The organism is Streptomyces sp. NPDC001351 (genome assembly GCF_042896045.1).
Taxonomy (GTDB): domain Bacteria; phylum Actinomycetota; class Actinomycetes; order Streptomycetales; family Streptomycetaceae; genus Streptomyces.
Window position 1 is genome coordinate 629,618 of the sequence record NZ_JBIAWS010000005.1, and the last position, 57,671, is coordinate 687,288.

43 protein-coding genes and 2 pseudogenes (2 of these 45 running past the window's edge) are annotated in these 57,671 nt (G+C 71.2%); 27 read left to right on the plus strand and 18 right to left on the minus strand.

Annotated elements, in window-relative coordinates; all coding sequences use genetic code 11:
- Positions 1-1,199: the 3' portion of a UDP-glucose dehydrogenase family protein gene (locus tag ACFY1U_RS21590; protein WP_390695727.1), read on the plus strand. 229 nt of this gene lie to the left of the window's left edge; only the last 1,199 of its 1,428 coding nucleotides appear in the window; its start codon lies off the left edge, out of view; the stop codon is at positions 1,197-1,199.
- Here ACFY1U_RS21590 and ACFY1U_RS21595 read toward each other — a convergent pair.
- A complete protein-coding gene (locus ACFY1U_RS21595) occupies positions 1,133-2,881 on the minus strand; it encodes a right-handed parallel beta-helix repeat-containing protein (RefSeq protein ID WP_390695728.1) in 1,749 nt (582 codons plus the stop codon). The genes ACFY1U_RS21590 and ACFY1U_RS21595 overlap by 67 nt on opposite strands.
- A gap of 183 nt (positions 2,882-3,064) precedes the next feature.
- Here ACFY1U_RS21595 and ACFY1U_RS21600 point away from each other — a divergent pair, with 183 nt between their 5' ends.
- From ACFY1U_RS21600 to ACFY1U_RS21610, 3 genes are all read left to right on the plus strand, one after another.
- Positions 3,065-4,003, plus strand: coding sequence for a glutaminase (locus ACFY1U_RS21600; RefSeq protein WP_390695729.1), 939 nt, complete (start codon positions 3,065-3,067; stop codon positions 4,001-4,003).
- Positions 4,004-4,201: 198 nt separating this feature from the next.
- Positions 4,202-5,596 (plus strand): polyprenol phosphomannose-dependent alpha 1,6 mannosyltransferase MptB, encoded by a 1,395-nt coding sequence (gene mptB / locus ACFY1U_RS21605; RefSeq protein ID WP_390695730.1) that lies wholly within the window; start codon positions 4,202-4,204, stop codon positions 5,594-5,596.
- A complete protein-coding gene (locus tag ACFY1U_RS21610) occupies positions 5,593-6,939 on the plus strand; it encodes a glycosyltransferase 87 family protein (protein ID WP_390695731.1) in 1,347 nt (448 codons plus the stop codon). Before mptB ends, ACFY1U_RS21610 begins: the two co-directional genes overlap by 4 nt.
- 83 nt (positions 6,940-7,022) lie before the next feature.
- Here the strand turns inward: ACFY1U_RS21610 and ACFY1U_RS21615 are convergent.
- Positions 7,023-7,994: pseudogene (locus ACFY1U_RS21615) on the minus strand (D-alanyl-D-alanine carboxypeptidase family protein); the annotation flags it as partial.
- 144 nt (positions 7,995-8,138) lie between these two features.
- On the opposite strand from ACFY1U_RS21615, the gene ACFY1U_RS21620 reads away from it, so the two are divergent.
- From ACFY1U_RS21620 to ACFY1U_RS21635, 4 genes are read left to right on the plus strand one after another with little or no spacing between them, the layout of a single operon-like run.
- A complete protein-coding gene (locus tag ACFY1U_RS21620) occupies positions 8,139-9,077 on the plus strand; it encodes an ABC transporter ATP-binding protein (RefSeq protein WP_390695732.1) in 939 nt (312 codons plus the stop codon).
- Positions 9,074-9,913, plus strand: a complete 840-nt coding sequence (locus ACFY1U_RS21625) for an ABC transporter permease (RefSeq protein WP_390695733.1) — start codon at positions 9,074-9,076, stop codon at positions 9,911-9,913. The genes ACFY1U_RS21620 and ACFY1U_RS21625 overlap by 4 nt, the downstream gene beginning before the upstream one ends.
- 23 nt (positions 9,914-9,936) lie before the next feature.
- A complete protein-coding gene (locus ACFY1U_RS21630) occupies positions 9,937-11,208 on the plus strand; it encodes a sensor histidine kinase (protein WP_390695734.1) in 1,272 nt (423 codons plus the stop codon).
- Positions 11,205-11,873 (plus strand): response regulator, encoded by a 669-nt coding sequence (locus ACFY1U_RS21635; RefSeq protein WP_390695735.1) that lies wholly within the window; start codon positions 11,205-11,207, stop codon positions 11,871-11,873. Before ACFY1U_RS21630 ends, ACFY1U_RS21635 begins: the two co-directional genes overlap by 4 nt.
- Before the next feature lie 88 nt (positions 11,874-11,961).
- On the opposite strand, the gene ACFY1U_RS21640 is transcribed toward ACFY1U_RS21635, so the two are convergent.
- The 3 genes from ACFY1U_RS21640 to ACFY1U_RS21650 all read right to left on the minus strand — a co-directional run bounded on the left by ACFY1U_RS21640 (position 11,962) and on the right by ACFY1U_RS21650 (position 14,852).
- On the minus strand, positions 11,962-13,047 hold the full coding sequence (locus tag ACFY1U_RS21640; protein ID WP_390695736.1) for an ABC transporter substrate-binding protein: 1,086 nt from the start codon (positions 13,045-13,047) through the stop codon (positions 11,962-11,964).
- Between the two features lie 69 nt (positions 13,048-13,116).
- A complete protein-coding gene (locus ACFY1U_RS21645) occupies positions 13,117-13,995 on the minus strand; it encodes an ABC transporter permease (RefSeq protein WP_390695737.1) in 879 nt (292 codons plus the stop codon).
- Entirely contained in the window at positions 13,992-14,852 is an 861-nt protein-coding gene (locus tag ACFY1U_RS21650; protein ID WP_390695738.1) for an ABC transporter ATP-binding protein, read from the minus strand. The genes ACFY1U_RS21645 and ACFY1U_RS21650 overlap by 4 nt, the downstream gene beginning before the upstream one ends.
- 236 nt (positions 14,853-15,088) lie before the next feature.
- Here ACFY1U_RS21650 and ACFY1U_RS21655 point away from each other — a divergent pair, with 236 nt between their 5' ends.
- Together ACFY1U_RS21655 and ACFY1U_RS21660 are read left to right on the plus strand one after the other, a co-directional pair.
- The gene (locus ACFY1U_RS21655) at positions 15,089-16,753 is read left to right on the plus strand and encodes an ATP-binding protein (protein WP_390695739.1); all 1,665 of its coding nucleotides are present in this window, start codon (positions 15,089-15,091) and stop codon (positions 16,751-16,753) included.
- Positions 16,750-17,439: a response regulator gene (locus ACFY1U_RS21660; RefSeq protein WP_390695740.1), complete on the plus strand. Its 690-nt coding sequence runs from the start codon at positions 16,750-16,752 to the stop codon at positions 17,437-17,439. The genes ACFY1U_RS21655 and ACFY1U_RS21660 overlap by 4 nt, the downstream gene beginning before the upstream one ends.
- A gap of 19 nt (positions 17,440-17,458) precedes the next feature.
- Here ACFY1U_RS21660 and ACFY1U_RS21665 read toward each other — a convergent pair whose 3' ends face one another.
- Positions 17,459-18,250, minus strand: a complete 792-nt coding sequence (locus ACFY1U_RS21665; protein ID WP_390695741.1) for a thioesterase family protein — start codon at positions 18,248-18,250, stop codon at positions 17,459-17,461.
- Between the two features lie 355 nt (positions 18,251-18,605).
- On the opposite strand from ACFY1U_RS21665, the gene ACFY1U_RS21670 reads away from it, so the two are divergent.
- The 5 genes from ACFY1U_RS21670 (at position 18,606) to ACFY1U_RS21690 (ending at position 23,031) form a co-directional block, all read left to right on the plus strand.
- Positions 18,606-19,421: an SDR family NAD(P)-dependent oxidoreductase gene (locus ACFY1U_RS21670; protein WP_390695742.1), complete on the plus strand. Its 816-nt coding sequence runs from the start codon at positions 18,606-18,608 to the stop codon at positions 19,419-19,421.
- Between the two features lie 60 nt (positions 19,422-19,481).
- The gene (locus tag ACFY1U_RS21675) at positions 19,482-20,714 is read left to right on the plus strand and encodes a CaiB/BaiF CoA transferase family protein (protein WP_390695743.1); all 1,233 of its coding nucleotides are present in this window, start codon (positions 19,482-19,484) and stop codon (positions 20,712-20,714) included.
- 139 nt (positions 20,715-20,853) lie between these two features.
- Complete coding sequence (locus tag ACFY1U_RS21680; protein ID WP_390695744.1) at positions 20,854-21,906, plus strand: aldo/keto reductase; 1,053 nt, start codon at positions 20,854-20,856, stop codon at positions 21,904-21,906.
- A complete protein-coding gene (locus tag ACFY1U_RS21685; RefSeq protein ID WP_390695745.1) occupies positions 21,903-22,061 on the plus strand; it encodes a hypothetical protein in 159 nt (52 codons plus the stop codon). The genes ACFY1U_RS21680 and ACFY1U_RS21685 overlap by 4 nt, the downstream gene beginning before the upstream one ends.
- A gap of 415 nt (positions 22,062-22,476) precedes the next feature.
- Positions 22,477-23,031: a GNAT family N-acetyltransferase gene (locus ACFY1U_RS21690; protein ID WP_390695746.1), complete on the plus strand. Its 555-nt coding sequence runs from the start codon at positions 22,477-22,479 to the stop codon at positions 23,029-23,031.
- On the opposite strand, the gene ACFY1U_RS21695 is transcribed toward ACFY1U_RS21690, so the two are convergent.
- The 10 genes and pseudogenes from ACFY1U_RS21695 to ACFY1U_RS21740 form a co-directional block, all read right to left on the minus strand.
- Positions 22,997-24,106, minus strand: coding sequence for a sensor histidine kinase (locus ACFY1U_RS21695; protein ID WP_390695747.1), 1,110 nt, complete (start codon positions 24,104-24,106; stop codon positions 22,997-22,999). The two genes, ACFY1U_RS21690 and ACFY1U_RS21695, sit on opposite strands and share 35 nt — an antisense overlap.
- A complete protein-coding gene (locus tag ACFY1U_RS21700) occupies positions 24,099-24,785 on the minus strand; it encodes a response regulator transcription factor (protein WP_390695748.1) in 687 nt (228 codons plus the stop codon). Before ACFY1U_RS21700 ends, ACFY1U_RS21695 begins: the two co-directional genes overlap by 8 nt.
- Before the next feature lie 9 nt (positions 24,786-24,794).
- The gene (locus tag ACFY1U_RS21705) at positions 24,795-25,487 is read right to left on the minus strand and encodes a sensor histidine kinase (protein ID WP_390695749.1); all 693 of its coding nucleotides are present in this window, start codon (positions 25,485-25,487) and stop codon (positions 24,795-24,797) included.
- 169 nt (positions 25,488-25,656) lie between these two features.
- Positions 25,657-27,615 carry an ArnT family glycosyltransferase gene (locus ACFY1U_RS21710; RefSeq protein ID WP_390695750.1) on the minus strand — a complete coding sequence of 653 codons (1,959 nt, stop codon included), beginning with the start codon at positions 27,613-27,615 and terminating at the stop codon, positions 25,657-25,659.
- A 70-nt stretch (positions 27,616-27,685) separates the two neighbouring features.
- On the minus strand, positions 27,686-28,771 hold the full coding sequence (locus ACFY1U_RS21715) for an NlpC/P60 family protein (protein WP_390695751.1): 1,086 nt from the start codon (positions 28,769-28,771) through the stop codon (positions 27,686-27,688).
- 43 nt (positions 28,772-28,814) lie between these two features.
- Positions 28,815-29,297 (minus strand): poly-gamma-glutamate biosynthesis protein PgsC/CapC, encoded by a 483-nt coding sequence (locus ACFY1U_RS21720; protein WP_390695752.1) that lies wholly within the window; start codon positions 29,295-29,297, stop codon positions 28,815-28,817.
- Entirely contained in the window at positions 29,294-30,778 is a 1,485-nt protein-coding gene (gene pgsB / locus ACFY1U_RS21725) for a poly-gamma-glutamate synthase PgsB (protein ID WP_390695753.1), read from the minus strand. Before pgsB ends, ACFY1U_RS21720 begins: the two co-directional genes overlap by 4 nt.
- Before the next feature lie 15 nt (positions 30,779-30,793).
- On the minus strand, positions 30,794-33,037 hold the full coding sequence (locus tag ACFY1U_RS21730; protein ID WP_390695754.1) for a HAMP domain-containing protein: 2,244 nt from the start codon (positions 33,035-33,037) through the stop codon (positions 30,794-30,796).
- A gap of 309 nt (positions 33,038-33,346) precedes the next feature.
- Complete coding sequence (locus ACFY1U_RS21735; RefSeq protein WP_390695755.1) at positions 33,347-34,612, minus strand: alpha/beta hydrolase family protein; 1,266 nt, start codon at positions 34,610-34,612, stop codon at positions 33,347-33,349.
- A gap of 169 nt (positions 34,613-34,781) precedes the next feature.
- Positions 34,782-35,059 (minus strand): annotated as a pseudogene (locus ACFY1U_RS21740) (hypothetical protein); the annotation flags it as partial.
- Between the two features lie 177 nt (positions 35,060-35,236).
- On the opposite strand from ACFY1U_RS21740, the gene ACFY1U_RS21745 reads away from it, so the two are divergent.
- The 10 genes from ACFY1U_RS21745 to ACFY1U_RS21790 all read left to right on the plus strand — a co-directional run bounded on the left by ACFY1U_RS21745 (position 35,237) and on the right by ACFY1U_RS21790 (position 54,235).
- On the plus strand, positions 35,237-36,649 hold the full coding sequence (locus ACFY1U_RS21745) for an alpha/beta hydrolase (RefSeq protein ID WP_390695756.1): 1,413 nt from the start codon (positions 35,237-35,239) through the stop codon (positions 36,647-36,649).
- A gap of 247 nt (positions 36,650-36,896) precedes the next feature.
- Positions 36,897-37,721, plus strand: a complete 825-nt coding sequence (locus tag ACFY1U_RS21750) for an IclR family transcriptional regulator (protein ID WP_390695757.1) — start codon at positions 36,897-36,899, stop codon at positions 37,719-37,721.
- 279 nt (positions 37,722-38,000) lie between these two features.
- Complete coding sequence (locus ACFY1U_RS21755) at positions 38,001-39,545, plus strand: acyl-CoA carboxylase subunit beta (RefSeq protein ID WP_390695758.1); 1,545 nt, start codon at positions 38,001-38,003, stop codon at positions 39,543-39,545.
- A 46-nt stretch (positions 39,546-39,591) separates the two neighbouring features.
- Positions 39,592-40,848, plus strand: a complete 1,257-nt coding sequence (locus tag ACFY1U_RS21760; RefSeq protein ID WP_390695759.1) for a wax ester/triacylglycerol synthase domain-containing protein — start codon at positions 39,592-39,594, stop codon at positions 40,846-40,848.
- Positions 40,849-40,899: 51 nt separating this feature from the next.
- Entirely contained in the window at positions 40,900-42,390 is a 1,491-nt protein-coding gene (locus ACFY1U_RS21765; RefSeq protein ID WP_390695760.1) for an MFS transporter, read from the plus strand.
- Positions 42,391-42,441: 51 nt separating this feature from the next.
- Positions 42,442-43,821 (plus strand): NAD(P)/FAD-dependent oxidoreductase, encoded by a 1,380-nt coding sequence (locus ACFY1U_RS21770; protein WP_390695761.1) that lies wholly within the window; start codon positions 42,442-42,444, stop codon positions 43,819-43,821.
- Positions 43,822-43,887: 66 nt separating this feature from the next.
- Positions 43,888-45,375 carry an acyltransferase domain-containing protein gene (locus tag ACFY1U_RS21775; RefSeq protein ID WP_390695762.1) on the plus strand — a complete coding sequence of 496 codons (1,488 nt, stop codon included), beginning with the start codon at positions 43,888-43,890 and terminating at the stop codon, positions 45,373-45,375.
- A gap of 58 nt (positions 45,376-45,433) precedes the next feature.
- Positions 45,434-51,295 carry an SDR family oxidoreductase gene (locus ACFY1U_RS21780; protein WP_390695763.1) on the plus strand — a complete coding sequence of 1,954 codons (5,862 nt, stop codon included), beginning with the start codon at positions 45,434-45,436 and terminating at the stop codon, positions 51,293-51,295.
- Between the two features lie 28 nt (positions 51,296-51,323).
- Positions 51,324-53,759, plus strand: a complete 2,436-nt coding sequence (locus ACFY1U_RS21785; protein ID WP_390695764.1) for a KR domain-containing protein — start codon at positions 51,324-51,326, stop codon at positions 53,757-53,759.
- 56 nt (positions 53,760-53,815) lie between these two features.
- The gene (locus tag ACFY1U_RS21790; RefSeq protein WP_390695765.1) at positions 53,816-54,235 is read left to right on the plus strand and encodes an ester cyclase; all 420 of its coding nucleotides are present in this window, start codon (positions 53,816-53,818) and stop codon (positions 54,233-54,235) included.
- Positions 54,236-54,283: 48 nt separating this feature from the next.
- On the opposite strand, the gene ACFY1U_RS21795 is transcribed toward ACFY1U_RS21790, so the two are convergent.
- A complete protein-coding gene (locus tag ACFY1U_RS21795) occupies positions 54,284-54,742 on the minus strand; it encodes a nuclear transport factor 2 family protein (RefSeq protein WP_390695766.1) in 459 nt (152 codons plus the stop codon).
- A 50-nt stretch (positions 54,743-54,792) separates the two neighbouring features.
- Here ACFY1U_RS21795 and ACFY1U_RS21800 point away from each other — a divergent pair, with 50 nt between their 5' ends.
- Positions 54,793-55,680, plus strand: a complete 888-nt coding sequence (locus ACFY1U_RS21800; protein ID WP_390695767.1) for an SDR family NAD(P)-dependent oxidoreductase — start codon at positions 54,793-54,795, stop codon at positions 55,678-55,680.
- Between the two features lie 9 nt (positions 55,681-55,689).
- Positions 55,690-57,171, plus strand: coding sequence for a cytochrome P450 (locus ACFY1U_RS21805; RefSeq protein WP_390695768.1), 1,482 nt, complete (start codon positions 55,690-55,692; stop codon positions 57,169-57,171).
- A 26-nt stretch (positions 57,172-57,197) separates the two neighbouring features.
- On the opposite strand, the gene ACFY1U_RS21810 is transcribed toward ACFY1U_RS21805, so the two are convergent.
- A protein-coding gene (locus ACFY1U_RS21810; RefSeq protein WP_390695873.1) for an RNA polymerase sigma factor crosses the window boundary here: on the minus strand, positions 57,198-57,671 show its 3' end. The gene runs 675 nt beyond the window's last position; 474 of the gene's 1,149 nt are visible here — the last part of the coding sequence; the start codon falls outside the window, past its right edge; the stop codon is at positions 57,198-57,200.

A 57,671-nucleotide genomic window follows, 5' to 3' on the forward strand; every position in this document is an offset into this window, starting at 1 on the left:
CCGACGCCCACTTCGTGTGCGTCGGCACCCCGCAGCGCGCCGACTCGTTCGCCGCCGACCTGCGTTATGTGGAGGCGGTCGTGGACGGCCTGGCACCGCTTCTGACCCGGGACGCCCTGATCGTCGGCAAGTCGACCGTGCCGGTGGGCACCACCCGGTCGCTCGGCCGCAGGATGACGGCACGTCTGCGCCCCGGCGTCGACGCCGAGGTCGCCTGGAACCCGGAGTTCCTGCGTGAGGGGTTCGCGGTGCAGGACACGCTGCGCCCCGACCGTCTGGTCCTCGGGTTCACCTCGTCCCGGGCCGAGCGGATGCTGCGCGAGGTGTACGCACCGCTGCTGAACGCAGGCACCCCCTGCATCGCAACAGACCCCGCCACCGCGGAGCTGGTGAAGGTCGCCGCCAACTCCTTCCTGGCCACGAAGATCTCGTTCATCAACGCCATGGCGGAGGTCTGCGACGCCGCGGGCGCCGACGTGGTCACCCTGGCCGACGCACTCGGCCACGACGCGCGCATCGGGCGCCGATTCCTGTCCGCCGGCCTCGGCTTCGGCGGCGGCTGCCTGCCCAAGGACATCCGCGCGTTCCTGGCCCGGGCCGAGGAGCTGCAGGTGAGCGAAGCGGTGAGCTTCCTTGGCCAGATCGACCGGATCAACCTGCGCCAGCGCGTCCGGACGGTCGACCTCGCTCGTCAGCTCGTGGGCGGCAGCCTCGACGGACGGCGCGTGGCCGTGCTCGGCGCCACCTTCAAACCCGACAGCGACGACGTGCGCGACTCACCGGCTCTGGCCGTCACCGCGGAGATCGTCGCCCAGGGCAGCGAGGTCGTCGTCCACGACCCGGAAGGCCTCGACAACGCACGGGAGGCGCTGCCCGGGCCGGCGTACTGCACGGACATCATGAAGGCGTGCCGGGACGCAGACCTGGTGCTGCACCTGACCGAATGGCGTCACTACCGCCGACTCGACCCGGTCGAGCTGGCGGAGGTGGTCCGGGCACCGCGGATGCTGGACGCCCGCAACGCGCTGGACCCGGTGGTCTGGAGGGCGGCCGGCTGGCACCTGCGCGCTCTGGGACGCCCCGCTCCCGTCCCGGCACCGGGCCACGGCGACGCGCTCAGAGCGACGATCCCTCACGCCTTGGGAACGGCCTGCACGGCCCCCGCGACCGGAGACCCCCTCAGCCGTGCTCCGAAGTAGTCCACCGACCCCGGATTCACGCCCAGGGTGCGCAGGTCGACAGCGGCACCGGCCAGAGTGCGCACGCACTGGGACGTCAGTGCACCGCGTGTCGGCCCGATACCGTACAGATTCGGGCCGGACGCGGGCAGCGCGACCTGGGCCAGACAGGGGTCGGCGTTGGTGCCGGTGGCCCGCGGACCCTGTACCTCCTGGCCCGCCGCCTGGCGCCAGGAGGCCAGGTCGCTGTACCAGTGGTCGCCCCATTGCAGGATCCAACCGCCGCTGCTGTGGTAGTCGTTGCCTTGCATCAGCACGTCCGACGTGTCGAAGTTCCCCTGGGCGGCCACCACGGGAGCCCCGTCCGTGACGAACACGTTGTTGCGGACGGTGACCGAACCGAGGTTGGGCTGGAGCCGGAGCGCCGGTGCGCGGACGGAGCCGTTCGCCGTGTTCAGCACCGTGTTCTGGTAGATGGACAGATGGGTGACCCGTGATCCCTCAGCGACGATGCCGCCGTAGTCCTGGATCTTGCGGCCGTTGTTGTGGCTGACGTTGTACCGGATCGTGTTGTCCGTGTGGACCGAGTTCCAGACGGCGGAGTACGCGAGGAAACCGGCCCCGTCGTTTCCATGGGCCAGGTTGTACTGCATCAGCGAGTGCGACACGTTGTTGTCCAGACCGAAGCCGCCGCCGTCCACCTGGGAACCGGAGTGGTTGCCGTAGGAGATGTTCCGCTGGAACGTCATCCGAGTCGAGTCGTACGTCCAGATGCCCTCGGGGCCCTCCATGGCGGTCGCCGAGGAGTACGCCCCGTTGTCCCTGGCGACGGACTGCTGCACCGTGCCGTGGCTGACGCTGCCGAGCACGATGCCGCTTCCGGTGTTGCGGCCGGACGCCGCAGGGTCCCCGACGTTCTGATACGCGCTCACCTTCGACACCGTCACGTCCTCGTGGGCGTAGGCGGGAGCGTCCGGGTCGAACGCGGGCCCGTCGGTCACGAGCCCCGCGTCCTGGTTGGTGTGCAGCGCGCAGTCGTAGATCTCCACGTCTCGAAAGCCGGACGCCTTGGGGCCGCCGTGCAGCCGGATGCCGTTTTGGAACCCCGTCACCTCGACGCCCGAGACTCGGATGTACGGCAGCTTGCGGTGACCGGGCAGATCGCTGACGAAGGCGATACCGTCCTCGTCCCGGTAGGACGCGCCGTCGCCGACGACGATCAGGTTGCGGATGGTGACGCCGCTCGTGTTGTGCACCTCGATGCCGCGCGTGCCGGCGGCCGCGATCGTCGCCCGTCCGTTCCCGTAGGACTCGATCACGACGGGCTTACGGGCGTCGCCCGCGTCACCCTGACCGATGCTCAGGGTGCCCGCAAAGCGGGCGCCGCCCTGCAGTCGCAACCGGTCGGCCGGTTCGAACCGCAGGGCATCGGCGCGCCTGAGCGTCCGCCAGGCCGTTTGCGGGGTCCGGCCGTCGGCGCTGTCGTCTCCCTGCGGGCTGACGTAGAAGTCCCGTCCGCCCTGTGCATTCGTCCGCAGGGGCATGTGCGGAGTGGGCAGGCTGCATCCGGCCAGCAGCACCGCCATCGCGCACAGTCCCACCGCGGCGCGTCGCCGCAGCAGCCCGCCGACCGCCTCGGTTCCGCCCCCGTGCTCTCGCCGAGGCGAGCCGGGGACCTCGGTGCATTCGATCCGCTGGCGCAATCTGGCTCCTGTCTCGATGGCTTTTCGGTCCCGGGTTCATGGAGACCGCGTCGCCTCACCTTGACGTGCGGGCTCGGGACTGGCGGGCCAGCACGCGGAGTTCGCGCCAAGACATGCCTGATCGGACTCCTGCCCGTTGTCGCGAATGGGGTCGAAAGGACCACCAGACACGGGTGCGGCATCATGGTGATCATGACAACGACGTCGTCCCACTCCTTCCAGCCGATCCTGGAGCGCATCGCAGAAGAGATCGAGCGCACCCCCGGCCGCGGCCGCCCCGCCGACTACATCCCGGCACTCGCGGCCTGCGACCCGCGCCGCTTCGGCATGGCCGTCGCGGAACTGGACGGCACGGTGTACGGCGTGGGGGACTGGCGCGAGCCGTTCTCCACGCAGTCCATCACCAAAGTCTTCACCCTCGCTCTCGACCTGGCCCGCGAGGGCGACGAACTGTGGGAGCACGTCGGCCGTGAGCCCTCCGGCAATCCCTTCAACTCCCTGATCCAGCTGGAGTACGAGAACGGCATCCCGCGCAACCCGTTCATCAACGCGGGCGCCCTCGTCGTCACGGACCGCCTGCAGACCCGCACCGGAGACGCGGCGGGCGAACTGCTGGCCTTCCTGCGCACCGAGAGCGGCAACCCGGCCCTGGACTTCGACAAGGACGTCGCCGCCTCCGAGTCGGCACACGGCGACCGCAACGCCGCCCTCGCCCATTTCATGGCGTCCTACGGCAACATCGACAACCCGATCCCGGTGCTGCTCGACCAGTACTTCCGCCAGTGCTCCCTCACCGCGTCCTGTGCGGACCTCGCCCTCGCCACCGGCTTCCTGGCCCGCCACGGCATCCGCGCCGACGGCGGCCGGCTGCTGTCCCAGAGCCAGGCCAAGCAGGTCAACGCGGTGATGCTGACCTGCGGTACCTATGACGCGGCGGGCGAATTCGCCTACCGCGTGGGCCTGCCCGGCAAGAGCGGCGTCGGTGGCGGCATCATCGCGGTCGTCCCCGGCCGCTGCACCCTGTGCGTGTGGAGCCCCGGCCTCGACGAGCGCGGCAACTCGGTGGCGGGCGTCGCGGCGCTGGACCGCTTCACGACCCTGACCGGCCTGTCGGTGTTCTGAACCGGCGGCTCGGTTGAACCGGCGGCTCGGTCCCGGGCCGAACCGGTGCTTCAGCACAGGACTCGGTCGGCCGGCGCTGCCCCCAGGGGGGTCGCTGCGCCCGTGCGATCACGTGCCGGTCACACGCAGGTCCCCGCTCCGAAGGCGGCGCGTCAACTTCCGGCCACCCGGCGTTGACACGCTTCCCGAGTGTTGGCCATGGCTTTCCCCGTCGATCTCCGCCGCTGTCAGGTTCTGGGCCTGGCCGGCACCGCATTCCTCGCGCTGGGAGGTGAGACGGCCGGTGCCCTGCCCGTGCGGGATCTCCTGGCCCCGGCGACCGCCCGCGCGGCCCTGGGCCTGGTCGGTGTGTACTTCGGCGTGGTGCTGCTGATTGCCGCCTGGTTGCTGCTCGGGCGTCTCGTGCGCAGCGCCGACGCGCCCACCCCGCGCGAACTGCTGCTCGTGCTCGCCGTCTGGGCGGCCCCGCTGCTGCTGGCCCCGCCGCTGTTCAGCCGGGACGTCTACAGCTACCTCGCGCAGGGCGCCATGGTCGACGCCCACATGGACGTCTACGCATACGGGCCCGCCCAGCTGGGCGGCCCGCTCGCCGACGAGGTCGCCCCGCTGTGGCAGCACACAGGCGCCCCCTACGGCCCGGTGTTCCTCGCCGTCGCCTCCGCGCTGTCCGGCCTGACCCGCGGCGAACTCCCCGCCGGGCTGGTCGGGATGCGGCTGGTCGCACTGCTCGGCGTGGCGCTGATGGCGGCCGCGCTGCCCCGGCTCGCCCGGCACAGCGGCGCCGATCCGGCCGCCGCGCTCTGGCTCGGCGCGCTCAATCCGCTGGTGTTGCTCCACCTGGTCGCCGGCGCCCACAACGACGCCATCATGCTCGGCCTGCTCGGTGTCGGCCTGGTCGCGGCACTGGGCCGGTGGCCGGTCCTCGGCGCCGTGTTCGTCACCCTCGCGGCCCTGGTCAAGGCACCCGCCGTGCTCGGGCTCGCCGCGGTGGTCGTCCTTCAGGTGCGGGCCGGGCAGCGCCCGGCGAAGGCCGCCCTGTCGACCGCCCTGGCCGCCGCGGTCACCACGGTCGCCGCAACAGCCGTCGCCGGTACGGGATACGGCTGGATAGCCGCTCTGGACACCCCCGTCTCCCCGCACAACTGGGCCCTGACGAGCCTCCTCGGCCGCGCCACCGGAGCCATGCTGGAGCGCCTCGGCAGCGACCTCGCCCCGCTCGCCCTTCCGGTCTGGCATCTGCTCGGCCTTGCGATCACCGCGCTGCTGATAGCGGCCATATGGTGGCGGCTGCGCCCCCGCCCGGTCTACGCGCTCGGCCTGAGCCTCGCGGCCGTGGCGGCCTTCGGCCCGGCGATCCGCCCCTGGTACGCCCTGTGGGGGCTGTTCCTCATCGCCGCCGCGGCACCCACCGCCTCGGTCCGGCACCGGGTGGCGGCCGTGACGGGCGTGCTCGCGCTCGCCACCCTGCCGAGCGGCGGGCCGGTCGACAGCGGTCAGCTGATGCTGGCCGTCTCCGGCGGGGCGCTGGCCGTGGTGGTCCTCTGGCAGGTCCACCAGGCGGCCCACGCGCCCGCCCTGGGAGAAACCGCATGACCCTGCCCCGCACCGACCGCGGCCGACTGCTCCTGGTCCTCGCCCTCGCCGCGTCCGTCACCGCCTTCACCGCGACCGTGCCGCTGCTGCGTGACTGGTTCGACCTGCGCGTGTACTACGGCGCCGTCAACAGCTGGATCCACCACGGCGGACGGCTCTACGACTACCGGGTGCCGGGGACGGCATACGGCTTCACCTACCCGCCGTTCGCCGCCGTCAGCATGCTGCCCATGACCCTCGTCGGGCTGCGCACGGCGATCGCCGGATCCCTGCTGCTCAACCTGGCAGCCCTGGCCTGGGTCCTGCACATCCTCACCGAGGGGGCCTGGCGCCGCTACGGCTGGTTCGGCTGCGCCCTGGGCGCGTGCCTGCTCGCCCTGTTCGAACCGCTCCGCGACACCTTCAGCTTCGGCCAGGTCAACGTCCTCCTGCTGGCGCTCGTTCTCACCGACGCCTGGCTGCTCACGACTGGGCGGGAGCGCTGGGCGGGCGTCGGCATCGGCCTGGCGGCCGCGGTGAAACTCACGCCCGCACTCTTCATCGGCCTGCTCCTGCTCGCCGGCCGCCGGCGTGCCGCGGTGGTCGCGACGGCCGTCACCGCGGCGGCGACAGGCCTCGCCGCCTTCGTGGCCCCGGACGCCTCCCGGTTCTACTGGACCGAGGCCCTGTGGGACACGGACCGGGTGGGCCGCCTCGACTACGTCTCCAACCAGTCGCTGCAGGGCATCCTGGCCCGGCTCGGCGTGGCGGACCGCGCGGTGTGGGCCGCCGCGGTCCTGGTGGTCCTCGGCGTCTGGGCCTGGCGCACCCGCCGGGCCGTCGTCGCCGCCGACTGGCCGGCCGCCTTCGCCCTCACCGGCCTGACCGCCTGCCTCGTCAGCCCCATCACCTGGGTGCACCATCTGGTGTGGCTGCTGCCGTCCTTCGCGGTACTGATCCGCGCCGGGCACCCGCGCGTCACGGGCGCCCTGTACGCGGTGCTGTGCACCAGCGTGGTGTGGCTCTGGTTCCACGACGCGTCCGGCATCGACGGTTTCCTCGGCAGCAACACCTACACCTGGATCACCCTGGGACTGCTGCTGTGGCTGCCGGTGGGTCAACTCCGCGCCGACAGCCCGCCCTTGCGGCGCAACACCAGCACGACCGCCCCCGCGCCGAGCACGGCGGCACCCGAGACGACGCCCGCCGTCGGCCATCCCGGCCCGCCGTCCGGCGCGACCGCCACCGGCGTGGCGCGCGGCCCCGGGCGGGGCTTGTCCAGCAACGCGTCCAGCGAGCCCACCGGTTCGACCCGCCCAGCGGCCTCGAACCCCCAGTCGAGCAGTTCCCGTGCCTCTTCGTAGACGGTGAAACCGCCGCCCGCCTGCGGGTTCATCACGGTGACCACGAGGGTGCGCCCGCCCCGGCCGGCGGCGGCGACGAGCGTGTTGCCCGCGTTGCTGGTGTAGCCGTTCTTGACGCCGATCAGCCCCGGGTACGGCTCCACACCGTCCGCCCCGGTCAGCAGCCGGTTGGTGTTCTTGATCTCGTACGACCAGCCGCTCCCGTCCGGGAACCTCGCCACCGCCGTACCGCAGTACCGCGCGAAGTCCGGAATGCGCAGCCCCGCCCGGCCGAACACCGCCAGGTCGTACGCCGACGACACCTGGCCCGGCGTGTCGTACCCGTCGGGCGACCGCACCTGCGTGTCGCGGGCGCCCAGCGCGCGGGCCCTGGCCTGCATCTGCTCGGCCGTCGTCTGCCAGCCGCCGTTCAGGGAGGCCAGCACGTCCACGGCGTCGTTGCCGGAGTTGAGGAAGACCCCGCGCCACAGATCGGCGATCCGGTACGTCCGCCCCTCGGCGACCCCGACCCTGCTGCTGCCCTCACCGATGTCCTCCAACTCCTCCTCCCGCACCGTGTGCCGGGCGCCCGCCGGCAGCGCCGGCAGCACGGTCAGCGCGAACAGGGTCTTCAGCGTGCTGGCGGGCGGCAGCTTGCGATGGGCCTCGCGCGCGGCCAGCACGTCCCCGCTGCGGGCGTCCGCCACCAGCCAGGACAACGCGGACACGTCCGGAAGCCGAGGCGCACCGTGATGGGGCCGCACCTGGGTGCCCTCGCGATACAGGAACGACGGATCCGGCAGCGCCGCCCGCGGCACGCCGGGCGGGGTGGGCTCCGTGTCGGCGGCGACGGCGACGGGGGTCACCGCCAGGACGCCGGCCGCACAGAGCGCGCAGGCGGTGACGGCCGTTCGGGACGAGAAATGGATGATCACACGATCAACGTAGGAATCGGCCTGGCATACGAGACGGTGACCGGGCCGGGGGCGGGGCTCCAGCACCCGGATGCCGCAGTGCGGGGCCCGCGCGGCGCACCGACGTGTGCCGGGCCACGGGGAGCCCACGAACGCGGACACACACGGTAGCCGCGTAGTACCGCGGTACTACGCGCTCAGCGCGGGTCGGCCTCCCGGTACCACGGGATCGGGCGGATCGGCTCCTAGCGTTGCCGGTGAGGCGTCGGAAGCGAAGGACGCCGTAAGCCGACAGAGAGAACGCGAATGATCGACGCACGGCAGCTGACCAAGAGGTACGGCGACAAGACGGCCGTGGACGGGCTCGACTTCGTCGTGAAGCCGGGCACGGTGACCGGCTTCCTCGGGCCCAACGGCGCGGGCAAGTCCACCACCATGCGCATGATCGTCGGACTCGACGCCCCGACGAGCGGCTCCGTCACCGTGAACGGCCACCACTACGCCCGCCACCGGGCCCCGCTCCAGGAGGTCGGGGCCCTGCTGGAGGCGAAGTCGATCCACCCGGGCCGCTCGGCGTACAACCACCTGAAGGCCCTCGCGCTGACCCACGGCATACCGCGCCGCCGGGTCGACGAGGTCATCGACCTCGCCGGCCTTGCCAGTGTGGCCAAGAAGCGGGCCGGTGCCTTCTCCCTCGGGATGGGCCAGCGGCTGGGCATCGCGGCGGCGCTGCTGGGCGATCCGCAGACGGTGATGCTGGACGAGCCGGTCAACGGACTGGACCCGGAGGGTGTCCTCTGGATCCGCAACCTGCTCAAGGCGCTCGCCGACGAGGGCCGCACGGTGTTCGTCTCCTCGCATCTGATGAGCGAGATGGCGCTGGTGGCGGACCATCTCATCATCGTGGGCCGGGGACGCCTGCTGGCCGACACCACCGTGGGGGACCTGATCCGCGAGGCGGGCGGCGACACGGTGAAGGTCGCCACCCAGGACCCGGCCCGGCTGCGGGACGTCCTGGCGGGACCGGGTGTGGACATCACGGGGCGCGTGGGCTCCGAGGAACTGCAGGTGACCGGGCTGAGTGCCCGCAGCATCGGCCTGAAGGCGGCCGAGCACGGGATACCACTGTTCGAGCTGAGCGCGAGGACGGTGTCGCTGGAGGAGGCATTCATGGACCTGACCAGGGAGGCCGTGGAGTACCACGGATCCACGACCGGGATCGAGACCCTCGGGAGGCCGGCATGAGCACCCTCACCGCAACCGCCGAAGAACCCCGCACCGCACCGGCCCGCCCCGCCTACCGGGTGACCGGACGGCGCGTGCTGTCCTCGGAGTGGGCCAAGCTGTGGTCCCTGCGCTCGACCTGGATCACCCTGGGCCTCGGCCTGCTGTTCCTGGTGGCGTTCGGACTGATCGCCGCGAGCCGGTACAAGTCCGGGATCAACTCCGGCCACATGGACCGCGACTTCGCCACCTCGACGGCCGTGAGCCTGTCCCTCTTCGGTACCAACTTCGCCCAGCTGGCCCTCGGAGTCCTCGGCGTGCTCGTCACGGCGGGGGAGTACTCCACCGGCATGATCCGCTCCACGCTCGCGGCGGTGCCCCGCAGGCTGCCCGTGCTGTGGTCCAAGGCGACGGTGTTCGGGCTGGTCGCGCTGGCGGTGGGGACGCTCGGCGCATTCGTCGCCTTCCTGTTCGGCAGCGGGATCGTCTCGGGTACGCCCGCGGCCATGGGCCTCTCGCACGCGGGTGTCCTGCGCAGCCTGCTGGGCGCCGGGCTGTACCTCGGCCTGGTCGCGGTGATCGGCACCGCGCTGGGCGCGCTGCTGCGGTCGGTGGCCGGCGGGATCTCGGTGCTGGTGGCCACCTTCATGCTGATCCCGGGACTCATCTCGTTGCTGCCGAGCTCCTGGCAGGACAACATCAGCCCCTACCTGCCGTCCCACGCAGGAGAGTCGATGTTCGCCCTGACCCACGACTCGACGACCCTGTCGCCCGGCGCGGGGCTGCTGGTCTTCCTCGGCTGGACGGCGCTGGCGCTGGCCGGCGCGGCCTACCGGCTCGCGCGCAGCGACGTCTGACGCACCATGGACAGGTGACGTCCGTGACCACCGATGACATCAGCGGGATGGGACCGCTGGTCGCCCGCATGGCCCGGGGCGGCCAGCGGCTCAGGCAGGCCGACCGGATCCGTCCGTGGGTGCTGGACACCGCGGTCGTGGTCCTGGTCTTCCTGATGTTCTGCCTCGCCGACCTGCTGCACAGCGGGGACGGCGACGGCCCGCGCCGCTTCCGGCTCGCCTTCACCCAGCTGCCCCTCGCCGGGATGCTGGCCCTGCAGGCCGGACTGGTGCTGCCGCTGCTGTGGCGGCGGCGCAGGCCCCTGGCGGCCTTCGGTGTCATCGCCGCCGTGTTCGTCCTGCAGTGGTCCGTGGGTGCGGCACTGCGCGCCGACGTCGCCCTCTTCGTCGCCCTGTACAGCCTGGCCCTGCACGGGCGGCTGAAGCAGCTGCCGTGGGCCTGCGCCGCCATGGCGGGTGCCATGGTGCTGGTCGCCCTGCGGGTGTCCGCGGCCATGTCCGTCTGGGACGCGCTGTTCTTCCTGCTGAGCACCACGACCGCGGCCCTCGCGCTCGGCCTGATGGTCCGCATCCGCCGGGCTCAGCTGGCCGGACTGCGGGAGCGGGCCGCCCGGCTGGAGGTCGAGCGCGACCAGCGCAGCAGGCTGGCCGCGGTCACCGAACGCACCCGGGTCGCCCGCGAGATGCACGACATCGTCGGCCACAACCTGTCCGTCATCATCACGCTCGCCGACGCCGGTGCCTACGCCACCGACACCGCACCCGAACGCGGCAAGGAGGCCCTCCAGCTCATCGGCGACACCGGCCGCCAGGCCCTCGGTGAGCTGCGGCGCGTACTCGGTGTGCTGCGCGAGGCGGCGGACGGCCCCCCGGCCGGGCCCGAGCTCAGCCCGCAGCCCGGCATCGCGGACATCGACGCCCTGTGCGCCAAGGTGCGCGCCGCCGGACTGGAGGTCGTCTACCGGACCTCCGGCGACGTGGACGCCCTCGACAGCGGGGTACAGCTGACGGCGTATCGCATCGTCCAGGAAGCCCTCACCAACACCCTCAAACACGCCGACGCCGGAACCCGCGTACACCTGGCGATCATCGAGACGGACACCCGGCTGACCATCCGGGTCCAGGACACCGGCCCGGCGACACCGCCGGGGCCGCACGAAGAAGGGCACGGACTGGTGGGCATGCGGGAGAGGGCGGCGCTCTACGGCGGGACCGTCAGCGCGGGACCGGCGGGCGGCGGAGGCTGGAGCGTCGAGGCCGTCCTCGACCTCACGCCACAGGGCGGTGTCCGGTGACCACGGTGCTCGTCGTGGACGACCAGCCGCTGCAACGCTACGGCTTCCGCATCCTCCTGGACTCCGTCCCCGAGACCGAGGTCGTCGGGGAGGCCGCCCACGGCGCCGAGGCCGTCCGCAAGGCCGCCGAACTGCGCCCGGACGTCGTCCTGATGGACATCCGGATGCCCGGCATGGACGGCATCGAGGCCACCCGCCGCATCGTCGCCGCCGGCGAGCGTTCGCGTGTCCTCGTACTCACCACCTTCGACCTCGACGAGTACGTCCACGCCGCCCTGCGCGCCGGGGCCAGCGGCTTCCTGCTCAAGGACGCGCGCCCCGAGGAACTCCTCGCGGGCATCCGCGCCGTCGCGATCGGCGACGCGGTGATCGCGCCCGCACTCACCCGCCGCCTCCTGGACGAGTTCGCCCAGTACGTCCCCGCGCACCGGGGCGACCTCGACGAGGACCCGAGGCTGAGCTCCCTCACCGACCGCGAGCGCGAGATCCTCGTCGCCGTCGGCAAGGGCTGGACCAATGGCGAGATCGCCGGGCACTTCGTGCTGTCCGAGTCCACCGTCAAGACCCATGTGGGCCGCGTCCTCGCCAAGATCGGTGCCCGGGACCGCATCCAGGCCGTGATCTTCGCCTACGACCTCGGACTCGCGCGGCCGGCCACGGACTGAACGTCCCGGCCTCCGCAACCCCGGCCGTGAAGTGATGCCCCGCCGGACTCTCTGGCGGGGCATCGGTGTCTGTCGTGGCCGGTGGGACTCAGCCGTTCGAGCCCGCCGGGGTCGTGGTGGTCTTGAAGCCCTCGGTCTTGTTGGCCTTGAGAGCGAACTCATTGGTGAAGGTCGTACCGAGGTTCACCTTCGAGGTCGCGTGGCCGACGAGTTCCTCGGAGGCCAGAACGGTCTTCGGGCCGCCGGCGGGCATGATGCCGTCCGGGAGGAACTGTCCCTTGTCCTGGTCCAGGGCCTTGATGTAGTCGGCCTTCGTCACCAGCTGGTTCGACACGTACGACTGCGGCAGCTTGTTCGCGATGTCGGCCGCGCTGTGCGTGTTGATCCAGTGCATGGTGGCGACGAGCGCGTCGACGACCTTCTGCGCCGCGTCCTTGTGCGAGTTGACCCAGCTGGTCTGGGCGAGGACGGTCGCTGCCGGCCAGGTGCCGCCGAGCGCCGACTGGGCGCCCGCGGTGGTGGCCAGGTCGATCGCCGAGGTGCCGATGCCCTTCTTCTCGATCGCGGCCACCGTCGGCTGCGTCGTCATGACGCAGGCGGTCTTGCCGTTCTGCAGCGCGGCGATGGCCGTGGCGCCCTGGCTGACGCCGATCCGGCTGAACTGGTTGGCCTTGACGCCCTTCTGCGCGGCCATGAACTGGGTGAGCATGTCGGTGCCGGACCCGATGTCGGTGACGCCGAGCGTCTTCCCCTTGAAGTCCGCACCGGAGTGGACACCGCTCTTCGGGACACACATCTCCCGCTCGCCCGGCGCGCCGGACAGCTGGACGATGCCTTCCACCGCCTTGCCCTTCACCTGGAAGTCGATGGTGTGGACGTACCAGGCGCCCGCCATGTCCACCTGCCCGGAGGCCAGGGCGTCCTCAGCGCCGAGACCGCCCTGCTGCTCGGTGCTCAGCGAGACGTTGACGCCGTACTTCTTGTAGAAGCCGAGGTTCTGGGCGAGCTCGTAGGGGAGGTAGATCTGCTTGTCGATGCCGCCGACCATGAGTTTGACGGTCGGCGTGCCGCTGGAGCTGCTGGAGCTGCCCGAGTTGCCTCCACAGGCGGTGGCGGCAGCGAGGGTGAGGACGGTGAGGAGAGACGCGGCAACGGCGGCGGGTCGTCTGGACATGGCAGGCCACTTTCCTTCAGGGGAGGGTGAGAAGAGAGGGAAAACAGAGGGGGGTGGACGCAGGCGGAGTCAGAGGGAGCTGACTTCGGACGGGGCCGGCGGACGCCAGGCGAGCAGCCGGTGTTCGAGCTTTCCGAGCAGCCACTCCGCGCCGAGCACGATCACCGCGATGACGACCATGGTCGCGAACACGCCATTGGGGTCGAAGTTGTCCTGCGCGGTCTTGATGACCAGGCCGAGGCCCTTCTGCGCGCCGAGCACCTCGCCGACCAGCGCGCCGACGATGGCGAAGCCGAAGGCGCTGTGCAGGCTGGCGATGATCCAGGTGAGCGCGGACGGCACGGTGACGTGCCGGATGATCTGCAGTTCCGAGGCGCCGAGCACCTTGGCGTTGGCGAGGATGTTGCGGTCGACCTCACGCACGCCCTGGAAGGCGTTGAAGAAGACGATGAAGAACACCAGGACCGCGGCGAGCAGGACCTTCGGGAGCGTACCGATACCGAACGCGATCATGAAGATCGAGCCGAGCACGATACGGGGGATCGCGTTGACCACCTTGATGTAGGGACCGAGCACTCCGGAGAGGTAGCGGCTCTGGCCCAGCGCGATGCCGAAGATCACTCCGAAGACCGTCCCGACGGCGAAGCCGATGATCGCCTCCTGGACGGTGGTCCAGATGTCCGCGTAGTAGGACCCGTTCTCGGTGCCCTTCTGGAAGAGTTCGACCAGCCGCTTGGCGATGCCGGTCGGCTGCCCGAAGAAGAACTTGTCGACGATCCCCCAGGCGGTGAAGGCCTGCCAGCCGCCGATGACGATGGCCGCGAGGGCGATACGGCCCGCCCACTGCAGCGCGATGCCCTTGCGGACCTTGCGCCTGGCGGCTGCCGCGGCCGAGAGCTGGGTGCCGTCGTTGGCCTGAGCGGCGGAAGCGGTGGACGTCGTACTCATGCCGTACCTCCTGCGGTGCGTGCGTAGGCGCGCTCCACCTCCTCGCGCAGCGAGTCCCAGATCTGGTGCTGAAGTTCGATGAAGCGGGGCTGGAAGCGGATCTCCTGGACCGAGCCGCGCGGGCGCGGCAGATCGATGTCGAAGACCGCCTTGACCGAGCCGGGGCTGGACGTCATGACGACGACCCGGTCGGCGAGCGCCACGGCCTCGTCGAGGTCGTGGGTGATGAAGATGACCGACGGCCGGATCTGCTCCCACAGGCCGAGCAGTTCGGTCGACATGATCGCCTTGGTCTGCACGTCCAGGGCGCCGAACGGCTCGTCCATGATCAGGATCCGGGGTTCGTTGATCAGCGCCGCGGCCATCGCCACGCGCTTGCGCATACCGCCGGAGAGCTGGTGGGGATAGCGGTCCTCGAACCCGGTGAGGCCCACCCGGCGCAGCCAGTCGCGTGCCGAGGCCTGGGCCTGCTGCTTGGGTACACCGCGGAAGACGGGACCCATCAGCACATTGCCGAGGACGGTCTTCCAGGGCAGCAGCGCGTCGGCCTGGAACATGAAGCTGACGCCGTCGGTGACGCCGTCCACCTCACGGCCCCCCACCTTGACCGAACCCTCGCTGGGCCGGTCGAGCCCGGACACCATGCTCAGGGTCGTCGACTTGCCGCAGCCGGTCGGACCCACCACCGCGCAGAACTGGCCGGGCTCCACGGTGAACGAAACGTCCTGCAGTGCCGTGAACACCTCACCCGCAGGAGTCAGAAATCGTTTGGTGAGCCCGGATATCTCGACTCGTGCGCTGTCCTGGGCGGCCTTCTCGGCGACCGGGCTCACCGCCGCATCGTTTCGCGAAGCCATCTGAGGCCTCTCCTTCCTAACCTCGGAGGTCGAGGAAGGCAGACGCTAAAAGGACACCGGGCGTTACGTCGCTGTTTCAGACGTATCTCGCGTTAGCCGTATTCGAAGGGGTTCTGCTCGTTCTGCTCAGCGGGCGGGGGGTGGGCAGAAACTCCCCGGTGGGACACAATCACGCCACCACGGGTACGGCGAAGGGGCCGGGCCCGGCAGCACGACAAGGGCTTAAGGCACCTGTGATGCCCATCCGTATCCGGATCGGCCGCGGCGGGAAGGGGAGGCTCTCCGCGCGGATCCTGGCCAACCAGCTGGCCATCCTGACCCTCACCGGAGTCATCGGCTTCATCCTGTTCGCGTTCGCGCAACGGGCCGAGATCGACCGAGCCTACGAGGGGCGGGCATTGGACATCGCCCAGACCACGGCCGCCGACCCGCAGATCCGGCAGGCCATGGCGCACGGGGGCGGCGACGGCATCGTGCAGACCGTCGCCGAGCGGATCCGCAAGGCGTCGGGCGCGTCCTATGTGGTCGTGCTCGACCTGCACGGCGTACGCCACTCCCACCCCGACCCGGCGCTGATCGGCGAGCCGACGGGCGACCAGATCGTGGTCCTTGACGGGAAGTCGCACGTCGGCACCGACCAGGGCGCCACCGGGCGGTCCGCCAATGGCAAGGCGCCGCTGAGGGCGCCCGACGGCAGGCTGGTCGGCGAGGTGTCGGCGGGCATCCCCGAGCACTATGTGCTGGGCGAGCTGTGGCGCGAGCTGCCCACCTTCGCCCTGTACTCCGCGATCGCCGTCGCCCTGGGCTCGGCCGCCGCGTTCCTGCTGGCCAGGCGGCTGAAGCGGACGACGTTCGGCCTGGAACTCGAGGAGATCGCCGGACTGCTGCAGGACCGTGAGGCGATGCTGCACGGCATCCGCGAGGGCGTCATCGCCTTCGACCCCGACGGCAGGATCACCGTCGTCAACGACGAGGCCCGGGGCCTGCTGGGCCTCGGCACGGCGCTCGGCAGCACGCTCGAGGAGGTGCTGCCCGACGGCCGGCTGCGCCGCGCCCTGGACGGCACCCTGACCGGCGCCGATCTCAATGTGCTGACCGACGACCACTGCCTGGTGGTCAACCGGATGCCGGTGACCCTGCATGGGCGTGAACTGGGCGCGGTGGTCACCGTGCGCGACCGCACCGAGCTGATCGGGCTGCTGCGCGAACTGGACTCCGTACGCGGGCTGACCGACGCCCTGCGCGCCCAGCAGCACGAGTTCACCAACCGTATGCACACCCTGGCCGGGCTGCTGGACATCGGCGATCACGACGCCGCCTACGCATACGCCGTCGAGTCGGCCGGCGCCGACCAGGCGCTGACCGAGTCCGTACGCGAACGGATCGGCAACCCGCTGCTCGTCGGACTGATCGTCGCCAAGACCACGGTGGCCGCGGAACGCGGGGTGCGCATGGAACTCAGCGACGACTCCGCGCTCGGCGAGGACCCGCCGCATCTGCGCCGGCTGCTGACCATCGTCGGCAACCTGCTGGACAACGCGATCGACGCGGCGGCCGGAGGACCGCCTGCGGCGGGCGGCCGCGAGGTGCGGCTCTCGTTGGTGGAAGCCGTCGACCAGGTGCTGGTGCGGGTCGCCGACAGCGGTCCGGGGGTCCCGCCGGGCGCCGCCGAGTCGATCTTCGAGGACGGCTGGTCGACCCGGCCCGACCGGGGCACCGCCCGGCGGGGCCTCGGCCTGGCCCTGGTCCACCGACTGGCCGCGCGGCACGGCGGGACCATCACGGTCAGTGAGGGCCCGGGCGCCGTCTTCACCGTCGTACTACCGCTGCCGGACACCACTCGCGCACCACGAGAAGCACAGTTCACGACGGCCTCGCCGACCGGAGGTGACCGCGGATGATCAGGATCCTGGTGGTGGACGACGACTTCCGGGTCAGCGACATCCACCGCGACTACGCCTCCCGCGTAGAGGGCTTCGAGGTGGTCGGCCGCGCGGCGACGGTGGCCGAGACCCTGGACGCCGTGAGCGGCCTTCACCCCGATCTGCTGCTGCTCGACATCTTCCTGCCGGACGGCAGCGGACTGGATGTGCTGCGGCAGCTCAGCGGGGACGCGGGCGGCGCCCGGCCCGACGCGATCATGATCACCGCGGACCGGGACATCACCTCGGTGCGGACCGCCATGAAGCTCGGTGCCGTGGGCTACCTGGTCAAGCCGTTCGGCGCCGCCGACCTGGCCGAGCGGCTCACCGCCTACCGCGAACTCCAGCACCGCGTGGACGCCCTGGGCCTCGCCCCGCGAACGGACCAGGCCGACGTGGACGCCCTTTTCAGCGCCGCCCGCCCGCCGGCCGTGCCCCGGGTTCCGGCCAAGGGGCACTCCGCGCCCACCCTGGCGCTCCTCCACCAGGTGCTGCGCACCGCCCAGGAGTCCCTGTCCGCGGCCCAGGCCGCCGAACTCACCGGCGTCTCCCGTGCCACGGCCCAGCGCTATCTCTCGTACCTGGTACGGGAGGGGATGGTCCGGCTCGAACTTCGCTACGGAACCACCGGCCGTCCCGAACACCTCTACCGGATCGTCCGCTGAGCCGGGCACCCCGGCCCCCTCACGTCCCGGGCAGCGGCCTGACCGTGAGAATCTGCTGGGCGTGTCCGACCGGGCCGTCGACGTCGTGCAGGACGGTGCTGGTGAGGCCCTGGCCGGACGGGCCGAAGGTGACCGAGGTGTCCAGCCCGGTCCAGGAGCCCTGCGGCTGACGGTGCAGATGGACGGTCAGATCGACGTTGGGGAACATCCACGCGCCGGGCGGCTGCCGGACGGCGATGCCGTTGGCGGTGTCCACCAGGGCGAGATACGACGCGAGCGGGGTGACCGGAACGCCGGCGACCAGGTCCAGGGGTGTGGAGATCCAGGCGGCCGTACGGCCGGGCCGGGGCGGTGCGACCGGGCGGACCTCCACCGAGTCGATGTAGCCGCCGGGCCAGACGTCGGACATCGGCCACGGTGCGAGTGACTCGGGCGGGGCGAGACAGTCCTCGGGGCCACCCGCGACCGCGGAGGTGTCGAGGGCGGCCAGGAACCAGGCACGGGCCCGGACGACCGGGCGGCCGGCGATCCGTACGACGGCTTCGAGGAGCTCGATGGTCCGGCCGGGGCGGACGGTCTCCACCTCGATCTCGCACTCGTCGAGCGCGAGGCGGCCCAGGATGTCGTAGCTGATCCGGGAGAGCACCAGGCCGTCGTCCGGACGGCCGGCCCGGTGGCGGTCGAGGGCGTGCACCACGAGCCCGCCCAGCGGACTGAAGTGCTGCTCGTCCGGCGCCCACGCTCCGCCGGCATGCGTCGTCGGCTTGTAGCGGTGGTCGGCGATGGGCTCGTAGTAGCTGTCGGGGGTCAAGGGTGTTTCTCCTGGAGGGGATTCAAGGGTACGGCGGGTTCAGAGGGCGTTGAGGAGTACGACGTACACGGCGAGCAGTGCGTACCGGGGCGCCGTGCGCGTCGCTCGTGATCGTGCCGTGCAGTGCGGTCACGGCCAGGATGGCGTGGATGCCGACCGGCATCCACGCGCAGGAAACCGACCCAGGGGTGACACAGCGCCTCGACGCCGTCCCCGACTCGCTGCCCGAGGACATCCTGCGGCCCATATGGGCTCACATGAGCCTTCGCATGGTCGACTGGGCCAGACGTCCCCGAGCAGGTCTGCGTAAGATCACGCAGCCCTGTTTTCCCGTTGATGAGGAGGCCCAAGACCAATGACGGACAAGCGTGTTGTGGTGGTCACCGGCGGAGGCACAGGCATCGGCGCCGCAACCGCCCGGCGGCTGCGGGCCGGCGGACACGACGTCGTCATCGGAGGGCGGCGGCCCGAGCCGCTGCAGCGGGTCGCCGACGAAACAGGCGCCGTGCCGCACCCCGCTGATCTCACGGACGCGACCGCCGTGGGTGAGCTCGTCGAGGCCACGGTCTCCCGCTACGGCAGGCTGGACGGACTGGTCCTCAACGCGGGGGTCGGACGCAGTGGCGCGGTGGGAGATCTCTCGGACGAGACATGGGAGTTGGTGATGCGCACCAATGTGACGGGCCCCTTCCTGCTGCTGCGCGCCGCACTCCCACACCTGCTCAAGACCCGCGGTTCGGTCGTTGCCGTCGCCTCCGTCGCGGCGCTGCGCAACGGGGTCGGCAACGCCGCGTACGCCACCTCCAAGGCCGCGCTGCTCCAGCTGTGCAGCTCGCTGGCCGTCGACTACGGCAGCCAGGGGCTGCGCGCCAACACGGTGTGCCCCACCTGGGTACGCACCGAGATGGCTGATCGTCGTATGGCCCGCTTCGCCGAGGAATCCGGACTGGGCGACGGGGTGGACGGGGCCTACGAGGAGGCGACGAAGCTGGTGCCCGCGGGGCGCCCCGGCGACCCGTCCGAGGTCGCCGAGGCGATCGCCTGGCTGCTCTCGCCCGCCGCGTCGTTCGTCAACGGCGCGGTACTCACGGTGGACGGCGGGGTGTCGGTGCGCGACGCGGGAACCCTGGCGTTCGACTTCAGCGTCGAGCGCCGCGACGCCGGTCGATGACCGGCAGCGCTCTCGCGCCGGCTTTCGCGTGAGCTGGGGACGATCAGAGGAGGAGGGTGCGTGAGCACTCAGGACAACGCGCCGGACGAACGGTCCGGCGTTCTCGGCGGCGCGCTGGCGGGTCTGCGCATCGCCGACTTCTCCAGGGTCCTCGCGGGGCCCTACGCCACCATGCTGCTCGCCGATCTCGGCGCCGACGTGGTGAAGGTGGAGCGGCCGGGCACGGGGGACGACACCCGGGCCTGGCAGCCCCCGGCGGACCAGGACGGCACGTCGACGTACTTCCTGAGCGTCAACCGCAACAAGAGGTCCGTCACCCTGGACCTCGCGACCGAGGCCGGCCTGGAACAGGCCCGTGCCCTGGTCGCCGAGTCCGACGTCCTGGTGGAGAACTTCCGTCCCGGCACGATGGAACGACTGGGGCTCGGCCATCGCGAACTCCTCGCCCGGCACCCGGGGTTGGTGTACTGCTCGATCAGCGGATTCGGGGCCGGTGCCGGCGCGGCGATCCCCGGGTACGACCTGCTCGTGCAGGCCGTCGGCGGTCTGATGAGCGTGACCGGGGACGCGGCCGGGGACCCGACGAAGGCGGGCGTGGCACTCGTCGACGTGATCACCGGTCTGCACGCCACGCTCGGCATCCTTGCCGCCCTCCGGCACCGGGACGCCACCGGGCAAGGACAGCGCGTCGAGGTCAATCTGCTCGGCTCGCTGCTGTCGGCCATGGTCAACCAGGCGTCGGCGTTCGCCGTCGCCGGTGTGGTTCCGGGGCGCCTGGGTAACGCGCATCCGAGCATCGCGCCGTACGAGACCTTCCCTGCCGCCGATCGTCCCCTCGCGATCGCCGTGGGCAACGACCGGCAGTTCGCGGCGCTCGCCGAGATCGTCGGCGAGCCCGGTCTCGCCCTCGACGACCGCTTCCGCACCAATGCCGACCGGGTCGCCCATCGCAGCGAACTGAGGGACATCCTGAGCGAACGGCTGGCCGCCGCCGGCGCGGACCACTGGTCGTCCGTCCTGCTGGCCGCGGGCGTGCCCGCCGGACCGGTCAACACCCTCGACGAGGCCTTCGACTTCGCCCGGAACCTCGGTCTTCCCGGCATCGTCGACATTCCCTCCGCGCCCGCCGAGGACGCCGAGGGCACGCCCTCCCGTCAGATCGCGCATCCCATCGCGCTGAGCGGGACACCGGCCCAGTACCGCCTGCCGCCGCCGCGCCTGGGGCAGCACAACGCGGAAATCCTCCACCGCGCGGCCCCCGAGGCCTCCACGCAGGACGATGGGGCCATCTGATTGCTCCCCACGCGGGCACCCGGGCCGCCGGACAAGTCCGGCAAAAAACCGAGAGCGACATTCTGTTCTTGCGGTCAAGTGCACTCCAAGTCCTAGAGTCACGCTTCCGACCCGCCCCCGCCTGCGACGGAGCATCCCCATGCGTTATCGAGTCCTCGGCAAGACCGGCATCGAGGTCAGCACGCACTGCCTCGGCACGATGATGTTCGGGGCCGTCGGCAATCCCGACCACGAGGACAGCGCCCGCATCATCCATGCGGCCCTCGACGCGGGCATCAACTTCGTGGACACCGCCGACATGTACTCGGCCGGCGAATGCGAGGAGATCGTCGGCAAGGCTCTCAAGGGCAGACGCGACGACGTCGTGCTCGCCACGAAGGTGCACTTTCCGCTCGGGGAGGGACGCAACCGCAGCGGCAATTCGCGCCGCTGGATCCTCAAGGCGGTCGAGGACAGCCTGCGGCGGCTGGACACGGACTGGATCGACCTCTACCAGGTGCACCGCCCCGACCACACCACCGACATCGAGGAGACGCTGTCCGTCCTCACCGACCTGGTCAGGGCCGGCAAGATCCGGACATTCGGCTGCTCCACGTTCCCCGCCGAGGACCTCGTCGAGGCCCACCATGTGGCGGAGCGGCGAGGGCTGATGCGGATGCGCACGGAGCAGCCGCCGTACTCGCTCCTCGCGCGCGGCATCGAACGTGCCCTGCTGCCCACCGCGCAGCGCCTCGGCATGGGCGTGCTGACCTGGTCGCCGCTGGTCTCGGGATTCCTGTCCGGTGCCTACCGCGCGGGCCGCCCCGTCGACCTCACCACCGGCCGCGCCAGGCTCACCCCGCACCGCTTCGACCCCGAGGCCCCGGGCAATCCGGCGAAGTTCGCGGCCGTAGAACAACTCGTCGCACTCGCCGAGGAGATGGGCCGCACCCTGCCGGAACTTGCCGTCGCCTTCCCGCTGGTGCATCCGGCCGTCACGTCCGTGATCATCGGTCCACGCACCATGGGCCAACTCACCTCCTTGCTCCAGGGAGCCGACCTGCTGCTCGACGACGCGGTGCTGGACCGTATCGACGAGATCGTGGCACCCGGAACCGATCTCTACCGGGCCGACGGCGTGTGGCAGCCGCAGTCGCTCACCGAGCCCGCATCGCGCAGGCGCCCGACCGGGGAGCGGGCGGCCGCGGATTGAGCGGGCCCGATGTGATCGACCTCGGACGCATCCGCCTGGACTGCGTGAGCCTCGCTCCCGTCGCCGCCCCCGCCCTTCTGCTGGTGCACGGCTGGGGCGGTGACGGCCGGGAGTGGGCGGTCCATGCCGAGGCCCTGGCGGCCCCTTCCGCGTGATCGCCCCCGATCTGCGTGGCCACGGCCGCTCCGAGGTGCCGGAGCTGGGCAACACACCGCTGGATGGCGGACGACCTGGCCGCCCTGGGCGAGGCTCTCGGCCACGGCCCAGTGCCGGCCGTCGGTCACTCCATGGGCGGACAGGTGGTCAACCTGCTCGGCACCCGGGACCACGTCATCGCCCAGGTGTGCGCGGGCATGTACACCGATCCGGGCGCCATCGGCATCCACCCGCACAGCGAGGCGTCCTGCGGCGGCGACCGCAGCGGGCCCCGACGGTATGGACGCAGGCGGAGGCCGCCGGCTGGGAGCGAAGCACGCTGCCTGCATGACCGTCGGGCAGCGATCGACGGCGTATGTCGAACGTGCCTGGTGAGGATGGCGGAGAGCCGATTCCGTGATCCAGAATGATGGGATGCTCACGCTTGAGACTCCCCGTTTGGTCCTGCGTCGCTGGCGCGAGGAAGACGTTGCGCCCATGGCTGCCGTCAATGCGGATCCCGAGGTCATGCGGTGGATCCGTGACGGCAGCGTCCGTGACCGACGGCAGACTCGCGTCGGGATCCAGGCATGGGAGCGCGAGTGGGAGTCACAGGGCTTCGGCCTGTTCGCCGTGGAGATCCGGGCCACCGGCGAGCTGGCCGGGTTCACCGGACTTTCGGTGCCCGAGTACCTGCCGGAGGTTCTGCCGGCGGTTGAGGTCGGCTGGCGGCTGGGACGTTCCCACTGGGGGCAGGGTTTGGCCACCGAGGCCGCTGCGGCCGCTGTGCGGTTCGGGTTCGAAGAGCGAGGGCTGGAGCGGATCGTCAGCATCGCTCAAGTGGGCAACGACGCCTCCGAACGGATCATGACCAAACTGGGAATGCATCCGGTCCGTGAGACCGTCAATCCCAGCGGCGGCCGGCGAGTTCGGGTGTTCGAGTTGTCGTCTGACCTCACGACTGTGGGATGCCGGGAAGCCGAATCGTGACGACGAGGCCGCCGGTGGGGCGGGGTGTGAGGTCGAGGGTGCCGTCGTGGGCCCGGACGATGCTGTGCACGATGGCCAGACCGAGGCCGACGCCGGCGTGTTCGTCGGTGCGTACGCGTTCCGTTCCGCGCTGGAAGGGTTCGGTGAGGGTCGGTACCAGCTCCGAGGGGAGTGGCGGGCCCGTGTTCTCGACCCGCAGCACGCCGGCGTCGTGCTGCGGTTCGGTGTGAACCGTCACGGTGCCGCCGGCGGGATGGTTGTGCACGATGGCGTTCTGGACGAGGTTCGTCACCATCCGCAGGATGAGCGCCGCGGAGCCCACGGTCTGGGTCGGCTCGCCGGTGACGTCGAGCGTGATCCGGCGTTTCTCGGCGAGAGGAAGCAGCGTTTCGGCGGCCTCTTCGGCCATGAGGGAGAGATCGACGGGCTCGCGGGTGAAGCTCCTGGCGTCGGCGCGGCTGAGCAGCAGAAGGGACTCGGTGAGCTTGATCGCCCGCGTGTTGACGGTGTGGAGGCGCTCGATGAGTTCGCCCGGATCCCGCGCGGGGTCGTCGCGGGCGGCGTCGAGGAGTGTCTGGGAGATCGCCAGCGGGGTGCGCAGTTCGTGGGAGGCGTTCGCGGCGAACCTCTGCTGTTCGGCGACGTGGGACTCGAGTTGTTCGAGCATCGTGTCGAACGTGTCGGCGAGTTCGCGGAACTCGTCCTCGCGGCCCTCCAGGCGGATCCGGTGGGACAGCGATCCGTTCGCGGCCATCCGTGCCGCGTCCGCGATCCGGGTGAGGGGTACGAGCATCCGGCCGGCGAGGATCCATCCTCCTACCAGGCCGAAGACGAGGAGGAAGGCCAGTGCCGCGGCCGCGGCGGGGACGAAGCCGCGCAGGGCGTCGGAGCGGGAGAACCCGGTGATGATGACGACGCCGACCTTGCGCTGGATGGCTTTGGGGTCGTCGGTCCGGAGCCAGCGCAGCACGAACACCCACATCACGGCCAGCAGGAGAGCGCCGGTGAGGAGGAGGAATCCGGCGTAGCTGAGGGTGAGTTTCAGTCGGGCGCTGAGCCCTGGGCGTCTATTCATGAGTGCCGCCGGGTGGGGCGCCGGTGTCGATGCGGTATCCGACGCCGGGCACCGTGGCGATGAGCCATGGTTCGCCGAGTCGTTTGCGCAGGGCGGAGACGGTGATGCGGACGGCGTTGGTGAACGGGTCGGCGTTGTTGTCCCAGGCCCGCTCCAGCAGCTCCTCGGCGCTGACGACACCGCCTTCCGCGGCGACGAGGACCTCGAGCACGGCGAACTGTTTGCGCGTGAGCGCGACGTAGCGTCCGTCACGGAAGACCTCCCGGCGGAAGGGGTCCAGCCGCAGGCCCGCGATCTTGCGGACCGGGGGCCGGGCGTGCGCGCGTCTGCGGTCGAGCGCCCGCAGACGCAGGACGAGCTCCCGCAGCTCGAACGGTTTGGTGAGGTAGTCGTCGGCGCCGAGCTCGAATCCGGAGGCCTTGTCGTCGATCCGGTCGGCAGCGGTGAGCATGAGGATCGGGATACCGCTGCCCGAAGCGACGATGCGCCGGGCGACCTCGTCACCGGACGGGCCGGGGATGTCCCGGTCCAGGACCGCGAGGTCGTAGGAGTTGACGCTGAGCAGTTCCAGGGCGGAGTCGCCGTCGCCGGCGATGTCGGCGGCGATCGCCTCCAGCCGCAGACCGTCACGGACGGCTTCGGCAAGGTAGGGCTCGTCCTCAACGATCAGCACACGCATGTGTGCAGCCTAAGCAGCGGAACATATCGCGGCCGTATGCAAAGACGCGCACACGGGTCGCACACCCTGGGCTGCCGATGCCTGCCCGCGACCGGCGGTGGTCCTCAGGTGAGTTCCAGCAGGCCCGGCGGACCGCCTCGGCGACCGCGGCCGCCCTGTTCCGGACCCGAGTTTGCAGTAGGTGCGCACCAGGTGGTCTTGACGGTCGCCTCCGCCAGGTACGGAGCATCCGCGATGGAGCGGTTGCTGTGCCCGTCGGCCATCAACCGGACGACCTCTCTCCCGGAGCGTCAACTCCGGTGCGGGGCTGACGACCTGCCCGACGAGGTCGCCGACCACCTCCGCCGCGAGGCCCAAGCCGCCCTCGGCGGCGCTGCGCACGGCCCGGAACAGGTCCCCCGTCGGCCCTGCCTTGAGGAGGCAGCCGCGCGCGCCGGCCTCCTCCCCGCTGCCGGCCTCCGCGATCACGTCAAGATCGGCTGCCCCCCAGGGGATGCTGGCCCGAATCCGCGTGCCCTGCCCCGGGGCGCTGTCGACAGCCAGGTCACCGCCCTCGCGGTGCAGCCGCTCCCGGGCCGTGGGCAGACCGAACCCCCGGCCCGACCGGAGGGTCCCGGCGAGGTGGGCGGGATCGAAGCCGACCCCGTCGTCGGACACCTCCAGCTCCACCTGGTCCGCGAGATGGCGCAGCGTGACCGACACACTGGATGCGTGGGCGTGCCCGCGGGCGTTCGCCGCGTCGTCCGTGCGGACCGGTGAGCTTGCTCAGAGAGGGAAGCCGCGGTGTGAGGCCAGATTCCCGGCGCAAGGCGCAAGGCGCAAGGCGCGAGGCCCGGCAGCTCGGCCGATCCCTGTGGTCGGGAACGGCGCCTCACCGCTGAGGGTTGCAGTCGTAGAGAGCGAAGGTGCCGGCGGTGCGGCGTCCGTAGGCGGTGGGGCGGATGCGGGTGCAGTGGGACTTCACCCAGGTGGTGGCGGGAGTGGTGGGGCGCTGGGCGGTGAGCAGCGCATAGCGCAGTTGGTCGGTGGTGACGAGGCTGCCGAGTTGCTGGGCGGTGGGGAAGGGGGTGTTGCCGGTGAAGCCGCCCATGACGAGGATGGGTTCGGACTTCGCGCGCAGGAGGGGCTCGGCGGTGTACGCGGCCTGGGTGGCGACAAGGTACTTCTCGCCGTGACGGTGCGCGGTGAGGTAGTCGAGCAGGGCGGTGTCGCGGGCGTTGGGCTCACCGAGCCCTCTCCTTCGCGGAGCGTGGCGGGGATGCGCGTAGTACGACTTGCCGACCGGACCGGCCATCGGCGAGGTGGCCGCGCCCGCGTAGAGCGGATTGAGGCCGGAGACGGCCCAGCCGGCCGGTACCACCAGGGTGGCCGCGATCCCGGCGGCGAGGGCGGCGCGGACCATCCGCGGGGAGGTGCGCGGCCCGCGGCTCCACAGGCCCACCACACCGCACAGTGCGAGCATCACGGCGACCGGCAGCAACCAGGAGACGAACCGGGTCGGCCAGTCGAGCACCAGCGCCCACGCCGCCGTCAGGGTGATTGCCGCCGGGAGCGCCAAGGGCCGCCGGCCGCCCACCTCGTGCTCCGCCTCCGGCTCCGGTTCGTAGTGCGCCTCCGGCTTGGGCTCGTACTGCGCCTCGTACTCCGCTCGGAAGAGCGCGAGCCCGCCGCCGGCCAGCGCGGCGAGCGACGGGGCGATGACGGCGGTGTAGTAGGCGTGGTTGCCGTTGGAGGTGCTGAACACCAGGGTGTGTATGGCCAGCCAGCCGCCCCACATCACAAATCCCGCGCGCAGCAGGTCGGTTCGCGGCCGGCCGGCGCGCCAGACGACGCCCAGGAGCGCGGCGAGCACGGCGAGCGGCAGGAACCAGGCGATCTGCGGCCCGACGGTGTGGTTGATCAGCATGTCCCAGCCGGTGTTCCCCGTGGTGCGACTGGCGGCGGTGCCCGCGACGGCACCGAAGGCGGTGGCATCGCTGCTGAAGCGGCTCAGGCCGTTGTAGCCGAAGACCAGGGTGAACGGATCGTTGTTGGACGTGCCGTCGAGATAGGGGCGGCTCGCGGCCGGCGTCACCCAGGCGATCAGCACCCAGGAGCAGGAGACCGCCAGGGCGACCGCACCGGCCAGCAGGACGCGCAGCGCCCGGTTCAACCGGGTTCCGGGCGCGGCGAGTTGGTAGACCGCGGCGAAGACCGGCAGCACCAGCCACGCCTGCAGCATCTTCGCCTGGAAGGCGAGCCCGACCCAGATCCCGCAGGTGATCAACGGCAGCAGCCGCTCGGTGCGCACCGCCTTCTGCAGCGCTCCGGCGGCCGCCACCAGGAGCAGGGTCAGGGCGGTGTCCGGGATGGTGGCACGGTTGAGGACCACGGTGACCGGGGTGAGGGTGAGCGTCAGCGCGGCGATCAGCGCCGCGAACGGCCCGGCCCAGGCCCGTACGATCCGGTGCAGCAGCCATACGGTGAGCACGCCCTCGACGACCTGCGGAAGCGCGGCCGCCCAGGTGTGCGGGCCGAAGAGCCAGACGGAGACGGCGTCGGGCCAGAAGGCGCCGGGCAGCTTGTCGATGCTGATGGAACCGCTCGCGTCGAGCCCGCCGAAGAAGAAGGCACGCCAGCTCTCGGACATCGACCGTATCGCCGCGCCGTAGAAGGGGTGGAGTGCGGCGTTCCCGATGCCCCAGGCGTACAGGACCGTGGCGACGACCAGTACCGCGGCGAGCGCCGGGCGCTCCCAGCGCGGGGCGTCTTCCGGCGGGCCGGAGCGGCGGCCGGCCGTCCGGCGGCCTCGGTGTGCTCCGGTGGGCCGGGCGGCGGGGATGGCGGTCATGGCAGTGGTCCTCGGATCGGCAGGTCAGGTGAGGCGGCGGTGCACAGGCGGCGGGATCAAGACGGCGGGATCAAAGGCGGCGGGCCGCCCGGAAGCCGCGGGCGTAGAAGTCGGTGCCGTCCAGCAGCGCGTGGCCCGACATGTCGCCCATGGTCGGGCCGTTGGCGGCGGAGCGGCTGGAGTAGAAGCGGTGCCGGCCCTGGTCGTCGAGGCCCATGTACATGCCGCAGTGGTCGATGAAGTCCGGCCGGTCCTTGATGATGGCGAAGAAGACCAGATCGCCGGGTTGCAGGACGCTCAGGTCGGTGGCCTGCTGTTTGCCGCTGTGCGGGATCACCATGCGGCCGGGACCGTCGGCGGCGATGGCGTACGCGCGGCGCGGTAGGCCGGGCCCCTTGGCGTTGGTGTTGTGCAGAGGAATGCCCATCCGGTAGCCCCACACCAGCCGCTGGAAGCCGGAGCAGTCCGCGTCGCCGTACCGGGCCTTCTCCGGCTGCACGCGTGTGCCGTCCGGGAAGGTCCAGGGCAGGCCCAGATAGTCGTAGAAGTCGGACTGTTCGTCGTGGAAGGCGAAGTCCAGCGGGTTGTTGACCGCGGCATTGCGCGGGCCGAAGTGTGCGGTGCCCGCGTAGCGCACGCCGGCGGCGTTGTGCTTGTCGGGCGCCCCGGCGCTGCTGTACTGGAACGCCACCGCGAAGACGTCCGGGCTGGTGTCGCCGAGCGCCTTGCGGAACCAGTTCTTGAACGAGGCGGACTTCTCCATGCCCCGCTGCCACTCGTGCGGCAGCACCCGTACCCAGGCGTCCGTGGTCACCTTGGCCTCGGTGGTCCGCGGCTCGCTGAAGGTGCGGGTGGGTCCGGTGAGTACGGCCGTACGGGCTCCGTCGGTGAACGTGGCGAGCGTGCTGCCGTCGGCGGCACGGACCACGGTGCGGGCGGGCGCGGACAGCCGCTCGAAGGTGTGGGCGCCGGTGGCCCGGGCGCTCGGGCCGGCGCCCGTTTGGTCGGCGACCGTACCGCCGTGGTCGTCGCCGCCCTGCCTGAGGTGGTCCCAGGCGTACCCACCCACCACCCCGGCGGCCGCGACGCCCGCGATCGTTCCGAGCACATTGCGGCGAGTCGGGTTGCTGCGTCGGCCGACGGGTTTGGAGTGCATGGCGATCCTCCTGGAAGTGTGAGGTGAGAGGGGGCTGGGCAGGTCAGCCGGTGGGCAGAGCGCCCATCAACAGGCCGGAGACCAGCACCACGTACGTGCCCAGCGTCACCGCCGCGGTCGAGATGACCGTGGCCGCCATGGGCTGCCGGACCATCTGGTAGGAGATCAGGCCGGGGACGATGAAGCCAAGGGTCTGTGACGTGTACAGCAGCGGGAACTCATGGCTGAGGGCGAGCATCACGGTGGTCTGCATCACCACCGCGCACAGCACCACGGCGGCGAACAGCCGCTTGCCGTAGAGAATCACCGTGCGCTGCAGCAGCTTGGTCATGAAGTACGTGGCTCCCGCCACAACGACCATCAGCCCGGCCATCCGCACGTCGGTGACGAGCGTCAGGGCGATCCAGCCCGGGGTGATCATCCCTCCGGGGGAGAGGTTGGTGGTCAGATAGCAGACGAGCGAGAAGACCAGCCCGAGGGCGATCCCGAGTGCGGCGGTCTGCGGGGTGAGGTTGGCGGGGATCACGGGTTCCTCGTGGACTGGGGCGGATCGTAGGAGTGGTACCGGTCGTCGTGGGAGTGGTGCGGTTCGTCTGCGCTGCTCCGGTCATCGGGCCGGCCCTGGCGGGCGGCGAACCGGCGGGCGAGGTCCCGCTGGTCGGGCATGCGGAAGGCGTACGTCGGTGTCTCCAGCGGTGCCACCCAGCTGTACGGCTCCGGTTCGGGCGGCCGGGCCACCGAGACCCGCGCCCGGGGGATGGCGATCTGCATGGTCTCCTGGTCCAGGCCGTCGCCCTCGGGAACGGCGTCGAGCAGGTCCTCGGATTCGTCCACCGGCAGCTCGGCGAGGCATTCCAGGAACAGCTCGCCCTGACCGTGGATGTTGCCGATCGCCACCAGCGAGGAGGCCGGGCCGAGTTCCGCGAGCATGGCCGCGGTCAGCTCCTCGGGGTCGCGGCGGTCGCCGCCGAGATCCACCACCCGCCCGGGGAAGCCGGCGGGAATGGCATCGCGGGCGCTCCTGGTCGGATGGCCGATCAGGAACACCGTCTCGGCGGCGAGATCGGGGACGATGGCGCCCATCTGACCGTTGCGCTCCACCCGGTCCGGGCGGCAGTTGATGACCACGTTGATCGGCCGTCTGATCGCGCCCAGATCCTCCAGCTGCTTCACGTTCATCAGCGTCGACTCGGGGTCGTTGGCCGCGAAGACGTTGGCGAACCGCAGCTTCTTGCCCTCGGGGGTGACGTAGCGCTCCACCGACAGCACGCCCGGGTCGGGCGGTGCGTCCCACATGCCCTGCATCGCGGTCTGCCGCTCCACGCCGAGCAGTTCGGCGACGGCGAGCGCGATCGCCACGTTCTCCTTGAAGGTGAACCAGCTGAAGCCGCGCAGTTCGGCATCGGTCACCGACTCCGGATCGACCGCGATCAGACGGCAGTTCCGCTTGTCGGCCTCCTCCTGGAGGATGTGCAGCCGGTCCTTCTCCGCCGTCACGCACACCCCGCCCACCGGCATCGAGCGGGAGAGGGAGCGGGCGACGTCGTCCAGCGTCGGCCCCATCTCCTCCAGATGGTCCTCGCGGACGTTGCACAGCACGCCGATCGTGGAACGGATCAGCTTCTCCTGATTGGTCTCCTGCAGCGCGGGCATCACCGCCATGCACTCGATGACCAGCGCGTCCGGCCGGTAGGTCGCCGCCCGCCGTACGATGCCGATCTGCTCGACGATGTTGGAGATGCCGAACTTGCGGTAGATCGGTTCCTCGGTGGCATCCGGATGGATGAACCGGGCCGCGGTGCCGGTGGTCTTGGCCACCGTGACCAGGCCGCCGCCACGCAGCGCCCCCGCGCACAGCCGGGTGATCGAACTCTTGCCGCGGATGCCGTTGACCAGCACCCGCGTCGGTATCTGCTCCAGCGAGGCGAAGTGCCGCCGCTGCTCGAGGGCTCCGGCGATCCACAGCCCGGCGCAGCACATCAGGACGATGACATAGAGGAAGAGCACGCCGATTCCGTCCTTCTACCGCTGGAGGGTGTTCTCACGCAGGGACCGCATGGGCCCGGCGGCGTGGCCGGATCTGGCCGCCCGGTCGCGTTCCGCCAGGGCCTGGCGGATCAGCTCCAGGCTGCGGGTGACCGAGCCGATCTCGTCGTGGTTGACCGGATGCAGCACGGTACGGCGGTCTCCGCCGGCGAGCCGCTCGACGAGCGTGGCGACCGCGCGCAGCGGCCGGACCACCACGACATGCAGCCAGCCCAGGCAGGCCGCGCCCACGGCGAGGGCCAGGATGCCGGCGAGCATGGTGCGCTGCTCGGCCTGCACCGCGGGGATCTGGAGCGCGGCCGCGGGCTCCGCGGTCACCACATGCCAGCCGAGGCGGGCCGTCGGACCGCTCTGCGCCAGCGGAGCGGCGGCGTCGACCGAGGGACCGGAGGACGTGAGGTGCACCGCCGAGGTCGCGGTGCCCGCGGTTCCGGGGGCGCTCTGGGTGGAGCGGGCGAGACGGGTCAGGCCGGGGTCGGGCAGCGACTGGAAAGCCTCGTAGCCCACACTGGCCGCCAGCACCTTCTCGTGGGCGTCCGTCACCCAGACGCTGCCCAGCTTCGGCATGGGCAGGATGGAGTTGAGTGCCTTCACGTCGATCTCGCCGAACAGGACCACCCCGGCCGCCTTGGACTTGCCCTTGACCGCCCGCACCTGGGTGTACGCGGCGATCGCCGGGATCCGGCCCGAGGTGTTGACGGTGGTGATGCCGCCGCCGTCGGGCACATGGACGCGGGTGCGCAGCGGTGTGCCGCCCACCCTCAGCGTGATGCCGCCCGAGCGGTCCAGGAGATACAGCGAGCGGTACTGCCTGTGGTCGGCGAGGGTGTGCTGCAGAACCTCGGTCTGGGCGGCCCGGCTCCTGCCCGGCAGGCCCGCGGCCGCCGTGCTCAGGTCGGTGTACGACTGGTCGAGGGACTGCCGGATCCGGTTCGTGGCGATCTCGGTGCGTGCCTGCTGGGCGGCGAGGACCGGAGCCGGAACCGCGGTCGCGGTGTCCGCCCGGTTCAGCAGGAAGATCATCGGCACCGCCCAGCAGCCCACCACGAGCAAGCCGACCACGGCGAACGCCCGGTAGCCCGGTCCGCGCCGGGCCGGGAACTCCTGGGGGCCGCTCTCGCCGGTCAGTTGCCGGCGCAGTGAGTCCAGCGCCCGTCCGATCCGGGCCAGTTCCCCGAAGCCGTGCACCGGAACCGGCCGGGACAGCTCCGCCGCCGCGGTCGGCCAGTCCTGGGTCGCGCCCCGGGCCAGGCGGCCGGCGGACAGATACAGCCGCAGCAGCGGCCGCTGCACGGAGAAGTACAGCGCCAGCCCGAGCAGCAGCGCGACCCCGGCCAGCGCCCCGGCGGCCTCGAGCGCGAAGCGCGAGTAGTCGGGGGTGGTGGTCGTGGCGGGCACCGCGTGGGAGGTGAGCACCACCAGACCGAGGTGGTCGGTGTCGCCGGGGCCGGTCGTCGAGGCGACCTGGGCCCAGCCGGCCACGGTGCGTCGGCTGCCGGCGGCGGCGCCCAGCAGGCTTCCCGAGGCGTCGGTGTGAGCCCCGGATCCGTGTGCCGCGCGGGCCGCCGCCGCGGACAGGCTGCTGTTGTCGGCGGCCGGCGACGCGTTGCCGTGGACCGCGGTGGCGAGCGCCGTGCCGCTCGCGTCCAGCACTTCGGCGGTGCGTCCGTCGCCGTAAGCCGTCAGGGAGGGGAGCGCCTCGGAGACCACCAGCAGCCACTGCCGCTCGGGCCGGTTCGGGGTCTGGTAGTCCTGGTCGGGGTCCTCCTGCTCGGCGGGCAGCGTGACCCCGGCGAAGTACAGCAGTTGCGGGCTGCCGCCTGACGTCACCAGGCGGGGCGGGACCGCCCCGGACGCCGTCCTGGCGGCGTCCACCCCGGCCAGTGGCACTGTCCGGCCGCCGGCCGCCAGCAGCGTGCCGGTGTGCCGGTCGAGCAGCACACTGCCGAGGACCGCTTTCCTGGCGGAGGCCAGCGCCTTGAGCGTGGTCACGGGGGTGGATGTGCTCGTCGCCGGGTACGCGCTCGCGGTACGGCGTACGGTGCTCGCCTCCGTGTCGATCGCGGTGCGCAGTGACTGCGCGGTGTCCGCGGCGATCTGCTGCTCCTCGTTCAACACGGCCTGCGGGATACCCGCGGTGGGGATGCCGCCGAGGCCGATCACCGTCAGGGCGGCGACCACCAGCAGGAGTACGACAAGGGAGGCCGTCGGCGGGCGCACCCCGCCAAGCATCGGCATATCGGCGCGGCGGCGGATGCGGTGTCGGCGCGGCGCCCGGGGTGCGGAGGGCAGTGGAACTGATCCTTCCTCAACTGGCGTCGAGCGCCCAAATGTTCGAGAGAGCGAACATCTTAGCTCCCGCCTGTCACGTAACCATCACACTTTCGCCTCATGTGACGTACGTGTTAATTCGAATTCACGGGCACACCGAACGGAGGCCATGCAGGCCACCCCGGCACGCGGAAGGGCGGACCTGCAAGCAGGTCCGACCCTTCGAACGCGGGGCCTACAGGCCGGTCGACTCTCCGGTCAGCGGACGAAAGAGATCTCCGGGTACTTGTCGGCCGGTCCGTCGAGCAGCGTGCTGTGCTTGTGGCGCAGCGTCTGGTCGAAGAAGGCAGCGAGGTAGACGCGCTGGACCTGGACCGCCCGGTCCGGGTCGATCGTGCCGTACTGCTGCTCGATCTGATCCTGGGAGAGGCCGAGCAGGCCCGCCTCCTGCGGCACCATCCACTCCTGGTCGCAGAACGACAGGTGCGCTGCGCCATGAAGCTTGATGTCGACCCTGTACCCCTTCAGATGCGACCACAGCGTGCGCCACGAACCGTCGTTGTTGCGGTTGTGGGTGCCGGAGCTGAAGAGCATGAAGGGGCGGTCCAGGTCCTTGCTCGGCGCCGTCCCGAAGAACTGGCCGTCCAGGTCGGCACCGGCGGCGATGCGCTTGTCGAGCTGCATGGCGGTGTCGACCGCCCCACCGCCCAGCGACCAGCCGAACATTCCGATGCGGGACATGTCCACCGACTGCGCCAGACCTGTGGGCAGCGTCGCATGGCCGGCGTCCGGGTTGCCGCCACTGCTGATCTTGCCGAGCGCGTTGATGACGAACTTGATGTCGGCCGCGCGCACCTTGAGCGTGTCGGAGGAGTGGGTACCCGGCGGCATCGCGTTGAGCTCGAGCCGGTTGCCGGGGAACTGCACCTCGTTGGCGTCGTGGGTGTGGTCGACGGTGACGACGAGGTAGCCGCGGCTGGCCAGATCCTGGGCGAGCGCGGTGCCCTGCGCACGGTCCGAGTGCAGCCCGGTCGAGTACAGCAGGACGGGCAGCTTGCCGAGCGAGGTCTTCACCGGGGCGAGGACATGGCCCGCGGTCGTCGGCAGAGTCACCTGCTGCGGCGACATACCGTGCGTGGTGAGGTAGTGGTTCCCGGAGATCGACGGCATCCACGGCGCCTGGTAGTGCCCGGACGTGGCGGTGGCCGGATACCAGAGCGAGACCATCACCTCGCGCTTGCCGCCCACATACGGATCCGTACGGGACGAGTCCACGAGGTGCAGGCCGACCATGCCCACGCTGTTCGGTCCGGTCGGCGCGGGCATCTTGAGCTGCAGACCCGACGCGGCCGTGCGGCTCGACGTGAACGCCTCCGGGTGCACCGACTTCTGGGCCATTGGCCCCTCGTCGTTCTCGGGCGCCCAGTCCGTTTTCGGCTTCGGCTCGGGCTTGGGCTCGTCGGGCGAGAACCCGGTGGCCGTGGGTGTGTCGGACGTCTTCTCGGCGGCCATCGCCGGCGTCATCCCCACACCCAGCGTGACGGCCAGCGCACCAGCCGAACCGACCGCTCTGGCGATGGCTCTACTACGGGGCCGCGGGCGGCGGTGTTTCAATGGAACCCCCTTGTTCGTCAGCGATCGTAGAACGCGCGATCGACTGCCGCATACCGTACAGCCACGGCCGCGGGCGGACTCACGCGCCCGGGTTACTGCCGGGCAGCAGGGCGGCCGCGACGGCGCGAGGAAGCGGGAACACGGGGATGGCGCGGCGCTCGTCCATCGCCTGGTAGCCCTCGGTGACCTGGTCCAGGGGGAGGGTGAGGTCGAAGACCTTGCCCGGATCGATCCGGCCCGACAGGACCCGCTCGATCAGTTCGGGCAGGTAGCGGCGCACCGGGGCGGGCCGCCACGCAGGCCCACCTGGGAGAAGAACAACTTCTGGCCGTCGACCGCGACCTCGTGCGGGATGCCGGTACGGGATTCTCCGAGGTGAACGGCCGTACCACCCACGAAGATCCGCCAATGTTGTGCACTCTGTTGACGGCAGCAAAAAAGGGGCCCTACATTCCTCCGCGTGTTCGCTCAGTGCACTGACCGTCTGCTCCGGCCCCGCCCCGCACGCCCGCATCCGTCCCGAGGAGCCGCACGATGCCTGCCGGAACCCGTACCCGCATTCCCCGCACTCGTCTGCGCGTCGCCCTGACCGCCCTGGTCACGCTGGCGTCCGCGGCGCTCACCGCCGTCCCCTCACCGGCCGCCCCGGCGAACACCCCGGCCGCCGGCCACCTCACCGGCACGCTCTCCGACGGTGCCACCTGGATCGCGGACGTACCCGACCACTGGAACGGCACCCTGCTGCTGTTCAGCCACGGCTTCGGTCCCACTGTCGCCAGGGACGCCCCCACGGACGCGGTGCGCACCGAGCTGCTCGCCGAGGGCTATGCGATGGCCGGTTCGTCGTACGACCCGCATGGCTCGATGTGGGCTCTGAACAGCGCCGAACGGGACCAGTTCGGCACGCTCGACGCCGTCACCGCGAAAATCGGGACGCCGCGGCGCACCCTGGCCATCGGCCAGTCCATGGGAGGGCTCGTCAACGCGCAGATCGCCCGCGACGGCGGCGGGCGCATCGACGGCGCGCTCGGCCAGTGCGGTCTGGTCGCGGGCGGCACGGATCTGGACAACTACCAGCTGGACGCCGAGTACACCCTTGCCCGCCTGCTGCTGCCCGGACAGGACGTGAAACTCGTGCGGTTCGGCACCTCCGCCGAGGCGTCCGCCACCGCCGACCTGCTCACCAAGACGGTCACCGCGGCGCAGTCCACCCCGCAGGGCCGGGCCCGGGTCGCACTGGCCGCCGCCTTCCTCAACCTGCCCGCCTGGTCGCCCGGAAAGGACCGGCCCGCCGCGACCGACTGGGCGGGCCAGGAGGAGCAGCAGTACGACTGGTTCGCGCAGGGCATCCTGTCGTTCGTCGAGGGCGGCCGGTATGCCATAGAGCAGTCCGTCGGCGGCAACAACTCCTGGAACCGGGGTGTCAATTACGCCCGTCTGCTGGCCGGCTCGGAACACGCCTCCCAGGTGCGTGCACTCTACCGGGCGGCCGGTCTCGACCTGCGGGCCGAACTGCGCACGCTGACCGAGGGCGCCGCGATCACCGCCGATCCCGCCGCCGTCAGCACCGCGCAGCGGACGTCCTCCGCGGGCCAGGGCCTCGAGGTGCCCTTGCTCGACGTGCACACCACCGCCGACAACCTGGTCCCGGTGCAGCAGGAGAACCGCTTCGCCGCCCGCGTGCGTGCCTCCGGCGACGGCGCGCTGCTGCGCCAGGCGTACGTCGAGCGACAGGGCCACTGCGCGTTCACCACCGCCGAGACCGTGGCCGCCCTGCACGCTCTCGAACATCGCGTCACCACCGGTCGCTGGGACGACGCAGCGACCCCGGCAGCGCTCCAGCGGTCCGCCACCGCGCTCGGTCTGGACGGGGCGGCGTATGTCCCCTACCGCCCGGCCCGGTTGACGGTCGGCCGCGACCGCCCGGCGTACCCGACCGGGCGCTGACCCGGGAACCGCTGATGCCGCTCGGGGCACGGCCACGGTCGTGCCCCGAGCGGTGGCGGACTCCCGGAGGCGAGGCGGCCGCACTCCCCGGCGGCCGACCACATCGCTGTCCCGCTCCCGTTTGTGGTGGAGCCGTGATGGTCGGGTCCGGGTGGGCAGACCGACCGGACAGGTGACTACCTTGGTTACCAAGGGACAGGCCGTCCGCGCGGTGTGGGACGGCGCAGCCTTAACGGGGAGCAGGAGTATGAGCAAGCGCGGCACCTTAGGCGGCAGCGCGCACGCCGACCGGGTATTCCGGGTCCAGCGGGCGTTCACCGAGGTCGAAGGGCAGATGCACGGCCCCGGAGAGTTGGCGGAGGTGACCGGCCTTGACGACTCCACCGTTCACCGCATCCTCCAGTCGGGCGTGTATGACGGCATCTTCGCCCGTGAGGGGCACGGTCTGTACCGGCTGGGGGCCGGCGCCGCACGGCTCGGGCTGAAGTCCCTCGCGCACGCGCCCAACGAGCGTGTCGTGCACGCCGTCCTGGAGGATCTGCACACGGCCACCGACGGAGGGCTGGCGTTCCTCTTCGCCCTGGCGCCCTTCGGAGGCGCCGGGAAACAGTGCCTGGACATGGCTGTCGGCACGTCGGACCTGTCCGAACTCGGGATCACCCACAGGGCGTTCATGGAGGTCTGCCGGTCGCTGCGGACCGGCGCCGCAGGGCGTGCCATCCTCGCGTTCCTGCCGAAGGTCATCCAGGACCGTGTCCTGGCCGAACCGGTCCCGGACGGGGCGGGGCCGGGCGCCTACCGCGACAACACACGGCTGCTGGCCTCCCTGGAGTCCGTCCGCAGGGACGGGCTCGCGGCCGACGTCGAGGAGTGGGCGGCAGGCTGGGTCGGCTGCGCGGCGCCCGTCCGGTGGGACGGGTTGATCATGGGGTCCGTGGCCGTGCTGAAGCCCGGGCACGACATGTCGGCGTGGCCCGGATCCGCTGTACGGGCTGTGCAGCGCGCCGCCGCGCGCTTCACTCCGGCGGACGACGACGGGCCCTGGTCGGCGGAGGCCCCGGGCTCGTACTGAGCGTTTCCTTGTCCGACGTCCAATGAGCGCAAAGGCCTGGCGAATTCGCCGTACCGGAAATTCGCCGGGCCTCGACCTCGCCGTACCCGCGGCAGCTGCTCCTATTCGGGTGGATCCCCTTCTTCTCGCGTCGCGGGATTTCGCCCCCGCCAGGGTGTTTCTCGCCCTGCGGGAGAGTCGCGGCTTTCCTTGACATGACACCGAGCGACTCCCGAATAATCGAAAGCGAAAGGAGATCCCGAAGCGATCCGAAGAGATCCGCCGAAACGGAGGAATGACATGCGGGACAGCGTCGCCCTCCTGCACGCCACCCGACGCGACGTGGAGCGCGGCCCCGGCTCCCGCGGTACCCAGCAGCAGCACGCCCGCGGCAAGCTGACCGCGCGGGAACGGCTGGATCTCCTCTTCGACGCGGGGTCCTTCCACGAGGTCGAGCGGTTTCGGCGGCACCGGGCCACCGGGTTCGGACTGGAGCACCGCAGGCCCCACACCGACGGCGTCGTCACCGGCTGGGGCACCGTGCACGGGCGGACCGTGTTCGCGTACGCCCACGACTTCCGCATTTTCGGCGGATCGCTCGGCGAGGCCCACGCCACCAAGATCCACAAGATCATGGACATGGCTGTTTCGGCGGGTGCACCGCTGGTCTCCCTCAATGACGGCGCGGGCGCCCGTATCCAGGAGGGTGTCTTGGCGCTCGCTGGATACGGAGGCATTTTCCGCCGCAATACCAGGGCCTCCGGAGTGATTCCGCAGATCGCGGTGATGCTGGGACCGTGCGCGGGCGGCGCCGCCTATTCTCCGGCGCTCAACGACTTCGTTTTCATGGTCCGCGGCACCGCGCAGATGTTCATCACAGGACCTGATGTGGTGCACTCGGTGACGGGTGAGGAAATCACCCACGAAGGACTCGGCGGCGCGGACGTCCACGGCAGGGTCTCCGGCGTCGCCGGCTTCGTCCACGACGACGAGGCCGAATGCCTCGACGAAGTACGGCACCTGCTGTCGCTGCTGCCCTCCAACAACCGTGAGCTGCCGCCCGCCTACCCCTGCGACGACCCCGTGGAGCGTACGAACGACGGGCTCGTCGACCTCGTACCCGCCGACGGCAGCCGCCCATACGACATGCGGGCGGTGATCAGGGAGGTCGTCGACGAGGGGGAGTGGCTGGAGACGCACGAGGGCTGGGCCACCAGCGTGCTGTGCGGACTGACCCGGCTGGACGGGCAGACCGTCGGCATCGTCGCGAGCCAGCCGACCAGCCTCGCCGGGGTGCTGGACATCCACGCAGCCGAGAAGGCCGCCCGGTTCGTCTCCGTCTGCGACGCCTTCAGCATCCCCCTGGTGACCCTGGTCGATGTGCCCGGTTTCCTTCCCGGGGTCGACCAGGAGCACGGGGGCATCATCCGCCACGGCGCCAAACTCCTCTACGCGTACTGCAATGCGACGGTCCCGAGGATCTCGGTGGTGCTGCGCAAGGCGTACGGCGGCGCCTACATCGTCATGGACTCCCAGTCCATCGGCGCCGACGCCACCTACGCCTGGCCGGCCAACGAGATCGCGGTGATGGGCGCGGAGGGCGCGGCGAACGTGGTCTTCCGCCGGGAGATCGCCGCCGCCGAGGACCCCGAGGAGACCCGTGCCCGACTCGTCAAGGAGTACAGAGCCGAGCTGATGCATCCCTACTACGCCGCGGAACGCGGGCTCGTCGACGACGTCATCGACCCGGCCGAGACCCGGTCCACGCTCGTCGAGGCCCTGCGCGCGTTACGTGCCAAACACGCCGATCTGCCGTCCCGCAAACACGGCAACCCGCCGACGTGACCGGCCAAGGACGCCGCCCGACGCGACCGACACGGAAGCGGAGCGCATGACTCACCGGCTCAACCCCATCGACGAGGTCTTCCTCTCCATGGAAGGCGAAGTCGGCCTGATCCACGGCCAGTTCCTGCGATTCGGAGGAAAACCACCGCCGCTCAAGGAACTGCACGACCACCTCGCCGAGCGGCTGCCGGGACTCCCCGGCCTGACGCACCGGTTGACCTCTTCCGGTGGACGGCACCGGCGGGAGCCGGCCGACGTATTCGACCCCGCGGCTCACCTGGAAGAGGAGGAGTTCCCGGCGGGGACCTCCCTCGACAGCGTCCTGACCGCCCTGACCCGTGAGCCACTGCCGGCGAACGCTCCGCCCTGGTCGATGCGCCTCGTGCACGGCTACGCCGACGGGGAGTTCGGGGTCTGCTACCGGGTTCACCACAGCGCCGAGGACGGCATGGGCGCGGCCCACGTCGTCTCCGCCCTGTTCGGCGACGGCTCTCCCGCGGGCGGCCGGCGTGCCCCGGCGGGACCGAGGCCGCTCATCAGCGGCTCCGCGCGCGAACTGGTCCGTGGAACGCTGAGCGTCGGCGCCGGTCTCGCCCGCGCCCTGGTGCCCGCCCGGCCATGGCCCGGAGCGCCGAAGCCCCGCCCCGAGCGCCTCGGCGTGTGCAGCACAGGCGCGAGCTCCGCCGAACTGCGGGAGCTGAGCCGCCGGTTCGGAGGCACCCTGAACGACGCGTTCCTCATGACGTTGTGGCAGGCGCTCAACGACTGGAGCGCCACGGGCGAGGGGCGCCTGCCGTCCCGCCTGCGCACGACACCCGTCGCGGTACGGATGCCGCTGAGCACCCGACGGCCCGGCGAGGACGCCCTCCTCGGCAACCACCTCACCACCGCGGTCGTCACCCTGCCGGCCCCCGGGACTCCCTTCGACGTCGCCTTCACACAACTCGCAGGGCGCACCCGGCGGATGCGCGCCCACGGTCTGCGGCCGGCCAGCCGGGCGCTTGTCGGAATCCTTCCGTCCGCCCTGACCCGGTGGACGGTCCGGAGACTGCTCAGCCCACAGGCGTCCCCGCTGTACGCCTCCAACTTCAGCCTGCCCACAGCACTGTCCTTCCAGGGCGCCCCGGCGATCGACGTGACCCCGCTCGGCGTGCTCCTGCCGGGCAACGCCCTGTCCGTGACGCTGCTCTCGCACGGAGAACAGGTGCGGATCAGCTTCCTGTACGACCGCGCGCTGCCCGAAGCGGAGCAGCTGGCCGGCCTCTGGCGCACCGCGCTGGACACCCTGCGCGCCTGCGCCTAGCCCGGACCGCCCGGCGCGCCTGCCCACCGTACGTTCTACGAAGGATCTTCTATGTCCGGTCGGTCCCCTGCCCACGCAACCAGTCAAGACGGTGGAACTCGCGGCAACGCCTCATGGACCTTGGTCGTGAGCGGACTCGCGGTGTTCATGGCCGCGTTGGACAACCTCGTCGTGATCACCGCGTTGCCCGCCATCCAGAAGTCCCTGGGTACGGATCTCCAGGACCTGGAATGGACGGTGAACGCCTACACGCTGGCCTTCGCGGTCTTCCTGATGTTCGGCGCGGCCGCCGGAGACCGCTTCGGACGCCGGCGGATGTTCCTGGCCGGACTCACGGTGTTCACCGCCGCGTCGGCGGCGTGCGCGCTCTCCGGTTCGCCGGGGGAGCTGATCGCCGCCCGGGCCGTGCAGGGCTTCGGCGCGGCCATCGTCATGCCGCTGACCCTGACCCTGCTGACCGAGGCGGTGTCCGAGCGACGGCGGGGCATCGCCCTCGGCGTCTGGGGGGCGCTGAGCGGACTGGCGGTCGCGCTCGGCCCGCTGGTCGGCGGGGCCGTCGTCGAGAAGATCTCCTGGGAGTGGATCTTCTGGATCAACGTGCCGATCGGTGTCGTCGTGCTGCTGCTCGGACTGTGGCGGCTGGCCGAGAGCAAACAGCCGAGCGCACGGCTCGACCTGCCCGGCACCGCGCTGGTGAGCCTCGGCATGCTCGGCGTGGTCTTCGCACTGGTGAGCACCACCGACGAAGGCTGGACCAGCGGCAAGGTGCTCGGCTCCCTGGCCGGCGGAGCGGTACTGCTCACGGCCTTCGTCCTGTGGGAACTGCGCGCCCCGTCGCCGATGCTGCCCATGCGGCTCTTCCGCAACCGCTCGTTCACCGCCGTCAACGTCACCAGCGCGCTGATGTTCGCAGCCATGTTCGGACTGGTCTTCCTGCTCACCCAGTTCATGCAGAACATCCAGGGCTACTCGCCTCTGGAGGCGGGCGTGCGGATGCTCGCGTGGACGGCGATGCCCGTGGTGGTCGCCCCCCTCGCCTCCTTGCTGACCGCCCGGATCGGCAACCGGCTCGTGGTGGCCCTGGGACTGCTGGCCGAGGCCGTCGCACTGGGCCGGCTGGCCTCGGTGTCCCACGTCCACACCGAGTACACGGACCAGGTCCCCGGTCTGGTCCTGGGCGGCATCGGTCTGGGGCTGTTCTTCGCACCCGTCGCCGAGATGGCGATGAACGTCGTCAGGCCGCGCGAACAGGGCATCGCGTCCGGCGCCAACAACACCTTCCGCGAACTCGGCGGAGTCCTGGGCGTGGCGGTACTGACCTCGGTCTTCACCTCGTACGGCGGTTACACCACACCTCAGCGGTTCGTCGACGGCCTGGTCCCCGCCGCCTGGGTCGGATCCGGATTCGCGGCGCTCGGCGTCCTGACGATGCTGTGCGCGCCGCGCCGCTCGAAGCAGAAGCAGGCGGCGGAGGCGGCCCGGGCCCGCGTCGGGCGGCAGGACGCGAGCGGGGCCCACGCACTTCAGGAGACCAGGAGCTAGCCGTCCCGTCCCGGCATGCGAATTCACCGAAACACAACTGGGGGACCTGATATGTACGACGTCATCGTGGTCGGCGCGCGCGTCAGCGGCGCGTCCACGGCCATGCTCCTGTCGAGGGCGGGCCACCGCGTCCTCCTCCTCGACCGTGCCGTCTTCCCGGGAGGGAAGGCCGCTGCGACCAACCTGGTGCACCCGCCGGGCATTGCCCGCCTCAAACGCTGGGGGCTGCTGGACCGGCTGACCGCCACGGGCTGCCCGCCCATCCGGGAGTACGGCCTGCAGAGCGGCCGGGCCCGGCTGATGGCCCCGCTTCCGGCGGTCGACGAGGTCGACGCCGCCTACTCCCCGGACCGGGCCACGCTGGACCGGATTCTGCTGGACGCCGCGCTCGAGGCCGGCGTCGAGTTCCGCGAGGACTTCTCGGTACGGGAGCTGTGCACCGACGAGGCGGGCACCGTGACCGGCGTACGCGGACGGTCGGGCGACGGCGCCACCGTGACCGAACACGCCCGCCTCGTCGTGGGCGCCGACGGCTCCAACTCCACCATCGCCCGGCTCACCGGCGCCGAGAAGTACGCCACCCGGCCCGTCCTCAACAAGAGCCACTGGGCCTACTGGGAAGGACTGCCGCACGACGGCCGGGTGCGCACCCACCGGCACGCCCGCAAACACACCTTCACCTGGCCCACCCACGACGACCTGACCATCGTGGGCGTCGCCCTGCCGACGCGGGACTTCAGGGCGAGCGACGACGAGGAACGCGACCGGACCGTCATCGACGCCTTCGAGGACGTGGACCCCCGGTGGGCCGCGTCGCTGCGCGAGACCAAGCGCGCGGGCCGCTGGATGACGGGTGCCGTACCGAACTTCATGCGCCGCGCGCACGGCCCCGGCTGGGCGCTGGTCGGGGACGCCGGATACACCCGGGACCCGATCACGGCCGCGGGCATCACCGACGGTCTGCGCAGCGCCGAACTCCTCGTGGAAGCCGTCGAGGAGGGACTGACACCCGCGCGCGGTGCCGGGCTGCCGGCCGCGCTGGCCCGGTACGGCCGACGACGGGACGACCTGGTCACGGGCCACTACCGGTACACCTGTGAGCACGCCCTCATCGCCGACCACAGCCCCGAGGAGATCGAGTTCATCAGGGCGATGAGCCGCAGCGCCACCCACGGCCGGGACATGGTCGGCGTGTTCGCCACGATCGTGGACCCCGCACAGTTCTACTCCGCCGCCAACATCCACGCCCTGCTGGACCACCTGGAGCCCGGTCCGGACATCGGCTGGAAACTGCGGATGGTGCGCTGGCTGGTGCGCGGAGCACCCCGGCACTTCGCCCCCGCCGCCCGGGCCGGCGACCGGCTGATCGCCAGAAACCTCGGCCCCATGGGGCGCTACCTGCTCGACGGCTCCCCACAGCCGGTGCTCTAGCCACCCGCGACGAGCCGGCCACCCACGCCCAAGAACCCCACCTCGTTCAGCAAGGGATTCATCAGCATGCCCGAAAACACCTCCACCGGCCCGAGCACCGCGTTCGTCTTCCCCGGCCAGGGCGGCTTCGACGGCGCCGCCCTGCGGCGGGCGAAGGAGACGTACCCGCAGGTCCAGCGGGTGTTCGAACGCCTCGACTCCGCGACCGACGCACTGTTCTCACGACGTATCAGCGATGTGCTGTTCGGACCTGAACAGACCGACCTGCGAGGACTGCTCGCGGGCGACTCCTGGATGTCCCAGGTGGCCATCTACGGCGCCGGCCTCGCCGCCCACGAGATCCTCACCGACCAGGGCGTACGGCCGGACGTGCTCGCGGGCCACAGCCTCGGGGAGATCACCGCCCTGGTGGCCGCCGGAGCCTTCTCGGCCGAGGACGGCGTACGCATCGTCGCGCAGCGCGTCGCGGTCATCGAGCGCCACGACGGGATCGACGGACGCATGGTGGCCCTGTCGGCCGGGGCCGACCGGGTCCGTCTGCTCCTCGGCCTGCTGGACGACCCGCTGCTGGCGGTCGCCACCGAGAACCACGACGAGCAGACCGTGGTCAGCGGCCCCGACGGGGTGCTGGACCAGGTGACGGCGATCGCCGCCCAGCTGAACATCGGGGCGATCGAGATCGACGCGCCGTTCCCGTTCCACACCCCGGCGCTGGCACCCGCGGCCCCCGAATTCGAGGCGTTCGTCCGCACGTTGGACCAGCGCCGGCTCCAGCGGCCGGTGTACTCGCCGATCATCCAGCGCCACTACGAGCCCGGCGAACCGCTCGCCGGCCGCCTCGCGGACCACTTCGTCCAGCCGGTCCGGTTCGCGGCAGCGGTGCGCGCCCTGCACCGGGACGGTGTCGCCACGTTCGTGGAGGCCGGCGGACGTGCCGCGCTGTCCAAGCTGGTGACCCGGCTGACCCAGGGCTCCGACGTGCGCTCCCTGCCCACCCTCGCGCTCGACGACGGCGACCGGCTGGCGCTGGACGCGACACTCCGGGAGCTGCGCGCGGCGGGCCTGGCCGACCCGGACGGCACCTCCGGGTCCGGGACCGGCCTCGCGGAGCTGCTGGCCCCGACCGTTGCCTCGGACCTCTTCGAGGCCTACTGGAAGGCGCACGGGCACGAGGTACGGGAGCGCGTGCGCAGGGATGCGGAGGCCTTCGCGGAGGAAGAGCGCGAGCAGGGCCGGGAGCAGGAGCCGGGCCCAAGTCCCGCGCCTGCGCACGCAGCCCTGGACCGCGACGAGGTCCTCGGCGAGCTGCGGACCCTGTACGCGCAGGCGCTGGAGTACCCGGAAGAGGTCTTCGAGGGGGGAGCGCAGCTGGAGGCCGAGCTCGGCGTCGACTCGGTCAAGCAGGTCGAGCTGCTTTCCCGGGTCTCCCAGCGGTACGAACTGCCGCCCCGCGAGGCGGACTTCCGGCTGGCCCCCTACAACACGCTCGACGCCATCGCCGACTTCGTGATCGCGGAGCTGGAACGGCACCCCGAGCCGGCGCCGACGGGCTGATGCCCGACCGACACCACGCACACCACGGACGCGACGGACACGAAGGACACGGATTTCGATGAGGGACCTCACCGGCAAGGTGGCGCTGGTAACCGGAGGGTCGAGGGGGATCGGAAAGGCCATCGTGCGGGACCTCGCCGCACGGGGGGCCGACATCGTCCTCAACTACTTCCACTCGCACGAGCAGGCCAAGCAGACGCGCGACGAACTCGTCGCGGAGGGAGCCCGGGTCGATCTCGTACGGGCCTCGGTGGCCCGGCAGGAACAGGTCGACCGGATGTTCCAGGAGGTCGACCGGCTGCACGGCAGGCTCGACATCCTCGTGAACAACGCGGCGAACGGCGCCCTGCTGCCCCCGGACGAGATCACCGAGGACCACCTCGACAAGGCGATCGAGACCAACTACAAGGGCGGGCTGCGCTGTTCACGGGCCGCGGCACCGCTGATGGCCCGGGGCGGGGGCGGCTCCATCGTCACCGTGTCCGCGCTGGGCGGCTCGCAGATGGTGATGGCCAACTACTCGGCCTGCGCCCCGGCGAAGGCGGCCGCCGAGGCCGCCGCCCGCTATCTCGCGGTGGAACTGGCGCCCTCGGGCATCCGGGTCAACGTCGCCTCGGCCGCCATGCTGAGCAGTGAGGTGGCGGACAAGTTCCCCGATGCCGGGCCGATGCAGGACGTCATCGCCCGGGCCACCCCGTGGGGGCGGCTCGGCAGGCCGGAGGAGTTCGCCGCACTCGTCTCCTTCCTCGCCTCCGACGACGCCAGGTGGATCACCGGGCAGGTCGTCCTGGCCGACGGCGGCCTCACCCTCGGCGCCGCTCTTCTTTCGCCTCCGACGGAGGCCGCCGAGGCGCCCGAAGGCAACACCGAAGAACCCGTCGAGTTCGGAGACGACGCCATCGCCGTCGTCGGCATGGGCATGGCCGTCGCCGGGGCCAACAGCCCCGACGAGTTCTGGAAGCTGCGTACGACAGGCGACGAGCTCTTCGTCAAGGTCCCCCGCGAGCGCTGGCAGCACAACAGCTTCCACTCGTCCGACCTGGCCGCCGAGGACAAGGCGTACGCCGAACAGTGCGTGTTCATCACGGACTTCGCCGCCGCCGAAGGGGCCCTGGAGGGCATGCCGTACGGCCCGGACGAGGCGGAACTCACCACCAAGTGGCTGCGCCACAGCCTGGTGCAGGCGCTCGACGGCGTCACGCGCCGCTCCACCGACAGGTGCTCCTTCGTGGTCGGCTACACCCCGGACGGCAGCCAGCACCTCGAAGAGGCGGGCGTTCTTGCGAGCGCAAACCGGCTGACGCACGGCATCGTCGACGAACTGCAGATCCCCGACGAGCAGCGGGACACGCTCCGCGAGGGCATCGACCAGGCCCTGACCGACCGGTACCGGCGCGGTGCCCGCTCCCCCTCGCGCTTCCTGCCCCACCGGGTCGGCGAAGTGGCCATGGACGGCGTCCTCCCGCCCTCCACCGAACTCCACATGGTCGACACCGCCTGCTCCTCGTCGCTGTACGCCGTCGACATAGCGGCCAAGGGCCTGCTGATGGGCAAGCAGGACGTCGCCGTGTGCGGCGGAGCCTTCGCCCTGGCGCCGCGCGGCACCGTCCTGTTCTCGAAGCTGCAGGGACTGTCGAAGCGAGGCACCGTGCACGCCCTCGACGAGAGCGCCGACGGCGTGATCTTCGCGGACGGCGCCGCCCTGGTCGTACTCAAGCGGTTGCGCAGGGCGCAGCAGGACGGCGACCGGGTGCTCGGCGTGCTGCGAGCCTTCGGCTCGTCCTCCGACGGCAAGGGCAAGGCGATCTACGCACCCAACGCCCAGGGGCAGAGCCTGGCGGTGCGGCGGGCCCTGGAGGGCGGCGAAGTCGACAGCACGGACGTGCAGTGGATCAACGCGCACGCGACCGGTACACCCGCCGGTGACCTGGAGGAGTTCACGACCCTGCGGGAGCACTTCGGCACCTCCGCCCCGACGGCCGTCACCTCCAACAAGTCGCTGCTGGGACACACCGGTTGGGCCGCAGGTGTCGTCTCGCTCATCGAGAGCCTCAAGGGTCTGGAGCAGCACACCATCCCCGGACAGTTCCGCCTCGACACCCCGCGTGCCGACTTCCGGCTCGCGGACACGCGGCTGGAGGTCACCGCGGAGCCGAGGCCCTGGCCCGAGGGCGGGCAGCGGCCCCGGCTGGCGGCCGTGTCCGGGTTCGGCTTCGGAGGTACGAACGCCCATCTCATCGTCTCCGAGAACCGCCCGCGCGCCGCGGCGGCCGAGGCGCGGACCCCGGCCACGAAGGCGCCCGCCACCGACAGCCGGGTGGCCCTCGTCGGCTGGTCGGCCCATGTGCCGGGCCTGGACGGGCGCGAGGACGTGACCGGCTGGCTGAAGGGCGGCCGGCCGCCGCTGGACAGCTTCGGAGCGGACTACCCGGTGCCGCCGTTCAACAAGGTCCGGCTGCCTCCCAAGACGATCCGCGCCCTGGACCGGTGCCAGCTGATGATCCTCGAGTGCGCGCACGAACTCCGGGACCGGATGCCGGACTTCTGGAACGAGCAGGCCCCCAAAACCGGGGTGTTCGTGGGGCACATGGGGCCGACCAGGGCCGCGATGCTCTACGCCGACCGGTGCTACCTGGACGACATCGGCGAGGCACTCGGCGCGTCACCCCTCGCCGGATCCGCCGAGGTGCCCGGGGTACTCGACCGGCTGCGGGAACAGGTGCGGTCCAGGATCCCGGAGTCCAACGAGGACTCGTTCCCCGGTCAGATGCCCAACATCATCTCCGCGAGGGTGGCGAACTACTTCGACCTCAACGGCTCCAACATGACGCTGGACTCGGGCTTCGCCTCGGCGCTGTCCTCGATCACCCTGGCCGGACGGTATCTGCGGACCGGGGAGCTGGACTTCGCCCTGGCCGGCGGGATCAACGGCAACAGCCTCCCGGAGTACCGGTCCCTCATCGGCGACCTGCTGCCCGAGCAGGAGGAGGAACTGGCCGAGGGCGCCTTCCTGTTCGCGCTGACCACCGAGGAACGGGCCCGGCGCGCGGGCCTGCCCGTCCTGGCGTACGTGGACGAGACGCTGGACGAGGCGGCCGAGCACGAGGCGGTCGTGTGCGGGGCCGGAGCCCCGGAGAACGCCCGCTACCTGGGCGCGGCCGGAGGCCTGGCCGTCCTCAGGGCCCTGCACGGCCCGGCGGGGAGTGTGACGGTCTCCAGTGCGGAAGACGCAAGCGCCACCGGACCCAGGCTCAGGCTGACCATCCCCGGCGGCCGCACCACCGCGACCACCCCCGAAACCCTTCGTGACGGCTTCCGTTCGACCACCCACACCGAAGCCGGCGAGCCCCTGCGGGTCCGGCGTCGGGTCCCGGTGTGGGAAGCCGCCCCGTCCCGCCCGGCCCGTGAGCCGGTCCCGTTCCTGCCGGACGGCGCCGTCGTCGTCACCGACGCACCCGACCTGGTGGCCCGGGCGGCCGGACCGGACTCCGCGCTCACGGTGCTGTCCACCGCCCCGCTCGACACCCCCCGGGCCGGCTGGCACCACCTGTCGCGGGTCACCCCCGAGGCCGTACGCGAGGCGCTCTCGGGCACCGCCGGGCCGGTCACCCGGCTGCGGATCCTGAGCGACCTCAGCCGCGCCGTGCCGCCGGACCAAGCCCTCGCCGCGGCCGGCACCCCCTCTCTGCTCGCTCTGCACGACGCCGCGTACCTGGCCCTGCAGTTCGCCTACGACGATCTGGCCCGGCCCGGTTCGGCCGTGACGATGCTCCTGCTGGGCGCCGTGCAGGACGGCACACCGCATCCCTTCTCCGGTCTCTTCACCGGCCTCCTGAAGACGGCGGGTCTGGAACTGTCCGAAGGCGGCAGCCTCGCGTACCTCACCTCCGGTGGCGACGTGGCGGCGGCGGTACGCGGCGTCGAGGAGGAGAGCGGTGCGGCCCGAGACTTCCCCGTGGTCGTGGAGAACGACGGGGTGCGCGGTACCTGGCGGCTGCGGGACGAGCCGGTCACGCTGGACGAGGACACGGCCCTCGCGCTGGACCGGGACTCCGTGGTCGTCGTGGCCGGCGGCACCCGGGGGATCACCGCGGAGGTGGTCAAGTCCCTTGCCAGGGAGTTCGGTTCACACATCCATGTGTTCGGCAGCAACGCTCTCGACGCTTATCCGCCCTCCGTGTTCGCCGGGAGCGACGAGGAGTTCGCCGCGGGGCGGGCCGCGTACATCTCCGCCGAACTCGCCAAGGGCGGGGGCCGCAACGTCGCGAGCATCACCAAGGACTTCGATCGGATGCTCAACGCGCGTGAATCCCGGCGCAACCTGGAGGAGATGGCGGCCGCAAGCGGCGCCGACCGGGTCGTCTACCGCACCTGCGACATGCGCGACGGCGCCGAGGTGGAGAAGGCCCTCGGCGAGGTTCTGCGGGACCACGGACGGATCGACCTGCTCATCAACTCCGCGGGGCTCCAGCGCTCGGCACTCATCAAGGACAAGGACTTCGCGGAGTTCACCGCCATCCGGGACCTGAAAGTGCAGTCGTATCTGAACCTGAAGTACGCGCTGCGCGACGCCCCGCCGCGGCTGTGGTGCAACTTCGGTTCCCTGCTGGGCCACTTCGGGCAGCTCGGTGAAGCGGACTACGCCGCCGCCAACGACTTCCTGAGCAGCGCCGCGACCCACGCGGCGGCCACCTCCGGCCACCCGGAGGTCACCATCGGGTGGACGCTGTGGGGGAGCGTCGGCATGGGCGCGGGCGAGCTGACGAAGGCGTACTACGAACGGGCCGGCTCCTACAGCAGCATGCCGGTGCCCGAGGGCGTCCACCACTTCGTGCAGGAGCTGCACGCCCCGGTCCGGCGGCCCTCCGTCGTACACCTGGGGGACGCGGAAGAGGCCACAGTGGAGAAGTTCTACCCCGGCTATCTGAGGGCCGAGGAGGCCCCGGAGCCCCCGGCCGCGAGGCCCGCGCCGCCCGCTTTCTTCCTGCGCCGCCTGGTGTCCTCGGGCGACCGCTCCGCCGAGTTCGCCTGCCCCTTCGACCTGCGCACCGACGGCTATCTGGAACACCACACCGTGCGGGGCGAACCGACGCTGCCCGGCACCTTCGTCACCGAACTCGCGGCCGAGGCGGCCCGCCATCTGGTGCCCGGCCGGACCGTGACCGCCTTCGAGGACCTCACGTTCGAGCACTTCCTGCGGGTGTACCGCGATGTCCCGACGGCGCCGAAGCGCATCACGGCGGAGATCGTCGAGGACGAAGGGGACACCACCGTCGTCCAGGTCCTGGTCTCCGAGGACGTGGTGTCACCGGGCGGCGTCGTCCTGGTCGAGAACAGGCCGCACTTCGCGGCCCGGGTGGTCCTCGCCGACGAGTTCGCACCCGCCCCGCGCTGGGAGCCCTGGGACAGCGCGGACGACACTCCCGTCCCCGATCCGTACCACCAGCCGGGCTCGCCGGTCCGGCTGAGCGGGCCGTTCGTCTCGACGACCGGAACAGGCATCCACCCCCTGGGCAAACGGGGACGGTACTCCCTCTCGCTTCCCTCGGACGACCCGGTGTGGCCACGGTTCACCGTGCCGTGCGTACTGCTGGACGGACTGGCCAGGGTCGGGGTGCTGGACCTGGTGGACGGCCGGCTGGTGCCGGTGGCCGCACCCCTGTCTATCCGCCGTATCGACCTCTACGAGGAGACGAACGACCACACCCTGTCGACTGGTCCGGGCCCCATCGACCTGTACGCCACGCCCCGCGGGTTCGGCCTCTCCGCGGACCGGGTGGACAACCGGTTCGTCGCCGCCCGTCCCGACGGCCGGATGGTCCTGCAGATGAAGGACCTCAGGGCGGCACTGATCGGCTACGTCGACGCCCGCACGGGCGAGGCCGTGCCCGCCGACGGCGCCCGAGAGCCGCGACCGTGATCCGCGTGGCCAGGAAGGAACGTGAAACATGCTGACGACTTCGCGGGATTCACCGCGTACCGTCGTGCCCGCCGCCACCGGGGAGCCACTGCCCGGGGACCCGGCGGTGCAGCCGACGACCCGGATGGTGTGGCGGCCCGCCGCGCTGCCACCGCTTACCCCGGACACGTCGCGGCCGGCCGGGATGCGGGTCCTGCTGCTCGCCGGTGACGACGAGAGCGCCGAGCGCGTCGAGCGCGCACTGACCGCACACGGGGCACGAGTGCGGCGCCGTACACCCGCGACCGCGGCGCCCGCCCCCGGCGACGGCGCGGTGGACGCCATCGTCGACCTCACCCTGGGCGGCGGGACCCCCGCGCACGGCACCGAGGACCTGACGGGCGTGTGGCGCGAGCCGCTCCGGCGGACCGTGACCGCGCTGCGCGAGCAGTACGACAACTGGGCCGCGGAGACCTCCGCGCGGCGGCTGTTCTATCTCGCCGTGACCCACCTCGGCGGCGGGATGGGGCAGCATCCGGACGACGACCTGGCCCAACCGCTGGGCGGCATCTGGGCGGGGCTCGCCAAGACGCTGCACCGGGAGTTCCCCAACTGCAACGCGCGCGTCGTGGACACCGCGCTCTCGGCGGCAGGGGACCTGCCCGACGTCGTCGTGAGCGAGCTGGGCCGCACCGGCGAGATCGAGGTCGGCCACCGCGACGGACGGCGCCTCACGCTCTCTCCCGTCGCGGCACCGGTCGGCGCCCCCGCCGTGCGCCTGGGCCCCGAGGACTGCGTCCTGGTCTCGGGAGGCGGGCGGGGCATCGGCTGGGAGCTCGCGCGCACGCTCGCGGAGCAGCACGGAACGCGGGTGGTCGTGACCGGCCGGGAGCCCTTCCCCTCCGCGGACGAACCATGGTTCGGTGCCGGCGCGGACGAACTCAAGGCGTACGAGCAGGAGTTGTGGTCCGGCAGCCGCCGGGGGCGCCCGCTGCCCGAGATCCGCCGCGACATCGCCCGCGTCCGCCGCCTGTGGGAGCTGGCGGGCAACGTCACCGGCGCGCGGGCGCGCGGACTGCGCATCGAGTACGTCCCGTGCGACTTCACCGACCTGGAGCAGGTGCGCGCCCTGCTGGCTCGGGAGGGCGACGCGCTGACCGGTGTCGTGCACAACGCGGGCGTGGACACGGCGGCCAGGCTGCCCAAGAAGACGGACGACGACATCCTGCGGACCGTGGCGACGAAGATCGACAGCTTCGTCCATCTCTTCGGTGAACTCGCCGACAGCGGGCTGAAGTTCTTCTGCAACGTGGGCTCGCTCACCGGGCGGCTGGGCGGCATGGTCGGCCAGCTGGAGTACGCCGCCGCGAACGAAGCGCTCGCCCGGCTGGGCCGGTGGGCGGACCGCCGGGCCGCCTACCCGGTGATGACGCTCGCCTGGCCGACCTGGGACCGTATCGGCCTCATCGCGAACTTCTCGGCGACGCGGCGCTACATGGCACCGCTCGGCGTCGCCGACGGACTCGCCAAGTGGCGGGCCGAGTTGCTGGCGGGCTCCACCGGGGAGGTCACCTTCGTGGGACCGCTCGGCGACGCCGTCGACCCCGGCCAGGCCACCGGTTACCCGGTCGTGCCCGACCTGCCCGGCTACGCCGAGGTGTACCCGAAGATCCACCACCTCGGCGAGGTGACCTCCTACGAGCCGCACGCCCGGCTGGTGTCGAGGGTCCGCTTCGACCGGCAGACCACCCCGGCCCTGACGGACTTCCTGGTGGACGGCGCCGAAGCGGTCCCGGTGAGCCTGCTGCTGGAGAACGCGGTCCGGGGCGCGGAGTGGGTCGTACCCCCGGACTTCCCGGAGCTGAGCCTCGACTGCCTGGAGGACATCGTCGTCCCCCTTGACCTGTTGCGGCTCGACGGGCCGGTGACGGTCTTGGAGCGGGAGCTTCGGGGCGCCTACGACGGACGGTCCTGGACGGTCGAGGCCCGCTTCCGGCGCCCCGGTGGTGCGGGTCCCGAGGCAGGAGCGCGCATCGTGTACGCGCCGGGGGACACGCGCTCGCCCGCCCCGCCCCGCAGCGAGCTCACCCGGATGACCACCTGGCGCTCGGGACCCGAGTTGCTGAGCTGGCGTTCCGCGGTCGTGCCCCGAGCGCGGTGGACCCGTACCGAGGAAGGCCGCTGGGCCGGCGAGGTACGCCCCTGCGCGCCCAACGACCTCTGGGCGACAGCGGCCGTCCCCCGCACCGCCCTGGCCGTGTCCGCGCTGGAGAACGTGGTGCGGCTGTGCGCGAGGCAGGGCGCGGGGATCTCGGTCGCGGTCGACCCGCTGACCGTCGGACGCATCACCGTCCACGCCGAGGAGAACGGGAATTCCTTCATCGAAGGAGATCCCGTGCTCGGCACCTGGAAAATCACGAGCGCCACCTCCGGCGCCCGTTTCATGACGATAACCGGATTCGAGGGCCCAGTCGCGGGTGATTGACGACCAGGTTGGTCACCGACACCTCGCACAACCCCACGGAATGGGAGTGGAGAGAAATGCCGAACACCTTGAAGAACAAGGCAGTTCTGGAGCGCTACTACGAGGAGTGCCTCAACAAGGGAAATCTCGACGTCATCTACGAGGGTGCCGCCGAGGACCACATCAGCCACGGGACGGCCCCGAACGGCGAAGAGGGCGTGGAACACCTCAAGGAATGGGTGCGGATCCAGCGCGCCTCTTTCCCCGACCTCCAGGTCACGGTGGACGACTGGATTCTGGAGGGCGAGAAGGTCGTCAGCCGCTTCACGGCGCGGGGCACCCACACCGGCGAGCCCTACGAGGGGATTCCGGCCGCCGGGCGGGAGTTCGCCGTCCCCGGGATCGTCATCGACGAGTTCCGTGACGGGGTGATCGTGGAGAGCTGGTTCTCCCTGGACGCCTTCGACCTCGCGAAGCAGCTGGGTGCCTTCGGCTGAACGCGCACCGGCACCGGCACCCATGGGTGCCGGTGCCGGTCGACGGGGCTAGCGCTTGTCCGTGATGGGCTCGGCGTGGGCTTCGGCGTTCCCCGAGGCGGCGATCCGGTCGAGCGCCCGCTGCAGGACGACGGTGTCCTCCAGGGTGTGGATCTCGGTGATGCGCCCCCACTTGAGATACATGAACTGGGTCATGACGTTGTCGTAGCGGGTGCCGTCGGGCAGCGGGCCGCCGATTCGAACCCTGGTGGCGACCCTGGTCAGCCAGGGGCCGCCGGAAATGATGATTTCCTGCGGTTCGAATTCGGCCTCGGGAATGAGCCGGAAGACCCGCTGCCACCACCGGCTCATGGATTCGACGGTATGGCGCTCGCCGGAGAGCGCATGCTCCCCGTAGAAGACGTAGGTGAATTCGGGTGAGAGTGTGTCCACCATGGACTGCCAGTTTCCGGCGTTGATGTCGGAGAACGCTTTGCGTAGCTTCGCGGCCACGATCCGGTGATACATGCCCGGCACCTTTCCGTAACGGCCCGCCCTAAACCGTGAAGAGGCAGATCGTGAACAATCGACCGAATCCCGTGCTGATCACGGGCTGTTCGTCCGGCATAGGCCGTGCCTGCGCGCTCCGGATGCACCGCAGCGGAATGCTCGTGTACGCCACCGCGCGCAGGCCGAAAACGCTCGCCCCGCTCGCCGCGGAGGGCATCCGCACGCTGCGGCTGGACGTCACCGACGAGGACAGCATGCGTGCGGCCGTCGAGGCAGTCGAAGCGGAGCACGGCGCGATCGGCACACTGGTGAACAGTGCCGGGTTCGCCGCCTCCGGCGCCGTGGAGGAGATCGGACTCGACCGGATGCGGCGGCAGTTCGAAACCAACGTCTTCGGACTGGCCCGGCTGAGCCAGCTGGTCCTGCCCGGCATGCGGTCCGCCGGCACCGGGACCGTCGTCAACATCTCGTCGATCTTCGGCCGCTACGCGGTCCCGGGCGGCGGCTTCTACCAGGCGTCCAAGCACGCCGTCGAGGCACTCAGCGACGCGCTGCGGCTGGAGACGGCCGGCTTCGGCATCAGGGTCGTCGTCATCGAGCCGGGCCCCGTGCGCACCACCAACTTCGGCGCGACGTACGTCGACAACCTCCCGTCCGCGGACGAGGTCTACGACGAGTTCCGCGAGCGCACCGCCGAATACTTCGAGGCGATCTACACGGGCAGCCGCCGCACCCTGGCCGGCACCTTCACCGTTCACGCCGACGACGTGGCCCGCGTGGTGGAACGCGCCGTCCACAAGCGGCGCCCCCGCGCCCGCTACACCGTCGGCTTCCTCGCCCGAAGCACCATCGCGCTGCGGCGGCTGGCCCCGGACGCGGTCTTCGACCACCTCTTCGTGCGGCGCGCCTTTCCGGTACCGCGCAACACAGCCCGGCCGCGCAGCCTGACCAGGTAAGGATCCTTGATGACCACCACATCCACCACCACATCCACCACCACGTCCACATCCACCACAGGCCTGCGCACAGCCCCCGGCCCCAAGGGAGCCCCCGTCCTGGGCAGCCTGGGTCCCTGGCGCCGCAACACCGCCGAGTTCCTGCTCGGCCTTCAGCGCGACTACGGAGAGATGGTCCGCATGCGGCTGGGGCCGATGACCGTCCATCAGGTCACCGACCCCGAGGCGGTGCGCAGGGTGCTGGTGGAGAACAACGCCAACTACGTGCGCGGGCCGCTGTACGAGCAGTTCGGCGTGGTCATGGGCAAGGGCCTGCTCACCTCGGACGGCGACTTCTGGCGCGGACACCGCCGGGCCGTGCAGCCGGTGTTCCTCAAGAACGCGGTCACCGACATCGTGCCCAACATCGTCGCGGCCACCGAGGAGATGCTCGACGAATGGGAGGCGAAGGCCGCCCGGGACGAGCCCGTGGACCTCATGACCGAGATGCTGCGCCTCACCCTGGTCACGCTCAGCCGCTCGCTGTTCGCCTACGACATCAAGCCCGCGTCGGCCGCGCTGAAGCGGATCGTCGACGACGTCGTGGAGGTCATGTTCCGGCGGGGTACACCGTCCGAAATGCTTCCGTCCTGGCTGCCCACGGCCCGCAAACGCAAGATCGACCACATCCACCGGGTCTTCGACAAGGTCGTCGCGGACGTCCGGGAGAACCACGCGCGGACCGGGGAGGGCCCACTGATCGCCCTGATGGAGCAGGCCGAGGACCCGGCGACCGGCGAGCCGTGGACCGACCGGCAACTGCGCGACGAACTGCTCACCATCTATCTGGCGGGCCACGAGACCACCGCCGTCTCCCTGTGCTGGACCCTGCTCTCCATCGCCAACCACCCGCATGTGCAGGCCGAGTTGGACGAGGAGGTCAGCGGCGTGCTGGGCGGTGCGACGCCCGACGCCGACAGGGCGGCCGAGCTGACGTACACGCGGATGGTGGTGGACGAGAGCCTGCGGATGTATCCGCCCATCTGGATCTTCCCGCGGGCCGCCGTCGGCCCCGACACCCTCGGCGGCTACGGCATCGAGGCCGGGTCGTCGATCCTGCTCTCGCCCCTGGCCTCGCACCACAACCCGCGCCACTGGGACAACCCGGTGGCCTTCGACCCGTACCGCTTCACCCCGCAGGCCGTACGGGAGCGGCCCCGCATGGCGTACCTCCCCTTCGGGGCGGGGCCTCGGCAGTGCGTCGGCAACAACATGGCGCTGCTCGAACTGCGGATCATCGTGGCGATGATCAACCAGCGGTTCCGGCTCAACCTCGTCCCGGGAGACGCGCTGCAGTACGGCTCCCCGGTGATCTCCCTTCGCCCTCTGCGGGACGTGATGGTGCGACTGCGTCCACGCGAGCGCAGGACGGGCGTCGTCTCCACGTCACGTGCGGGCTCCGGCGCAGCGGCGGCCGAGCCGGCGTGCCCGTACCGCCCGGAGGGCAGGTAGGCGCCCCTTCCGGGAAATGCCGCTCGTCAGGGACTTCGGCGGGTGTTGAGCCGGGCCGCCTGGCGGGTGAGGTAGTCGCGTTCGGCCAGGTTGGGTGCCTTGTGGGCCGCCTCGGTGTACAGCCGGGCCGCCGTCGTCAGGTCGCCGTCGCGTTCGTGCAGGTACGCGGCCACGGCGGTGTGGCGGGGCAGCGAGTCGTCGTCGAGGGCCGCGAGCGCCGTCAGGCCGGCGCGCGGTCCGTCGGCCTCGCCGACGGCGACCGCGCGATTGAGGCGGACGACGGGGCTGTCGGTCAGGCGTGTGAGCTCGTCGTACCACTCGACGATCTGCACCCAGTCGGTCTCCTCGGCGGTGGGTGCGTCGGCGTGCAGGGCCGCGATGGCGGCCTGGGCCTGGAACTCGCCCAGCCGGTCGCGGGCGAGGGCGGCCTGCAGGATCTCGACCCCCTCGGCGATCAGCTTGGTGTCCCACCGGGTGCGGTCCTGCTCGGCGAGCGCCAC

Coding starts and splice junctions, on each gene's coding strand:
- ACFY1U_RS21780 (WP_390695763.1), top strand. CDS start 45,434: ATGAGGGACCTCACCGGCAAGGTGGCGCTGGTAACCGGAGGGTCGAGG.
- ACFY1U_RS21660 (WP_390695740.1), top strand. CDS start 16,750: ATGATCAGGATCCTGGTGGTGGACGACGACTTCCGGGTCAGCGACATC.
- ACFY1U_RS21680 (WP_390695744.1), top strand. CDS start 20,854: ATGCGTTATCGAGTCCTCGGCAAGACCGGCATCGAGGTCAGCACGCAC.
- ACFY1U_RS21695 (WP_390695747.1), bottom strand. CDS start 24,106: ATGAATAGACGCCCAGGGCTCAGCGCCCGACTGAAACTCACCCTCAGC.
- ACFY1U_RS21750 (WP_390695757.1), top strand. CDS start 36,897: ATGAGCAAGCGCGGCACCTTAGGCGGCAGCGCGCACGCCGACCGGGTA.
- ACFY1U_RS21715 (WP_390695751.1), bottom strand. CDS start 28,771: ATGCACTCCAAACCCGTCGGCCGACGCAGCAACCCGACTCGCCGCAAT.
- ACFY1U_RS21640 (WP_390695736.1), bottom strand. CDS start 13,047: ATGTCCAGACGACCCGCCGCCGTTGCCGCGTCTCTCCTCACCGTCCTC.
- ACFY1U_RS21755 (WP_390695758.1), top strand. CDS start 38,001: ATGCGGGACAGCGTCGCCCTCCTGCACGCCACCCGACGCGACGTGGAG.
- ACFY1U_RS21745 (WP_390695756.1), top strand. CDS start 35,237: ATGCCTGCCGGAACCCGTACCCGCATTCCCCGCACTCGTCTGCGCGTC.
- ACFY1U_RS21670 (WP_390695742.1), top strand. CDS start 18,606: ATGACGGACAAGCGTGTTGTGGTGGTCACCGGCGGAGGCACAGGCATC.
- ACFY1U_RS21650 (WP_390695738.1), bottom strand. CDS start 14,852: ATGGCTTCGCGAAACGATGCGGCGGTGAGCCCGGTCGCCGAGAAGGCC.
- ACFY1U_RS21770 (WP_390695761.1), top strand. CDS start 42,442: ATGTACGACGTCATCGTGGTCGGCGCGCGCGTCAGCGGCGCGTCCACG.
- ACFY1U_RS21645 (WP_390695737.1), bottom strand. CDS start 13,995: ATGAGTACGACGTCCACCGCTTCCGCCGCTCAGGCCAACGACGGCACC.
- ACFY1U_RS21775 (WP_390695762.1), top strand. CDS start 43,888: ATGCCCGAAAACACCTCCACCGGCCCGAGCACCGCGTTCGTCTTCCCC.
- ACFY1U_RS21625 (WP_390695733.1), top strand. CDS start 9,074: ATGAGCACCCTCACCGCAACCGCCGAAGAACCCCGCACCGCACCGGCC.
- ACFY1U_RS21700 (WP_390695748.1), bottom strand. CDS start 24,785: ATGCGTGTGCTGATCGTTGAGGACGAGCCCTACCTTGCCGAAGCCGTC.
- ACFY1U_RS21600 (WP_390695729.1), top strand. CDS start 3,065: ATGGTGATCATGACAACGACGTCGTCCCACTCCTTCCAGCCGATCCTG.
- ACFY1U_RS21790 (WP_390695765.1), top strand. CDS start 53,816: ATGCCGAACACCTTGAAGAACAAGGCAGTTCTGGAGCGCTACTACGAG.
- ACFY1U_RS21610 (WP_390695731.1), top strand. CDS start 5,593: ATGACCCTGCCCCGCACCGACCGCGGCCGACTGCTCCTGGTCCTCGCC.
- ACFY1U_RS21620 (WP_390695732.1), top strand. CDS start 8,139: ATGATCGACGCACGGCAGCTGACCAAGAGGTACGGCGACAAGACGGCC.
- mptB (WP_390695730.1), top strand. CDS start 4,202: ATGGCTTTCCCCGTCGATCTCCGCCGCTGTCAGGTTCTGGGCCTGGCC.
- ACFY1U_RS21785 (WP_390695764.1), top strand. CDS start 51,324: ATGCTGACGACTTCGCGGGATTCACCGCGTACCGTCGTGCCCGCCGCC.
- ACFY1U_RS21795 (WP_390695766.1), bottom strand. CDS start 54,742: ATGTATCACCGGATCGTGGCCGCGAAGCTACGCAAAGCGTTCTCCGAC.
- ACFY1U_RS21655 (WP_390695739.1), top strand. CDS start 15,089: ATGCCCATCCGTATCCGGATCGGCCGCGGCGGGAAGGGGAGGCTCTCC.
- ACFY1U_RS21690 (WP_390695746.1), top strand. CDS start 22,477: ATGCTCACGCTTGAGACTCCCCGTTTGGTCCTGCGTCGCTGGCGCGAG.
- ACFY1U_RS21760 (WP_390695759.1), top strand. CDS start 39,592: ATGACTCACCGGCTCAACCCCATCGACGAGGTCTTCCTCTCCATGGAA.
- ACFY1U_RS21765 (WP_390695760.1), top strand. CDS start 40,900: ATGTCCGGTCGGTCCCCTGCCCACGCAACCAGTCAAGACGGTGGAACT.
- ACFY1U_RS21710 (WP_390695750.1), bottom strand. CDS start 27,615: ATGACCGCCATCCCCGCCGCCCGGCCCACCGGAGCACACCGAGGCCGC.
- ACFY1U_RS21735 (WP_390695755.1), bottom strand. CDS start 34,612: ATGACGCCGGCGATGGCCGCCGAGAAGACGTCCGACACACCCACGGCC.
- ACFY1U_RS21805 (WP_390695768.1), top strand. CDS start 55,690: ATGACCACCACATCCACCACCACATCCACCACCACGTCCACATCCACC.